At 67.2% G+C, this 55,613-nt stretch carries 55 protein-coding genes (2 of these 55 only partly in view); 22 read left to right on the top strand and 33 right to left on the bottom strand.

The features are described from left to right. From V7E00_RS19180 to V7E00_RS19165, 4 genes are all read right to left on the bottom strand, one after another. Positions 1–355, bottom strand: the 5' portion of a protein-coding gene (locus V7E00_RS19180; protein WP_333574280.1) for a DUF1345 domain-containing protein. It extends 170 nt beyond the left edge of the window; 355 of the gene's 525 nt are visible here — the first part of the coding sequence; its start codon is at positions 353–355; its stop codon lies beyond the left edge, outside the window. 140 nt (positions 356–495) lie between these two features. Further along, positions 496–1,035 carry an inorganic diphosphatase gene (gene ppa / locus V7E00_RS19175; RefSeq protein ID WP_066724643.1) on the bottom strand — a complete coding sequence of 180 codons (540 nt, stop codon included), beginning with the start codon at positions 1,033–1,035 and terminating at the stop codon, positions 496–498. A gap of 36 nt (positions 1,036–1,071) precedes the next feature. Further along, on the bottom strand, positions 1,072–2,961 hold the full coding sequence (locus V7E00_RS19170) for a M61 family metallopeptidase (protein WP_333574263.1): 1,890 nt from the start codon (positions 2,959–2,961) through the stop codon (positions 1,072–1,074). Positions 2,962–3,055: 94 nt separating this feature from the next. After that, the gene (locus tag V7E00_RS19165; RefSeq protein WP_333574262.1) at positions 3,056–4,006 is read right to left on the bottom strand and encodes an isoaspartyl peptidase/L-asparaginase family protein; all 951 of its coding nucleotides are present in this window, start codon (positions 4,004–4,006) and stop codon (positions 3,056–3,058) included. Between the two features lie 122 nt (positions 4,007–4,128). Here V7E00_RS19165 and ispG point away from each other — a divergent pair, with 122 nt between their 5' ends. Further along, the gene (ispG, locus tag V7E00_RS19160) at positions 4,129–5,253 is read left to right on the top strand and encodes a flavodoxin-dependent (E)-4-hydroxy-3-methylbut-2-enyl-diphosphate synthase (protein WP_333574261.1); all 1,125 of its coding nucleotides are present in this window, start codon (positions 4,129–4,131) and stop codon (positions 5,251–5,253) included. Positions 5,254–5,337: 84 nt separating this feature from the next. Then, positions 5,338–6,408, top strand: a complete 1,071-nt coding sequence (locus V7E00_RS19155; RefSeq protein WP_333574260.1) for an alpha/beta fold hydrolase — start codon at positions 5,338–5,340, stop codon at positions 6,406–6,408. Between the two features lie 42 nt (positions 6,409–6,450). Here the strand turns inward: V7E00_RS19155 and V7E00_RS19150 are convergent, their stop codons facing one another. The 3 genes from V7E00_RS19150 to V7E00_RS19140 all read right to left on the bottom strand — a co-directional run bounded on the left by V7E00_RS19150 (position 6,451) and on the right by V7E00_RS19140 (position 10,552). Continuing rightward, positions 6,451–7,320, bottom strand: a complete 870-nt coding sequence (locus V7E00_RS19150) for a 3-hydroxybutyryl-CoA dehydrogenase (protein ID WP_333574259.1) — start codon at positions 7,318–7,320, stop codon at positions 6,451–6,453. A gap of 133 nt (positions 7,321–7,453) precedes the next feature. Beyond that, positions 7,454–9,673, bottom strand: coding sequence for a transglycosylase domain-containing protein (locus V7E00_RS19145; protein WP_333574258.1), 2,220 nt, complete (start codon positions 9,671–9,673; stop codon positions 7,454–7,456). A gap of 312 nt (positions 9,674–9,985) precedes the next feature. Beyond that, on the bottom strand, positions 9,986–10,552 hold the full coding sequence (locus tag V7E00_RS19140) for an HNH endonuclease (RefSeq protein ID WP_093297008.1): 567 nt from the start codon (positions 10,550–10,552) through the stop codon (positions 9,986–9,988). Between the two features lie 99 nt (positions 10,553–10,651). Between V7E00_RS19140 and gluQRS the strand changes: the two genes are divergently transcribed. Both gluQRS and V7E00_RS19130 read left to right on the top strand, forming a co-directional pair. Further along, positions 10,652–11,494, top strand: coding sequence for a tRNA glutamyl-Q(34) synthetase GluQRS (gene gluQRS / locus V7E00_RS19135; RefSeq protein ID WP_333574257.1), 843 nt, complete (start codon positions 10,652–10,654; stop codon positions 11,492–11,494). Between the two features lie 9 nt (positions 11,495–11,503). Beyond that, complete coding sequence (locus V7E00_RS19130; RefSeq protein WP_333574256.1) at positions 11,504–11,731, top strand: HIG1 domain-containing protein; 228 nt, start codon at positions 11,504–11,506, stop codon at positions 11,729–11,731. Positions 11,732–11,805: 74 nt separating this feature from the next. On the opposite strand, the gene V7E00_RS19125 is transcribed toward V7E00_RS19130, so the two are convergent. Then, positions 11,806–13,098 carry a PQQ-dependent sugar dehydrogenase gene (locus V7E00_RS19125; RefSeq protein ID WP_333574255.1) on the bottom strand — a complete coding sequence of 431 codons (1,293 nt, stop codon included), beginning with the start codon at positions 13,096–13,098 and terminating at the stop codon, positions 11,806–11,808. Beyond that, positions 13,098–13,538, bottom strand: a complete 441-nt coding sequence (locus tag V7E00_RS19120) for a DUF2231 domain-containing protein (RefSeq protein WP_333574254.1) — start codon at positions 13,536–13,538, stop codon at positions 13,098–13,100. Before V7E00_RS19120 ends, V7E00_RS19125 begins: the two co-directional genes overlap by 1 nt. A 114-nt stretch (positions 13,539–13,652) precedes the next feature. Here V7E00_RS19120 and V7E00_RS19115 point away from each other — a divergent pair, with 114 nt between their 5' ends. The 5 genes from V7E00_RS19115 to V7E00_RS19095 all read left to right on the top strand — a co-directional run bounded on the left by V7E00_RS19115 (position 13,653) and on the right by V7E00_RS19095 (position 18,485). Continuing rightward, the gene (locus V7E00_RS19115) at positions 13,653–14,219 is read left to right on the top strand and encodes a cob(I)yrinic acid a,c-diamide adenosyltransferase (RefSeq protein ID WP_333574253.1); all 567 of its coding nucleotides are present in this window, start codon (positions 13,653–13,655) and stop codon (positions 14,217–14,219) included. 64 nt (positions 14,220–14,283) lie between these two features. Further along, on the top strand, positions 14,284–15,546 hold the full coding sequence (gene egtB, locus V7E00_RS19110; protein ID WP_333574252.1) for an ergothioneine biosynthesis protein EgtB: 1,263 nt from the start codon (positions 14,284–14,286) through the stop codon (positions 15,544–15,546). After that, positions 15,546–16,523 (top strand): L-histidine N(alpha)-methyltransferase, encoded by a 978-nt coding sequence (egtD, locus tag V7E00_RS19105; RefSeq protein ID WP_333574251.1) that lies wholly within the window; start codon positions 15,546–15,548, stop codon positions 16,521–16,523. The genes egtB and egtD overlap by 1 nt, the downstream gene beginning before the upstream one ends. 43 nt (positions 16,524–16,566) lie before the next feature. Then, positions 16,567–17,568 (top strand): threonine aldolase family protein, encoded by a 1,002-nt coding sequence (locus V7E00_RS19100; protein ID WP_333574250.1) that lies wholly within the window; start codon positions 16,567–16,569, stop codon positions 17,566–17,568. Beyond that, the gene (locus tag V7E00_RS19095; protein ID WP_333574249.1) at positions 17,565–18,485 is read left to right on the top strand and encodes a DMT family transporter; all 921 of its coding nucleotides are present in this window, start codon (positions 17,565–17,567) and stop codon (positions 18,483–18,485) included. The genes V7E00_RS19100 and V7E00_RS19095 overlap by 4 nt, the downstream gene beginning before the upstream one ends. On the opposite strand, the gene V7E00_RS19090 is transcribed toward V7E00_RS19095, so the two are convergent. The 3 genes from V7E00_RS19090 to V7E00_RS19080 are packed head-to-tail and all read right to left on the bottom strand — an operon-like array spanning position 18,395 to position 22,506. After that, complete coding sequence (locus V7E00_RS19090) at positions 18,395–19,168, bottom strand: NAD(P)-dependent oxidoreductase (protein ID WP_443019225.1); 774 nt, start codon at positions 19,166–19,168, stop codon at positions 18,395–18,397. The genes V7E00_RS19095 and V7E00_RS19090 overlap by 91 nt on opposite strands. 50 nt (positions 19,169–19,218) lie before the next feature. Beyond that, on the bottom strand, positions 19,219–20,832 hold the full coding sequence (locus V7E00_RS19085; RefSeq protein WP_333574247.1) for a M28 family peptidase: 1,614 nt from the start codon (positions 20,830–20,832) through the stop codon (positions 19,219–19,221). A 21-nt stretch (positions 20,833–20,853) separates the two neighbouring features. Continuing rightward, positions 20,854–22,506, bottom strand: coding sequence for a M28 family metallopeptidase (locus V7E00_RS19080; RefSeq protein WP_333574246.1), 1,653 nt, complete (start codon positions 22,504–22,506; stop codon positions 20,854–20,856). Between the two features lie 193 nt (positions 22,507–22,699). On the opposite strand from V7E00_RS19080, the gene pepN reads away from it, so the two are divergent. Next, complete coding sequence (gene pepN, locus V7E00_RS19075) at positions 22,700–25,288, top strand: aminopeptidase N (RefSeq protein WP_333574245.1); 2,589 nt, start codon at positions 22,700–22,702, stop codon at positions 25,286–25,288. After that, positions 25,288–26,796: an ABC1 kinase family protein gene (locus tag V7E00_RS19070; RefSeq protein ID WP_333574279.1), complete on the top strand. Its 1,509-nt coding sequence runs from the start codon at positions 25,288–25,290 to the stop codon at positions 26,794–26,796. Before pepN ends, V7E00_RS19070 begins: the two co-directional genes overlap by 1 nt. 141 nt (positions 26,797–26,937) lie before the next feature. On the opposite strand, the gene V7E00_RS19065 is transcribed toward V7E00_RS19070, so the two are convergent. Continuing rightward, positions 26,938–28,557: an alkaline phosphatase D family protein gene (locus V7E00_RS19065; RefSeq protein WP_333574244.1), complete on the bottom strand. Its 1,620-nt coding sequence runs from the start codon at positions 28,555–28,557 to the stop codon at positions 26,938–26,940. A gap of 266 nt (positions 28,558–28,823) precedes the next feature. Here V7E00_RS19065 and V7E00_RS19060 point away from each other — a divergent pair, with 266 nt between their 5' ends. Next, positions 28,824–30,371 (top strand): hypothetical protein, encoded by a 1,548-nt coding sequence (locus V7E00_RS19060; RefSeq protein WP_333574243.1) that lies wholly within the window; start codon positions 28,824–28,826, stop codon positions 30,369–30,371. Here V7E00_RS19060 and V7E00_RS19055 read toward each other — a convergent pair. From V7E00_RS19055 to pyrE, 10 genes are all read right to left on the bottom strand, one after another. After that, the gene (locus V7E00_RS19055; RefSeq protein WP_333574242.1) at positions 30,308–31,507 is read right to left on the bottom strand and encodes a glycosyltransferase; all 1,200 of its coding nucleotides are present in this window, start codon (positions 31,505–31,507) and stop codon (positions 30,308–30,310) included. The two genes, V7E00_RS19060 and V7E00_RS19055, sit on opposite strands and share 64 nt — an antisense overlap. An 8-nt stretch (positions 31,508–31,515) precedes the next feature. After that, a complete protein-coding gene (locus V7E00_RS19050) occupies positions 31,516–32,034 on the bottom strand; it encodes a DUF2141 domain-containing protein (RefSeq protein WP_333574241.1) in 519 nt (172 codons plus the stop codon). Then, positions 32,031–32,951 carry a hypothetical protein gene (locus V7E00_RS19045; protein WP_333574240.1) on the bottom strand — a complete coding sequence of 307 codons (921 nt, stop codon included), beginning with the start codon at positions 32,949–32,951 and terminating at the stop codon, positions 32,031–32,033. Before V7E00_RS19045 ends, V7E00_RS19050 begins: the two co-directional genes overlap by 4 nt. Before the next feature lie 239 nt (positions 32,952–33,190). Further along, a complete protein-coding gene (locus V7E00_RS19040; RefSeq protein WP_333574239.1) occupies positions 33,191–35,257 on the bottom strand; it encodes a TonB-dependent receptor in 2,067 nt (688 codons plus the stop codon). After that, the gene (maiA, locus tag V7E00_RS19035) at positions 35,250–35,891 is read right to left on the bottom strand and encodes a maleylacetoacetate isomerase (protein WP_333574238.1); all 642 of its coding nucleotides are present in this window, start codon (positions 35,889–35,891) and stop codon (positions 35,250–35,252) included. Before maiA ends, V7E00_RS19040 begins: the two co-directional genes overlap by 8 nt. Before the next feature lie 4 nt (positions 35,892–35,895). Beyond that, a complete protein-coding gene (locus V7E00_RS19030; protein ID WP_333574237.1) occupies positions 35,896–36,993 on the bottom strand; it encodes an AI-2E family transporter in 1,098 nt (365 codons plus the stop codon). Continuing rightward, a complete protein-coding gene (gene lepB, locus V7E00_RS19025; RefSeq protein WP_333574236.1) occupies positions 36,990–37,880 on the bottom strand; it encodes a signal peptidase I in 891 nt (296 codons plus the stop codon). Before lepB ends, V7E00_RS19030 begins: the two co-directional genes overlap by 4 nt. 2 nt (positions 37,881–37,882) lie before the next feature. Next, positions 37,883–38,293, bottom strand: coding sequence for a holo-ACP synthase (gene acpS / locus V7E00_RS19020; protein WP_333574235.1), 411 nt, complete (start codon positions 38,291–38,293; stop codon positions 37,883–37,885). A gap of 4 nt (positions 38,294–38,297) precedes the next feature. After that, the gene (locus tag V7E00_RS19015; RefSeq protein ID WP_333574234.1) at positions 38,298–39,026 is read right to left on the bottom strand and encodes a pyridoxine 5'-phosphate synthase; all 729 of its coding nucleotides are present in this window, start codon (positions 39,024–39,026) and stop codon (positions 38,298–38,300) included. Beyond that, complete coding sequence (gene pyrE, locus V7E00_RS19010; protein ID WP_333574233.1) at positions 39,023–39,607, bottom strand: orotate phosphoribosyltransferase; 585 nt, start codon at positions 39,605–39,607, stop codon at positions 39,023–39,025. The genes V7E00_RS19015 and pyrE overlap by 4 nt, the downstream gene beginning before the upstream one ends. Before the next feature lie 170 nt (positions 39,608–39,777). On the opposite strand from pyrE, the gene coxB reads away from it, so the two are divergent. From coxB to V7E00_RS18960, 10 genes are all read left to right on the top strand, one after another. Then, entirely contained in the window at positions 39,778–40,896 is a 1,119-nt protein-coding gene (gene coxB / locus V7E00_RS19005; RefSeq protein WP_333574232.1) for a cytochrome c oxidase subunit II, read from the top strand. Between the two features lie 3 nt (positions 40,897–40,899). Continuing rightward, the gene (gene ctaD / locus V7E00_RS19000; protein ID WP_333574231.1) at positions 40,900–42,558 is read left to right on the top strand and encodes a cytochrome c oxidase subunit I; all 1,659 of its coding nucleotides are present in this window, start codon (positions 40,900–40,902) and stop codon (positions 42,556–42,558) included. A 173-nt stretch (positions 42,559–42,731) separates the two neighbouring features. Further along, positions 42,732–43,016, top strand: coding sequence for a hypothetical protein (locus V7E00_RS18995; RefSeq protein ID WP_333574230.1), 285 nt, complete (start codon positions 42,732–42,734; stop codon positions 43,014–43,016). Positions 43,017–43,060: 44 nt separating this feature from the next. Continuing rightward, complete coding sequence (locus V7E00_RS18990; RefSeq protein ID WP_333574229.1) at positions 43,061–43,978, top strand: heme o synthase; 918 nt, start codon at positions 43,061–43,063, stop codon at positions 43,976–43,978. Beyond that, the gene (locus V7E00_RS18985) at positions 43,975–44,145 is read left to right on the top strand and encodes a hypothetical protein (RefSeq protein WP_333574228.1); all 171 of its coding nucleotides are present in this window, start codon (positions 43,975–43,977) and stop codon (positions 44,143–44,145) included. The genes V7E00_RS18990 and V7E00_RS18985 overlap by 4 nt, the downstream gene beginning before the upstream one ends. Next, a complete protein-coding gene (locus tag V7E00_RS18980; RefSeq protein WP_333574227.1) occupies positions 44,142–44,681 on the top strand; it encodes a cytochrome c oxidase assembly protein in 540 nt (179 codons plus the stop codon). Before V7E00_RS18985 ends, V7E00_RS18980 begins: the two co-directional genes overlap by 4 nt. A 36-nt stretch (positions 44,682–44,717) precedes the next feature. Beyond that, entirely contained in the window at positions 44,718–45,602 is an 885-nt protein-coding gene (locus tag V7E00_RS18975; protein WP_333574226.1) for a cytochrome c oxidase subunit 3, read from the top strand. Between the two features lies 1 nt (position 45,603). After that, the gene (locus V7E00_RS18970) at positions 45,604–46,005 is read left to right on the top strand and encodes a DUF983 domain-containing protein (protein WP_333574225.1); all 402 of its coding nucleotides are present in this window, start codon (positions 45,604–45,606) and stop codon (positions 46,003–46,005) included. A gap of 1 nt (position 46,006) precedes the next feature. After that, positions 46,007–46,639, top strand: a complete 633-nt coding sequence (locus V7E00_RS18965) for an SURF1 family protein (protein WP_333574224.1) — start codon at positions 46,007–46,009, stop codon at positions 46,637–46,639. 416 nt (positions 46,640–47,055) lie between these two features. Then, a complete protein-coding gene (locus V7E00_RS18960; RefSeq protein ID WP_333574223.1) occupies positions 47,056–47,298 on the top strand; it encodes a hypothetical protein in 243 nt (80 codons plus the stop codon). On the opposite strand, the gene trhO is transcribed toward V7E00_RS18960, so the two are convergent. The 10 genes from trhO to V7E00_RS18910 all read right to left on the bottom strand — a co-directional run. Then, positions 47,271–48,245: an oxygen-dependent tRNA uridine(34) hydroxylase TrhO gene (gene trhO / locus V7E00_RS18955; protein WP_333574222.1), complete on the bottom strand. Its 975-nt coding sequence runs from the start codon at positions 48,243–48,245 to the stop codon at positions 47,271–47,273. The genes V7E00_RS18960 and trhO overlap by 28 nt on opposite strands. Before the next feature lie 204 nt (positions 48,246–48,449). Further along, positions 48,450–48,809 carry a HesB/IscA family protein gene (locus V7E00_RS18950; RefSeq protein ID WP_333574221.1) on the bottom strand — a complete coding sequence of 120 codons (360 nt, stop codon included), beginning with the start codon at positions 48,807–48,809 and terminating at the stop codon, positions 48,450–48,452. Positions 48,810–48,861: 52 nt separating this feature from the next. After that, entirely contained in the window at positions 48,862–49,329 is a 468-nt protein-coding gene (locus tag V7E00_RS18945; RefSeq protein ID WP_333574220.1) for an SUF system Fe-S cluster assembly protein, read from the bottom strand. After that, positions 49,326–50,537, bottom strand: coding sequence for a cysteine desulfurase (locus tag V7E00_RS18940; protein WP_333574219.1), 1,212 nt, complete (start codon positions 50,535–50,537; stop codon positions 49,326–49,328). Before V7E00_RS18940 ends, V7E00_RS18945 begins: the two co-directional genes overlap by 4 nt. Next, complete coding sequence (locus V7E00_RS18935; protein WP_333574218.1) at positions 50,534–51,616, bottom strand: SufD family Fe-S cluster assembly protein; 1,083 nt, start codon at positions 51,614–51,616, stop codon at positions 50,534–50,536. Before V7E00_RS18935 ends, V7E00_RS18940 begins: the two co-directional genes overlap by 4 nt. Then, positions 51,613–52,356: a Fe-S cluster assembly ATPase SufC gene (gene sufC, locus V7E00_RS18930; protein WP_333574217.1), complete on the bottom strand. Its 744-nt coding sequence runs from the start codon at positions 52,354–52,356 to the stop codon at positions 51,613–51,615. The genes V7E00_RS18935 and sufC overlap by 4 nt, the downstream gene beginning before the upstream one ends. Before the next feature lie 5 nt (positions 52,357–52,361). Beyond that, complete coding sequence (locus V7E00_RS18925; protein WP_333574216.1) at positions 52,362–52,781, bottom strand: hypothetical protein; 420 nt, start codon at positions 52,779–52,781, stop codon at positions 52,362–52,364. A gap of 91 nt (positions 52,782–52,872) precedes the next feature. Further along, on the bottom strand, positions 52,873–54,336 hold the full coding sequence (sufB, locus tag V7E00_RS18920) for a Fe-S cluster assembly protein SufB (protein WP_333574215.1): 1,464 nt from the start codon (positions 54,334–54,336) through the stop codon (positions 52,873–52,875). Further along, the gene (locus V7E00_RS18915; RefSeq protein ID WP_333574214.1) at positions 54,336–54,851 is read right to left on the bottom strand and encodes an SUF system Fe-S cluster assembly regulator; all 516 of its coding nucleotides are present in this window, start codon (positions 54,849–54,851) and stop codon (positions 54,336–54,338) included. The genes sufB and V7E00_RS18915 overlap by 1 nt, the downstream gene beginning before the upstream one ends. 43 nt (positions 54,852–54,894) lie before the next feature. Continuing rightward, positions 54,895–55,613, bottom strand: the 3' portion of a protein-coding gene (locus tag V7E00_RS18910) for an AraC family transcriptional regulator (protein WP_333574213.1). Its footprint extends 214 nt past the window's final position; 719 of the gene's 933 nt are visible here — the last part of the coding sequence; its start codon lies off the right edge, out of view — the gene reads right to left on this strand; the stop codon is at positions 54,895–54,897.

The raw sequence follows: 55,613 nt of genomic DNA, 5'->3' as shown, positions 1-55,613 counted from the left end.
AATTCGGCTCGGGCGTCTTCGGGAATTCGAGCCCGCCCCTGTCGCGCCCGCCCGGCGCCTCGCTGTAGAAGAGATGGGCGTAGTGCAGCGCGTAGACGCCGTTGCTGAACGTCCAGCTGAGTGCGAGCGTGCCGATGATCAGCGCGAGCTGCGCCGGCTGGGGCGCCTTGCGCTCCATCAGCTCGCTGGCGATCGCGATGAGGATGATGACGGTGACGGCGCCGGTGATGCCCAGCAGCACCAGGCGGTTTGCATCGTTGTTGCAGGCCGAGCGCCGCATCGCATCGGACTGGTGGCGCAGCATGGGCAGGCAAAGCGCCAGGAACAGCGCCGCGCCGACGTCGAAGGCGAGCATCGCCCCGGCCCGGGCACCGAACTGGGGCACCAGGAACAGCCCCGCCGCGATCGTCGTCGCGGCAAAGGCAAGAAAGCGCGGCGGCGCAAGGAAATTGCCGACCCCTCGGGGTCGTCCCCCGCGCCGCCGCGGATTCTGGCTCAGGCTGCCTTGGCCTTCTTGGCGGCCTCGATCGCTTCGATCACGATCCGGCGCGCTTCGGCGGCATCGCCCCAATTGCCGATCCGCACCCACTTCTCGGACTCGAGGTCCTTATAGTGGGTGAAGAAATGCTCGATCTGCTGCAGCACGATCGAGGGCAGATCCGAACGCTCGCCGACGTCCGAATAATAAGGGAAGGTGCTGTCGACCGGCACGCAGACGAGCTTCTCGTCGCCACCGGCTTCGTCTTCCAGCTTCAGCACCGCGATCGGGCGGGCGCGCACAACGCAGCCCGGCACGAAGGGCGAGCGGGCGATGACGAGCGCGTCCAGCGGGTCGCCGTCCGGCGAGAGCGTGTGCGGCACGAAGCCGTAGTTCGCCGGGTAGCGCATCGGCGTGTGCAGGATGCGATCGACGAACAGCGCGCCGCTGGCCTTGTCGAACTCATACTTCACCGGTTCGCCGCCCGAGGGGACCTCGATGATGACGTTCAGATTGTTCGGCGGATCATCGCCAATGGGAATCAGATCGATGCGCATAGTGTCTCTAAACCTTGGTTGGCGGCGTCACCCGTCTCAGCGGGCTTGCAGCAGCTTGTCGAGGCCAGCCTCTCCTTCGACCGTCTTGACGAGGTGCGGATAGCGCAGCCCGTCATGATAGTCGATGCTAACCTCTCGGTAACTATCGTCCCGTTTCAGGGTAAGCCGAATCGGCGCCTTGGTGCCCTTGGCGGCCTTCACTGCGTCGATCAGCGCATCGGTGGCATAGGCGCGGCCGTTTACCGCGACGATCTCGTCGGCAACGGTGATGCCGGCCTTGAACGCCGGTCCGTCCCACACAACGCCGGCGATGCCGCGCTTGCCGACCGCGAGACCCAGCGAGTAGCTGAGGTCCGCGGTGCCCGCGCGGCCCATCTTGTTCGGCACCTCGGTGTAGACCAGCTTGTAGCCATTCCGCTCGAAGCCCTTGAGCGGCGCGCGTTCGGACACGTCGTGCAGCCGGGCGGTGAGCAGCTTGCGCCAGTCATAGGGCTGGATGCCTTCCAGCGTCTTCACCACCTCGTCGAAGGTGTAGGTCACCTCGCCATAATCGCCGTCGCGGCCGCCGAAGAAGACGCGCGCGAAATCGTCGATCGACTTGGCGCCCTTGCTCTGCTCGCGGAGGATCGAATCGACCTCCATCCACACCAGCAGGCCCTCGTTGTAATAATCCTCGCTACGCTGCCAGCTGGTCCAGCCCTTCGGCGCGCGCGCGGTGATGATCGGGTCGTTGGTGGTGTCGATCATCGGGCGCCACTGGCGGCCGGCGCGATTGTCCAGGCTGGCCATGATATTGGCATAACCTTCCAGCGTCTCTTCCTTGGAGACGAGGCCCGAACGCGCCTGGAACACATAGCCCCAGAACTGGGTCTGGCCTTCATACACCCACAGCGACTGGTCGCGCATCGGCATGCGGAAATCGGGCGTCCACAGTTCGGCGCCGCGGCGATACTTGCCGTCCCAGCTATGGGTATATTCGTGCGGCAGGAGGTTGCGCGTGCTCGCCTGCTCCGCCCACTTCGTGAAGTAACCCAGGCCCACGCCATCTTCGGAGCTGCGATGATGCTCGAGGCCGATGCCGCCCATCTTGTCGCTGATCGACAGGAGGAAGTGATACTGGTCGTAATGCTGGGCGCCGAAGGTCTTTACCGCCTGCTCGACCAGCCGCTTGTGGGCGTCGATCTGCTCGGGCTTGGCCTCCAGCTCCTCGGCGCTGTCCGCGACGACGTCCAGGATCACCCGGTCGGAAAGCGGGAACTTGCGATAATAGCGCCCGGCGATCACCGGCGAGTCCATCAGGATCTCGTAGCTGGTGGTCTCATAGGCATAGGTCGAGCCCGTCACCTTGGCGGGCACCGCGCCGGCGGCGGTCCAGCCCTCGGGATATTTTACCGTCGCCTGAATCGGAATGCGCCGGGTGAAATAGCCCGCCGGATAGAGGCTGAGCGAGTTGAACTGCACGCTCATCATCTCGGGCGTCATCACGATGCGGCCCTGGTTGCCCTCGGTCGCGGAGACGAACTGGAACTCGGCCTCGACCGTCTTGGCGCCCGCCGGCACGTCGACATGGAAGGCGAACACGTCGACCGTGTCGCGCGTCCAGGGCAGACGCTTGCCGTTGGCCTTGATCTGCAGGCCCGCCAGCTTCTCGATCTCGCCGCGGGGGCCGTGCTTGCCCGGCAGCCATTCGGGGAAGAGCAGCGTCAGGCGCCCCGACTTCGCGACAGGAATGGTCTCGCGCACCCGGAAGATGCCGCGCAGCGTATCGGTCGCGTCCACGTCGATCTTGAGCGTGCCGGGATAGGCCACATCACGCGCCGTCGGGATGGTGTCGACGATCGGCACCGGCTGCGGCATCGAATTCTGCGCGAGCGCAGGCGCGGTGGTGGCCAGCAACAGGCTGGCGAACGAAATGGCACGAACCATGATGTGACGGCCCCTTTTTAGTGATCTTCGCGAGCGCGAAACGGCGCGGATCGGGCAATATTGTTGCTCGCGAATTTCTGGAGGGCAAGGGGGCTCAGTCGCGACGATCCTCGTACATCGCGACCACACGGTCCCCACCGGCCGAAACCTTGCCGCGATACATGCCCGGCGTGGTGAAGCTCCAGTCGAGTTCGCCGCCGGGTGCCGCCAGGATCACCCCGCCGACACCGCCCATCGCCTTCACATCGGCCATCACCACGTCCGCGGCCTGCCTGGCGGTCTCGCCCTTGAACCGCATTCGGGCACAGATCTCGTGCGCCACGCCCTCGCGGATGAAGAACTCGCCGGATCCGGTGGCGGAGACGGCGCAGGCGCGATCATCGGCATAGGTGCCCGCGCCGATCAGCGGAGAATCGCCCACCCGGCCCCAGCGCTTGCCGGTAAGCCCGCCCGTCGAGGTGGCGGCAGCGACATGGCCCTGCCCATCCATCGCCACCGCGCCAACCGTGCCGTACTTCATGTCGACGTCGAAGCCGCCGCGAGCGGTATCCGCCTGCATCCAATCGAGCTGCTGGCGGCGTTCCTCGGTGCCGAACCAGCGATTGTCGACCTGCTCCAGCGCCTGCTCGCGGGCGAACTGGTCGGCACCCTCGCCGGCCAGCAGCACGTGGCGGCTCTTCTCCATCACGGCGCGGGCAAGCGCGACCGGGTGGCGCGTGGTGGTTGATCCGGCAACCGCTCCGGCGGCGCGGGTGCGCCCGTCCATGATCGCTGCGTCGAGCGTATGGCCGCCCTCCCAGGTGAACACTGATCCGCGCCCGGCATTGAAGTGCGGATCATCCTCCAGCACCTGCACCGCCGCCTGCACCGCATCCACCGCCGAGCCGCCCGCCTCCAGCACCGCCGCGCCGGCATCGAGCGCCGCGTTCAGCCCAGCTTCGGCGCCCGCCGCCTGCGCCGCCGGCAGTTCGCCGCGCCGCATGCTGCCGGCACCGCCGTGGATCATCAGCGTCCAGCGCGGCTTGGGGGTGGCTGCAGTCGACATGGGGTGCTCCGAAGGGACAGGGATGGCCGCGTCCCCTAGCAGATCCGGCGAAGCGGCCAAGCTGCGGTCAAACCTGAGCATCCCCGCTAGCCGCGGCCCCCGGATGCGCCTATATGGCGCGCATGTCCGTACGACCCTGGCGCGATATCGTCCGGCGGCAAAGCCGTCAGATCATGGTGGGCAACGTGCCCGTTGGCGGCGATGCGCCGGTGACGGTGCAGACGATGACCAACACCGCGACGTCCGACGTGAAGGCGACGATCGACCAGATCCGCCGCTGCGAAGAGGCGGGCGCGGACATCATCCGCGTCTCCTGCCCGGACGTAGAGAGCACCACCGCGCTCAAGCAGATCGTCCGCGCGGCGCGCGTGCCGATCGTCGCCGACATCCATTTTCACTACAAGCGCGCGTTGGAAGCCGCCGATGCCGGCGCCGCCTGCCTGCGTATCAACCCGGGCAATATCGGCTCGGCCGACCGGGTGAACGAGGTGGTCAACGCCGCCAAGGCGAACGGTGCGGCGATCCGCATCGGCGTCAATGCCGGCAGCCTCGAGAAGGACCTGCTGGAAAAGTACGGCGAGCCCTGCCCGGAGGCACTGGTCGAATCGGCGCTGGACCACATCAAGCTGCTCCAGGATCGCGACTTCCACGAGTTCAAGGTGGCGGTGAAGGCGAGCGACGTGTTCCTCGCGGTCGCCGCCTATCAGCAGCTGGCCGACGCGGTCGATTGTCCGCTCCACCTCGGCATCACCGAGGCGGGCGGGTTCGTCGGCGGGACGGTGAAGTCGGCGATCGGCATCGGTTCGCTGCTCTGGTTTGGCATCGGCGACACGATCCGCGTCAGCCTCTCGGCCGAGCCCGAGGAGGAAATCCGCGTCGGCTTCGAGATCCTCAAGTCGCTCGGCATCCGCAATCGCGGCGTCCGCGTCGTCTCCTGCCCCAGCTGCGCGCGCCAGGGCTTCGACGTGATCCGCACCGTGCAGGCGCTGGAGGAGCGCCTCCAGCACATCCGCACGCCGCTGTCGCTCTCGGTGCTTGGCTGCGTGGTCAATGGCCCCGGCGAGGCGCGCGAGACCGATATCGGCCTGACCGGCGGCGGCAACGGCAAGCACATGGTCTATCTCTCGGGCCTGACCGATCACACGGTCGAGGATGCCGACATGCTCGATCACATCGTCAAGCTGGTCGAGGCCAAGGCCGCCGAGATCGAAGCCGCGAACGCGGAGCCTGCACAGGCGGCGGAGTAACGGCGCGCTTTCGGGCGGACGGAACCCATCAGGGCGAATTGCACGCCCCGAGCAACTTGTGCGCTGCACAACGGTTCAGTTCGCATGACACAGAAGCCAAGCAAGAAAGCGCATGCGCACCGTCGCCAGACGCCCGCACGGCCGCCCTCCCGCCTGCGCGGCAAGCGTGGCTGGATTGCGGGCGCGGCCGGCGTAGCGGCGCTGCTGGGGAGCGCCCTGTATAACCGCGCCCACAAGGCGCGCGCGGAAGAGGAAAATCCGCCAGCGGGCAAGTTCGTCGAGGTTGACGGCGTGCGCCTCCATTATGTCGATCGCGGCAGTGGACCGGCAGTCGTGCTGCTGCACGGCAACGGCGTGACCTTGCAGGACTTCGACGCAAGCGGCGTGCTGGGCCTCGCCGCCGACCGTTTCCGCGTGATTGCGTTCGATCGGCCGGGCTTCGGATACAGCGATCGCCCGCGGACGACGATCTGGACGCCCGCCGCCCAGGCGCGGCTGATCGCGAAGGCGCTCGCGCAGCTGGAGGTCGGGCCCGCCGTGGTCGTGGGACATAGCTGGGGCACGCTCGTTGCCCTCGCGGTGGCGCTCGAAGCACCTGCATCGGTATCCGGGCTCGTGCTGCTGTCCGGCTATTACTATGGCACGGCGCGCCCCGATGTGTGGATGCTTTCGGCACCTGCCGTTCCGCTGCTCGGCGACGTGATGGCAAACACCGTCTCCCCACTCGCAGGGCGCCTGGTCGGCCCCGCCGCGATCAAGGCGAGCTTTTCGCCTGCCCCGGTTTCGGAGAAGTTCGCCGCCTTCCCGCTGGCCCTTGCCTTGCGCCCGTCGCAGGTCCGCGCAACGGCCGCCGACACCGCGATGATGGTGCCAGCAGCGATCGAGATCAGCCGCCGCTATGGCGATCTCGCCGTCCCGATGATCGTGATGGCAGGCGAAGGGGATCGGATCGCGCATGTCGGCCCGCATGCCGAGCGATTCGCCCGCGAGATGCCGGGTACGGACCTGCGGATCGTCCCGGGCCAGGGGCATCTGTTCCACTATGCCGTACCGGAGCAGGTGGTGCAGGCGATCGGCGACGTGATCGGCCTGGCAGGCCAGAGGCAAGACGACGCCGGTGTTCCGGCGCCTTCCACCGAACGCTCGCCGGGATAGCGGAGGCTGGGCGAGCGTGCACGGCCGCTCGCCCCCCTGTGCTTACCGCGTCGCCACGGGTTCTGCGCCGGTGTAGTCGTAGAAGCCGCGCTTGGTCTTGCGGCCGTACCAGCCGGCTTCGACATATTTTACCAGCAGCGGCGCCGGGCGGAATTTGGGGTCGCCGGTGCCTTCGAACAGCACGCGGGTGATCTCCAGGCAGGTATCCAGCCCGATGAAATCGGCCAGCGTGAACGGCCCCATCGGGTGGTTGAGCCCCAGCTGGCACGCCGCGTCGATGTCGGGGATCGTCGCTACGCCCTCGCCGAGCGCGAAGCAGGCCTCGTTGAGCATCGGCATCAGCACGCGGTTGACGATGAAGCCGGGCGCATCGTTGGCATGAACGATCCGCTTGCCGAGCGACTGGCCGAACGCCTCCACCGCGGCGACGGTCGCGTCGCTGGTGGCAAGGCCGCGGATCAGCTCGATCAGGCCCATCACCGGCACCGGATTGAAGAAATGCACCCCCATGAAGCGCGCCGGATCGGGCGCCGCCTGGGCGAGGCGGGTGATCGGAATCGACGAGGTGTTGCTGGCGAGGATCGCATCGCCGCGCAGCGCCTTGCCGACGGTCTCGAAGATCTGGCGCTTGACCGCCTCGCGCTCGGTCGCCGCTTCGATCACCAGATCGCAGGGCGCCATTGCGGCGAGATCGCCGATGGGGGTGATGCGGGCGAGCGCCGCTTCGGCATCGGCGGCGGTGATCTTTTCCTTTTCCACGGCGCGCGCGAGCTGCTTGCCGATGCCCGCCTTGCCGGCTTCGGCGCGCGCCTGGTCAACGTCGGACAGCAGCACGGCATAGCCCGCCTGCGCCGACACCTGGGCAATCCCGGCCCCCATCTGGCCCGCACCGATCACGCCTACCGTCTTCATGCCCGTCTCCTGAAACTCTGTTGCCGCCCTACTACGCAAGCGCCGGCGGATCGAGAAGATGCAGATGGACGATTGCCGCGGCTCCGCCAACTGGCTCACCGTCTGGCGCGCGACCGTGCGGCGCTGAGCCGCCTCACTCCTCGCCGTCGTCGGCCTCGCGCGGATCGCGGCGGCGGACCGGCGTGGCCGGCGTCGCCGGCACCGGGATCCGCACGTTACGCGGGATCGCATCGCGCGCCTCGCCTTCGGGCACCAGCTCGCGGACGCGGCCGAGATCGAGCTGCACGCCCTGTTCGTCGATCTGGACGCCGGCGCCATTCAGTACCTCGTCCAGCCCGATGGCGTTCTCGTCGGTCGCATTGTCTTCCTCGACCGGCGCCGGCGGCAAGGTGAGGCCCAGCGCGCGGACCATGAAGTCGCGCCAGATATGCGCGGGCAGCCCGCCGCCGGTGGCGCCCGAGACCGGGCTGTTGTCGTCATTGCCGATCCACACGCCGACGACGAGATCGCCTGCCCAGCCAACGAACAGCGCGTCGCGGCCGTCCTGCGTCGTGCCCGTCTTGCCGAACGCCGGCACCGGCAGCGCCGCGGCGCGAGCGGTGCCCGACTGGACCACCGTGCCGAGCATCGAGCGCAGGTCGTCCAGCAGCCGCGCGTCGAACCGGCTCGGCCCGCCCAGGCGGCGCGCCAGCCAGTCGTCGGCCGATTCTTCTTCGTCCAGTCCGCGCGGGCGCACCGGATAGCTGCCGTTCGCCACCGCCGCATAGGCCGCCGTCAGTTCCAGCAGCGAGCCTGTAGAGGTGCCGAGCGCGATCGAGGCGTCGTTGCCAAGCGGGGTGGAGATGCCCAGGTCGCGCGCCGCCTGCGTCACGCGGCCGACGCCGAGCTTCTGGATCAGCCGCGCCGCCACGACATTGCTCGACTTGGCCATCGCCTGACGCAGCGTGATGCGGCCGGCATAGCGGCCATCGGCGTTGGACGGCTTCCAGTCGCCGATCTGCACCGGCGTATCGTCGACCATCGTATCGGGTGTCATGCCCGAACGCAGCGCGGCGAGGTAGACGAACAGCTTGAAGGCGGAGCCCGGCTGGCGACGCGCCTGGGTCGCGCGGTTGAACGGGCTGGCGGCATAGTTGCGCCCGCCGACCATCGCGACGACGCGCCCGTCGGGCCGCATCGCTACCAGCGCGACCTGCGCCTTGCCGAGGCCGGACGCCTTGATCACCCGCTCTGCTGCGCTTTGCAGCCGGCTGTCGAGGGTGGTGGTCACGGTCTGCTCGGTGGCGACCCCGCCGGCGCGATCGCGTGCCTCGGGCAGCACCCAGTCGGCGAAGTAGGTGCCGTTGGGCAGCGTCTCGTCGCTGTCCTGCACGTGCAGCACGGCCGGACGCACGCGGCGCGCCTCGGCTGCGGTAATGAAGCCCGCCTCCTGCATCGCACCGATCACCAGCCGCTGGCGCTCGCGCGCGCCGTCGAGATTGCCGGTGGGTGCAAGCCGGCTGGGCGCCTTGACCAGGCCGGCGAGCAAGGTCGCCTGGCTCAGCGTCAGGCGCTCGGGCGTCGTCGAGAAGTAATGCTGCGCGGCGGCGCGCAGGCCGTAGACATTGTCGCCGAAATAAACGTTCGAGAGATAGCGCGAGAGGATCTCGTCCTTGGTCAGCCAGCCCTCCAGCCAGAAGGCGATCAGCACTTCCTGCGCCTTGCGCCCGAAGGTGCGCCGCGAATTGAGGAACGCGTTCTTGGCGAGCTGTTGCGTGATCGTGCTGCCGCCCTGCGAGCCGCCGCCCGAGCTGACATTGTGGAACGCCGCGCGGGCGATGCCGCGCGGATCGACGCCCCAATGGCTATAGAAGCGGCGGTCCTCGATCGCGATGAACGCCTGGGCGACATGATCGGGCAGTTTGGAGACGTCCACCGGCTTGCCGATTACCGCCCCGCGCCGCGCGATGGGCGTGCCGTCCGCGGCGAGCAACGTGATCGAGGGCGGCGCCGGCGGCCGCAGCGACTTGGAGAGCGGCGCGGTGATCGCCAGCCAGGCGACGGCGGCGATGAACAGCAGGATGCACACGGCAAGCCCGCGGATGATCCAGCGGCCCCAACGAATGCGCCGCTTGGCGGGCGCGGCCGGCGGCAAATCGTCACCGCCGTCGAAGCCGCCGCCTGCGCCATAGCCGCCGCGATACGGCTCGTGTGGAGCGCTGCTCTCCCCCGCGCCCATGCCGGGCCGCCAGACCGGCTCACGCTTGTCGCGCCGGCCCTGCGGGCGCCAGCCTTGGGGTTGCGCCACATCGTCGTCGGCGCCATCGCGCCGCAACGGGAATCGACTGTCGGGGATACCGGGCTCGCGCGCCATCCGCCCGCTTTAGCCGAGAGTCTGTGTTGTCGCAATAACACACACGGCATTTGGCGGGGCGCCCGGCATTTTCAGTTCACGCGAAGGCGCGAAGGCGCGAGGAAGAAGGAAGTGTGTTTCGCGCAGAGGCGCAGAGAACGCAGAGGCGGGCCGCCTGCGAAGCAGGCTGTATCTCCTCAACCCGTCTCTTTCCTGCGCCGCGCGCTGGCGACGCCCCCTCTGCGCTCTCCGCGCCTCTGCGCGCAAAAACTTCTTCGCACCTCCGCGCCTTCGCGCCTTCGCGTGAGAAAAACGATGCCGCGCACTGTCCGCTCAGGCTTCCAGCTCGATGTCCCAATAGAGCCAGTCGCGCCAGGTATCGTGGAGGTGGTTGGGCGGGAAGCGCCGGCCATGTTCCTGGAGCTGCCAGCTCGTCGGCCGGATCGGCTGGATGTAGAGCGGCATGCCGGCCTGCTGGGGGGTGCGGCCGCCCTTTTTCAGGTTGCAGGGGGCGCAGGCGGTGGCGACATTTTCCCAGGTGGTGCGGCCGCCCTGGGCGCGGGGAATGACGTGGTCGAAGGTGAGATCCCGGTGCGATCCGCAATATTGGCAGGCGAACTTGTCGCGGAGGAACAGATTGAACCGGGTGAAGGCGGGGAATTGCGAAGGCCGGACATATTGTTTGAGCGCGATGACCGAAGGGAGCTTCAGCACCGCGCTGGGACTTCGGACCTCCCGTTCGTAATAGGAGACGACGTCCACGCGTTCGAGAAAGATCGCCTTGATCGCCGTTTGCCAGGGCCACACGCTCAGGGGATAATAGCTGAGCGGCGTGTAATCGGCGTTCAGCACGAGCGCCGGGCACCCATCCGGATGGCGGATCAGATCGGGATGGTACATGCAGAACCTCACCCTCGATGTCGGTGTCGCGCTTCTTGCGCAGAAGCGTGACGCCCGCATGACAGCATATGCCGCGACTCGCGGTCAAGAGCCGGATTGATGCGTACGCACACTCGCTTCGCCCCCAGCCCCACCGGTCGACTCCATCTCGGCCATGCCTTTTCCGCCCTCCAGGCGCACGATGTTGCGAGGGAGAATGGCGGCATCTTCACCCTGCGCATCGAGGATATCGACGGCACCCGCTCGCGTCCCGAACATGTGGCAGCCATCCTCGCCGATCTCGATTGGCTGGGGCTGGCATGGGACGAACCGCCGGTGTTCCAGTCGCAGCGGCTGGGCCTGTACCAGGCCGCGCTCGACCGGCTGCGGGAGATGGGCCTGCTCTACCCCTGTTTCTGCACGCGCGCCGATATCGCCGCCAGCCTTTCCGCCCCGCACGGGCCGGACGGCCCGCTCTATCCCGGCACCTGCCGCGCCCGGGCCGAACCGGACCTGCGCCGCCCCCACAGCTGGCGGCTGGACATGGCGGCAGCGGTCGCTCGCACCGGCCCGCTGACCTGGCACGATGCCCATGCCGGCACGGTCGTCGCCGATCCGCTGAGTCACGGGGACGTGATCCTCGCCCGCAAGGACGCGCCGGCCAGCTATCATCTCGCGGTCACGGTCGACGACGCGGCCCAGGGCATCACCCATGTCGTGCGCGGCGCCGATCTGTTCGCGGCCACCCATGTCCACCGCCTGCTCCAGCCGCTGCTCGGCCTGCCGACGCCGGCGTATCGGCATCACGCGCTGCTCACCGGCCCCGACGGCACGCGCCTCGCCAAGCGGCACGGCGCCCCCACCCTGGAGGCACTGCGGCTGGCCGGCGAGGATGGCCGGGCCCTCGCCGACAAACTGCGCAAAGGGGAAGTACCGATTGGCTTCGGCCAACGGGAGGCGTAGGATAACCTTATGTGGTTCCTCGCGATCCTGTTCCTCGCAGCGGTCCTGGCGACGCTGTTCTTCCTCATCAAGGGGCTGGTCAACATGGCCGGCACCAGCACGCAGGATCTGGAGGGCGACGGCCCCAGCGACCGCGCGCTCCGATCGAACAAGCTGATGCAGAAGCGCATCCTGTTCCAGGCGGTGGCGATCGGCATTGCCGCGCTGATCTTGCTGATCGCCTCCGCGAAGAGCTGAACTCGGTACTGCCCAACGCCCTCATCCCGGCTGCCGCCGGGACGACATAGTGAGCGGCGTTCCGAAACCGAAGGCTACTGCGCGCTGACCCGCCAGACGGTGTTGCCAAGATCGTCCGCGATCAGCAATGCGCCGGTCTTGTCGAGGCCCAGCCCGACCGGGCGGCCATGCGCCTTCTCGCCCTCCACGAAGCCGGTCACCACGTCGACCGCCTTGCCCGACGGGCGTCCTTCCGCGAACGGCACATAGATCACCTTGTAGCCGTTGAGATGGCCACGGTCCCAGCTGCCATGCTCGCCGATGAAGGCGCCCGAGCGCCATTGCGCCGGCAGGCCGGCGGCGTTGGCCGAGAACACCATCCCCAGCGGGGCGACATGGCTGCTGAGGCCATAATCGGGCTTGATCGCCTTCGCGACGAGGTCCGGCCGCTGCGGCTTCACCCGCGGATCGACATGCTGGCCCCAGTAGCTGTACGGCCAGCCGTAGAAGCCGCCGTCGCGCACCGAGGTGAGGTAATCCGGCACGAGGTCCGGCCCGAGTTCGTCGCGCTCGTTGACGACGGTCCACAGCACGTTGGTCAGCGGCTCGAACTGGAGCCCGTTCGGATTGCGCAGGCCCGTGCCGTAGAGCCGGGATGCGCCGCTCGCGCGATCGACTTCCCAGATCGCCGCGCGGCCGCGCTCGGCATCCATGCCATTCTCGGTGATGTTGCTGTTCGACCCGACGCCGACATAGAGCTTGGTGCCGTCGGGGCTGGCGACCAGGCTCTTGGTCCAGTGATGGTCGATCGGGCCACCTGGCAGATCGACCAGCTTGGTGCCGGCCGCGGTGATCCGCGTCTGGCCGGTCTGGTAGGGGAAGCGGACGATCGCATCGGTATTGGCGACGTAGAGATCGCCGCCGACCAGCGCCACGCCGAACGGCGAGTTCAGCCCGGTGATGAACTTGGTCTTGAGCTCGGGCACGCCGTCCCCGTTGGCGTCGCGCAGCAGCAGGATGTCCATCCCTGCCTTGCCGCCGCCATGGGCATGCGCCTGGATGAGGTTCATCACCACATCCTTGGGGCGGTGAATGGGTTCGGAGGGGCCGTCCGTCTCCACGACCAGCACATCGCCATTGGGCAGCGTGTAGACGGTGCGCGGCTTGGCGAGGCCGGTGGCGAAGGCCTGGACCTTCAGCCCTGCCGGCACCTTGGGTTTGCCGCTGCCCCAAGGGGCGGGCGGCACGACGTGCATCGGCGGCACCAGATATTGCTGGATCGCCGGCAGCTTGGGATCGGCGCCGATCTGCTGCTGGGGATCCTCCCCCTTGCTGGCGCAGCCGGCGAGCGCGAGCGAAGCGCCCGCGGCGAGAAGCAGTGCACGCATCAGCGGAACCCTCCGAAACGGCTTTGACGCAGCAGGATCGCGCCGAGCGCCGATGCACCCGTCAGCACGAGAACGGTGAGTACCGACAGGATCAGGCCCGCCGGCATGGCACCGTACGCGTCGCGGCTGTGGATGAAATTGTTGATCAGCGCCAGGATCATGGCAACGGCATAGGCGATTGCATAGGGCACCAGCAGCCGGTTGGCCCGCACCGCCGGCCGCAGCAGATCGACGATGCCGACGACCGCGCCGAGCGCCCCCAGCACCATGCCCCCGGCGATCAGCCAGTCGGAAAAGTTCTTCCAGGCGATGTCGTAGCTGCGGAAATAGGCGATGTCGGTGATCATGCCGCCGAAAAAGCAGATAAAGGGCAGCCCGAGCACGATCGGGTGCAGCGGCAGGCCAAAGGATCGGGTGCGAAGTGGTACGGGATCGGGCACGGGACGTCTCCCCAGACGAGGCAGGCCCTTCGAACGGTCGCGCTTTCAAGGGGTTCCGCCGCTTCCCCTCAAGCCTCTAGCCCCGGCGGTGCATCCGACCTACCTTTGCGCCCGATGGTCAAGCTCAACAAGATCTACACCCGCACCGGCGATGCCGGCACCACCGGCCTGGCGGACGGCTCGCGCGTCCCCAAGGCTTCCGCACGAATGGAGACGATCGGCGACGTCGATGAGGCGAACAGCGCCATCGGGGTTGCGCGCACCACGCTGGCGCCCGGCGACCCGCTCGATGCCACGCTTGCCAGGATCCAGAACGACCTGTTCGACCTGGGTGCCGACCTCGCGACCCCCGGCGATCGCGAAGGCGCGCTGCGGATCACGCCGGAGCAGATCGAATGGCTGGAGGCCGCGATCGACGCGCTCAATGACGATCTGTCCCCGCTCAACAGCTTCGTCCTGCCCGGCGGCAGCCCGGCGGCAGCGGCGATCCACCTCGCCCGCGCGATCACCCGCCGTGCCGAACGCGCTGCCGTCGCGGCCAATGATCAGGGCACGCTCAGCACCAACGCGCTTGTATATCTTAATAGACTTTCAGATTTTTTGTTCGTGGCTGCCCGCACCATGAACCAAAAGGGAGACGCCGACGTTTTGTGGGTGCCCGGGGGGCCCCAACACCGATAGCGGCCGCTTCGCGCATCCCTCCGTATGGGTTGTCTGACCAGCCAGCTTGCGGCAGGAGAACAGAGTGAGAACGAAGCCCGCCACCTTTGCAGCGTCGGATGCCTTGGCCCGTCGTTTCTCGGCTGTGCGGGTGCTGAGCACCGCGCTGGTCGCTCCGCTCTCCGATGCCGATGCGACGCTTCAGTCGATGGACGACGCCTCGCCGGCCAAATGGCATCTGGCGCACACAAGCTGGTTCTTCGAAACCTTCGTGCTGCGCGATTCGGTGCCCGGTTATCGCCTGTTCGACGATCGCTTCCCGTTCCTGTTCAACAGCTATTACGAGGCCGAAGGGCAGCGCCATGCCCGGCCCCGCCGCGGCATGCTTTCCCGCCCGACGCTGGACGCGGTGCACGAATACCGCGCGGCCGTGGATGCGGCACTGCTCGCGGTGCTGCCGGAACTGCCGCAGGCTGCGCTCGATTTGGTCACGCTCGGCTGCCAGCACGAGCAGCAGCACCAGGAGCTGCTGCTCACCGACATCCTCCATCATTTCTCGGTCAACCCGCTCGAACCCGCCATTTGGCCGGGTGCAGCGAAGGTACCGGTCGCGATGCCGGGCCCCGTCGCCTGGATCGCGGGCAAGACCGGCGAAGTCTCGGTGGGCTGCGAGGCCGAGGGCGGCTTTGCCTTTGATTGCGAAGGCCCGCGCCATCGCACCCTGCTCCACCCCCATGCGCTGGCCGACCGCACCGTCACCAACGGCGAATGGGCCGCCTTCATCGCCGAAGGCGGCTATCGCGATCCGCGGCACTGGCTGTCGGATGGTTGGGCCTGGGTGCAGGCGAACCGCATTGCGGCGCCGCTGTACTGGCAGGAGATCGACGGCGTCTGGACGCGCTTTGGCCTCGACGGCCGCCGCCCGATCGACCCTGCGGCGCCGGTCACCCATGTCAGCTTCTTCGAAGCCGATGCCTATGCCAGCTGGGCCGGTGCGAGGCTTCCGACCGAGTTTGAATGGGAAGCTGCCGCGGCGGGCGCCGATCCGCTGTCGGGCAACCAGCTCGATGCTGCAGGCCCGGTCGAACCGCGCCCCTCCACCGGCGGTCCCGCCTGGTTCGGCGACGTGTGGGAATGGACCGGCAGCGCCTATCGCCCCTATCCGGGCTTCCACGCGGCGGCGGGGGCGGTCGGTGAGTATAACGGCAAGTTCATGAGCGGCCAGTTCGTGCTGCGCGGCGGCAGCTGCGCAACGCCGCGCGGCCATGTCCGCGCCAGCTACCGCAACTTCTTCTACCCCCATCAGCGCTGGCAGTTCACCGGCGTACGTCTGGCGAAGGACCTCTGATGCTCAAGCAGGAACTCGAAGACGGCCAGGCGAGCCTTGCCGACCCCCATTTCCGCGCAGACGTGCTGACCGGCCTCGCCGCCAGCCCGCGCGCGATTCCCGCCCGCTGGTTCTACGATCGCCTCGGCTCGGAGCTGTTCGAGGCGATCACCGAGCTTCCCGAATATTACCCGACGCGTACCGAAACGGCGCTGCTCGAATCGATCGCCGGCGAACTGGGGGCGCTTGCCGCGCCGAATGCAGCGGTAGTGGAATTCGGCTCCGGTTCGTCGGTGAAGACGCCGCGGCTGCTCCGCGCGATCGACCCTGCGGCCTATGTGCCGATCGACATCTCCGGCGAGTTCCTGCGCCATTCGGCGTCGCAGCTTTCCCAGGCCTTTCCGGGCTTGCCGGTCTATCCGGTCGAGGCCGACTTCCTGCGTCCGGTGCCGCTGCCAGAGCAGGTAGCGAAGATGCCGAAGCTCGGCTTTTTTCCCGGATCGACGATCGGCAACATGAACGCCTGGCACGCAGTCGATCTGCTCCGGGCGATGCGCGAATGGCTGGGCGAAGGCGCCCGGCTGCTGATCGGCATGGACCGGGTGAAGTCGCCCGAGATCCTCGTACCCGCTTATGACGATGCGGCGGGCGTGACTGCGGCGTTCAACCTGAACCTGCTGACGCGAATCAACCGCGAGCTGGACGGTACCATTCCGGTCGAGTCCTTCCGCCACCGGGCGATCTGGAATGCGGATTTCGCGCGGATCGAGATGCATCTGGAGGCGCAGCGTGATGTTGACTTCACCGTCGACGGGCGGCCCTTCCGCATGCAGGCGGGCGAGACGATCCACACCGAGAACAGCCACAAATACGGCCCCAATGGCGCGCGCCAGCTGCTCCGTTCGGGCGGCTGGACGCCAATCGAGCAATGGACCGACGAGAAGGACTGGTTCGCGCTGATCCTGTGCGAAGCCCAGCCGCTTCGCCGGGCCCCGTAACAGGCCGTTGACCAGGCGCGTGCCAGGCCGCAAGGGTCTGGCCATGCGCTTCTTTTCGGACAATGCCGCCGCCGTCTGCCCGCCCGTGCTCCAGGCGCTGGTCGACGCCAACACGCTCGACACCGCCTATGACGGCGACGCCTGGTCGAAGCGGCTGGACGGTGCCTTCTCGGACCTGTTCGGCACACAGGTGCGGGCGCTGTGGGTCCCGACGGGGACGGCGGCGAACTGCCTGGCACTGACCGCACTCTGCCCGCCGCACGGCGGCATCGTCTGTCACCGCGACGCGCACATCAACTGCGACGAAGGCGGCGCGCCCGAATTCTACACGCACGGTGCCAAGCTGCTCACCGCCATCGGCCCCGGCGCCAAGCTGACGCCCGAGGCAATCCACGCCGTGGTCGATCCGATCCGCAACGACGTGCATCAGGTGCAGCCGCACGCGATCTCTATCACCAACGCCACCGAATATGGCCTGGTCTATACGCCGGACGAAGTGGCCGCGATCGGCGACCTGGCGAAGGTGCGGAAGCTCGGGCTGCACATGGACGGTGCCCGCTTCGCCAACGCCGTCGCGCATCTCGGCTGCCATCCGGGGGACGTCACCTGGCGCGCAGGTGTGGACGCGCTCAGCTTCGGCTTCGTCAAAAATGGCGGGATGAGCGCCGAGGCGCTGGTGTTCTTCCGTCCCGAGCTCGCCGACGTCACCCTCTACCGCCGCAAGCGCGCCGGGCTGCTCTTCTCCAAGGGCCGCTATCTCGCCGCGCAGCTGCTGGCGATGCTCGAGAACGATGTCTGGCTTGCCAATGCCCGCGCCGCCAATGCCGGCGCGGAGCTACTCGCCAAGGCTGCGGGCGATCGGCTGGTGCATCCGGTGCAGGCCAACGAAGTGTTCCTCAAGGCCGACCCTGCGGAAGCGGCAGGCCTGCGCGCGCTTGGCTTCGACTTCTACGACTGGGCCGAGGGCGAGGTGCGCCTCGTCACCAGCTGGGATCAGGCGGAAGATGCCATCCGTCCGCTGGCCGACGCGATCGCAGCACTGTGATCGGGGCGCCCGCCCTGCCCCGTTCGGCGCGGATCACCGTGCTGATCCCGTTCCTGCTGGTGACGCTGATCTGGGGCTCGACCTGGCTCGTCATCAAGGACCAGCTGGCGGTGGTCCCGCCCAGCTGGTCGGTAAGCTACCGCTTCCTCGTCGCTGGGGTAACGACCCTGCTCTGGGCGGCGGCACGCCGCGATCGTCTGTGGCTGGATGCCCGCGGGCTTGCCTTTGCCGCCTGCCTCGGCGTCGCGCAGTTCGTGCTCAACTTCAACTTCGTCTACCGCGCCGAAGCGCATGTAACCTCAGGCGTGGTGGCGGTGGTCTATGCGCTGCTGCTGGTGCCGAACGCGATCCTCGCGCGGATCTTCCTCGGACAGAAAATGGGGCGGCAGCTGCTGATCGGTTCCGTCGTCGCGATGGCGGGCGTGGCCCTGCTGTTCCTGCACGAGGCGCGGCTGAACCCCGTTGGCCCGCATGAGGCGCTGATCGGCATCGGCATCGCGCTGGCCGGCGTGCTCTCCGCCTCGGTAGCCAACGTGATGCAGGCGACCGGCACCGCCAAGGCCTATCCGATGGCGACCACGCTCGGCTGGGCGATGCTGATCGGCGCCGCGCTCGACGCCGGCTTCGCGCTGGCGACCGTCGGACCGCCGGTGATCGAGACTCGCCCGGCCTATCTGCTCGGCATCCTCTATCTCGGCGTGATCGGCTCCTCGGTCACCTTCACCATCTATTTCCAGCTGATCCGCACCATCGGCCCGGCCAAGGCCGCCTATACCAGCGTGCTGATCCCCGTGATCGCAATGCTCTTGTCGACGCTGTTCGAAGGCTATCGCTGGTCGCTGCTCGCGGTGGGCGGCGGCGTGCTGGTGCTCGTCGGGCTGGTGCTGGCCCTGAGGGCGCGCAGGCCCAACCGATAGTCGGGATAGCGGGGCCGCCAGCCGAGCAGCCGCTTGGCCTTGCCGTTCGCCACGCGCCGGTTTTCGGCATAGAAGGCGCGCGAGGCGGCGCTGAGCTCGACCTCGTCCGGAGTCACCGCCGGGCCGGGATCGATGCCGAGCAGTTCGGCGGCATGGGCGAGCACCTCCGCCTGGGGCGCGGGCCGATCGTCGGCGAGGTTGTACGCCCCCGGCGGCCCCGCGAACGCCGCGATCACGCCCGCCACCAGATCGTCGACATGCACCCGGCTGAACACCTGGCCGGGGAAGAACACGCGCGTTGCCCCTGCCGCCATTCGCTCCAGCGCCGATCGCTCGGGCCCGTAGATGCCGGGCAGGCGAAAGACATGGGCATTGGGAAGCGCGCCCCAGCCGAGATCCGCGTCGACCCGGCCGCCCCGCCGTCCGCGTAGCGGTGCGCTCTCATCCACCCAGCCGCCACCGGTATCGCCATAGACGCCGGTCGAGGAGAGATAGCCGAGCCACTTGCCGCTCGCCGCCAGGTCCGCGCCATAGGCCGCGAGCACAGGGTCCGCCTCCCCGGGCGGGATGCTCGACAATATGTGCGTCGCCGCTGCGATCTCGGCGCGATTACGGGCCTGATCCGCAAAGGTGGCGCGGGTAACGGTCGCGACCGCACCGCCACCCGCCTGCACCGCCGCCATCAGCCGGGAGGCGGTGTAGCCGGGCCCGAAGACGAGCAGCCGCACCGCGATCACTGCGCGCCCGCGCCCCCGAACAGCGTGCCGAAGAAGTCGCCCTTGTTCCAGCTCGGCCGCGCATCGCCGTTCGCGAGCGCCTGCACCGTGGCCAGCCCGACATGCTTGTATTTCACCGCCGAATTCCAGTCGAACGGCAGGTCGATCTGGTCCGACGGCTTGTGATAATTCTCGTCGAGGAACTTGCGCGCCGCCACGGCGCCGGTGCCGCCGGGGCCGGTATCGATCGACACGGCCGGGATTCCCGCCTGCACGAAGCTGTAATGGTCGGAGCGGACGAAGAACATCTCCTCCGGCTCGGGATCGGGCACCACGCCCAGTCCCTCCGCCTTGGCGGCGGCGGCCACGGCCAGACCGATGCTCGAGCGCTCGCCGCCCAGCACGACGAGGTCGACCAGCGGATAGGTGAGGATCGGCATGTCGAAATTGACGTCCGCCACGACCGAGCCCTTGGGCACCGTCGGGTAATGCGCGAAATAGTCGGAGCCGATCAGCCCCTTCTCCTCGGCGGTCAGCGCCACGAACAGCAGCGAGCGCCGTGGCGTCTTGCCGCTTGCCTGAATGGCCCTGGCAATCTCCAGCACCATGGAAACGCCGATCGCATTGTCCATCGCGCCGTTGTAGATCGCATCGCCCTTCACCGGCTCGCCCACGCCGACATGATCGAGATGGGCGGAGAGCACCACCGCCTGCGCCTTGAGCGTGGGATCGCTGCCCTCGATCATGCCCACGACGTTGCGGCTGTCGCGCGTCGTCAGCCGGGTCTTGCTGGCAACCGCAAGCGTGCCGGTCAGCGCGCCGGTCGGCATCCGTCCGCCCTTCGTCTGGGCGGCCAGCACGTCGGACCAGCGGATCCTTGCACCCTCGAACAGCTTTGCGGCACCGGCCAGGCTGACATAGCCCGCCACCGGCGCCTGCGGCGACACGTCGTTGGCGACTCCGTCCGGCCCTGCCCAGCCGGTCCGCGGATAGGCATAGATCTGGGCATAGCGCTCCAGATTATACTTCCTGGCGCGCTCGACGGTCTCGACGATCAGCACCGCCTTGGCGCCGCGCGCAGCCGCCAGCCGGGCCTTCTGCCCGTCGTCGCCGAAATGCGCGTTCACCTCGTTGGGCAGCCCCTTGGGCGTGCCGTGGAAGATCGCGACGATCTTGCCGCGAACGTCCAGCCCCTTGTAATCGTCGCGCCTGCCCTCGGGATAGACGATCCCGTAGCCCGCGAACACCACCTCGCCCTCCGCCTTGAAGTCGGGCGCCGACGGCACCGGCTCGTTCACGAAATCCTTGCCGAAGACGAACGGCACGTCCTTGCCGCCGCGCTTCAGCGCCCAGACCGCCTTGTCGGCCGGGCGATAGGTGGTGAGCTTCACCGGCTGGAACCAGCCGCCATTGGCGCCGGGCTTGAGGCCGATCGCCAGCATCTGGGCCGCGACATATTCGGCTGCCACGTCGAAGTCGCGGGTTCCCGCCTCGCGACCACGCAGGGGATCCGAGGCGAGGAACTGGACATGCGCCTTGATCCCGGCCTGCTCGGGCGTGAGCGGGGCGGCTTGCTGCGCCAGCGCGGGGCTGGCGAACAGCATCAGGGCAAGCAGCGGGCGAAGCGTCATCACCATCACGTCCTTCAGGGCTTACTTGGCGCCAGGGCCGTCATAGGTGAGGCCGAAGAAGTCGCCCTTGTTCCACACCGGCTTCTCGTCGCCATTGGCAATGGCGTTGGCGATGCGAAAGTTCACGTCGACGAAGCGCACGCCAGACTGCCAGTTGAGCGCCGGCTGCTGGTCGATCTGGTCCGACGGCTGGTGATAATGGTTCTTCATGAAATGGTCGATCGCGGCGCGGCCGGGACCGCCGGCGCCCGGCCACAGGAATACCGAGGGCACGCCCTTGCGCACGAAGTTGTAATGGTCGCTCCGCACGAAGATATTTTCACCGGGCAGCGGATCGTCGGACATTTTCACGCCGATCTCCGCCGCTGCCTTGGCGACAATGGGGCCCAGGGTCGAGTGGTTGGCGCCGTACACCACGATATCCTCGAACGGATAGGTGATGATCGGCATGTCGAGGTTCACGTCGGCGACGATCGTGCCCTTCACCGTGGGGTTGTTCGAGAAATAGTCGGAGCCGACCAGCCCCTTCTCCTCCGCCGTCACCGCCAGGAACAGGATCGAGCGGCGGGGCTTGGTGCCCGCCGCCTTGAAGCGCTTGGCCTCCTCGATCAGCGAGGCGGTGCCGATCGCATCGTCGAGCGCGCCGTTGTTGATCGTGTCGCCCTTCGCGTCAGGCCGGCCGACACCGATATGGTCCAGGTGCGCGGAGAGCACGACCACTTCGCTCGCCAGCTTGGGATCGCTGCCCTCGATCATGCCGGCGACGTTGAAGCTCGGCATCGGGGTCAGTGCGGTCTTTGCTGCGACGGTGAGCGTACCCGGAAGCTGGAACGCCTTGAACGTCGCGCCGTCGACCTCGGCCGCCTTGGCGATGGCGGCCCAGGCGATCTTGCCACCGGCGAACAGCTTCTCGGCGCCCGCCATGCTCAGCAGGCCGAGGCCCGGCGTACCCGGCGCGGCGATGTGACCGGTGCCATCGGCATTGCCCCAGGTGACGCGCGGCCGGTTGGCATAGGCTGCGTACATCGAGAAGGGACGGCTCTTGGCGGTGAGCGGCGATTCGAGCGTGATATAGCCGACAGCACCGTGCTTCTTCGCGATCTCGGCCTTGGCGGCCGGGTTCTGGAAGTGCGCGCCCTCCTCGCCCGGGAAGCTCGACGGTGCGCCGCCGAAGAAGGCGACGATCTTCCCCTTCACGTCCACGCCCTTATAGTCGTCGCGGCCCAGCCCGACGATACCATAGCCGACGAATACCACCGGCGCGGTGACGCTGTATTCCGGCTTCTCGGGGTTCGCGCCGGCGATGAAATCCTTGCCAGCTTCGAGCGTGACGGGCGCCGCCTTGCCGCGGCCGACCGACATCGCGCCGGTGCCGTCCAGCTTGTAGCTGAGCAGCGGCACCTTCTGCAGATAGCCGCCGTCATCACCCGCGGGCTTCAGACCGGCGGCGTAGAATTGCGAGGCGACATAGTTCGCCGCGATCTCGAACTCCGGCGAGCCTGCGTCGCGGCCCTTCAATGCGTCCGAAGCCAGGAACATCACATGGCTCTTCAGCGCCGCCTGGTCCGCGGGGAGCGGCGCCGTGATGATGGCGTTCCGCTCGGCGGCGGTCTGCGCAATAGCGGGCGAAGCCGCGCAGAGGATAAGGGCAAGCGGCGCGGTCGATCGAAGCATCGGGCATCCCTGAAAGTCGCAACAATATTTCAAGCCTAGCAGCGCATCGGTCGTCGTCAATCGGCCGAACCGTTCGTCGCAGCATTTGCTTTCCGGAACGATCTTGCCGCAGCGCCTGCCGCGCTTTCCCCGCACACGGAAATCGACAGAATTAGAGTAGCAGGCGCGGTCGCTTGTCCTATATCCCACCGGTATGAGTGATGCCCGTATCGCCGCCGCAGCTCCCCAGGCCATTCGCCGCGAGGACTATCGTCAACCTGACTGGCTGGTGCCGGAGATCGCACTGGACTTCGATCTGGATCCCGCCGCGACGCGGGTGCGCGCCGCGCTGCACGTTACCCGCAACGGCGCACATGATCGCGCGCTGGTGCTGAACGGCGACGGACTGGAAGCCGTTTCGGTGAAGGTCGACGGCGCCGAGGCGCAGGGCTGGCGCATGGACGGGCAGGATCTGGTGATCCCGCTCGACGGCAGCGCCCACACCATCGAGACCGAAGTGGTGATCGCGCCCGAGCGCAACACCCAGCTCCAGGGCCTCTATGCCTCGTCGGGCATGCTCTGCACCCAGTGCGAGGCGGAGGGCTTCCGCCGCATCACCTTCTTCCCTGATCGGCCGGACGTGCTGTCGAAGTACAAGGTCCGCATGGTGGCGGACCAGGCACGCTTCCCGGTGCTGCTCGCCAATGGCGATCCGATCGCGCAGGGGCCTGCCGAGGGCGGCCGCCACTGGGCGGAATGGCATGACCCGTTCCCGAAGCCGAGCTATCTGTTCGCCCTGGTCGCCGGCGATCTCGTGGCCAATACGGGCACCTTCACGACGATGTCCGGCCGTGAGGTGCAGTTGGGCATCTATGTCCGCGCGCCCGACCTGCCCAAGACCGACCACGCCCTCCACGCGCTGAAGCTCAGCATGAAGTGGGACGAGGACGTCTATGGCCGCGAGTACGACCTCGACGTGTTCAACATCGTCGCCGTCGACGACTTCAACTTCGGCGCGATGGAGAACAAGGGGCTGAACGTCTTCAACAGCCGCTACATCCTCGCCGACCCCGATACCGCCACCGACTGGGACTATGACGCGATCGCCGCCGTGGTGGCGCACGAATATTTCCACAACTGGTCGGGCAACCGCGTCACCTGCCGCGACTGGTTCCAGCTGAGCCTGAAGGAAGGCTTCACCGTCTTCCGTGACCAGAGCTTCTCGGCCGACCAGGGCTCTGCCGCGGTCAAGCGGATCGAGGATGTGCGATCCCTGCGCGCCAGCCAGTTCCCCGAGGATGCCGGCCCGCTCGCGCACCCCGTGCGCCCGGACGAGTATATCGAGATCTCGAACTTCTACACGGCGACGATCTACAACAAGGGCGCCGAGCTGATCCGGATGATGGCCACCATCCTGGGGCCGCAGAAGTTCCGTGCCGCCACCGACCTCTATTTCGATCGGTTCGACGGCACCGCCGCCACCTGCGAGGACTTCGTGGCGAGCATGGAGGAGGCCGGCGGCGTCGATCTCGGCCAGTTCCGCCGCTGGTACAGCCAGGCGGGCACCCCGCGCGTCTCGGCCAATCTGGTGCAGGACGGCGGCACAACCCGCCTCGCGCTTGCCCAGACCGTGCCGCCGACGCCCGGCCAGCCGGTCAAGGAGCCGATGGTGCTGCCGCTCAAGATCCGGCTGTTCGGCGAGAAAAGCGGCGCGCCGCTTACTGACGAACAGCTGGTGCTGCTCGACAAGCCCGAACAGGAGCTGCGCTTCGAGGGCCTGCCCGAACGTGCCGTGCTCTCGATCAATCGCGGCTTCTCCGCCCCGGTGATCGTCGATGCCAATCGCAGCGCCGCCGACCTCGCCTTCCTCTCGGCGCATGACGACGATCCGTTCGCGCGCTACGAAGCGATGCAGCAGCTGATGCTCGACACGCTGGTCGCTGCGGTGACCACTGGCAAGGGTAACCACGCGGCGCTGATCGATGCCGTTCGGGGCACGCTGACCGATCCGTCACTCGATCGTGCCTTCATCGCCGAGGCGGTGCTGCTCCCCTCGGACAGCTTCATCGGCGACCAGATGGCGATCGTCGACCCGGAGGCGATCTTCCATGCGCGAGAATCGCTGCGCGCCGACCTCGGCAAGGCGCTCGAAGCCGAATGGCGGGCGGCTTATGAGGGCGCCCGGGCGGACCACTTCGAATATTCGCCGTCCGCCAAAGGCGCGCGCCGCCTGAAGAACGTCGCGCTCGGCTATATCGCGGCGAGTGGCGCGGCCGACGCTGCGGACCTGGCCTATGCCCAGTTCGACGCGGCCGACAACATGACCGATCGTCAGGGCGGCCTCGCCACGCTGGTCAACGGGACGTCGCCGCTGCGGGAACAGGCGATCGACGCCTTCTACCAGCGCTATGCCGGCAACGCGCTGGTGCTGGACAAGTGGTTCCAGACCCAGGCGCTCTCCTCGCGCGACGACACGCTCGCCGCGGTCGAGAAGCTGGCCAATCATCCCGACTTCACCCTCGCCAACCCCAACCGGGCGCGGGCGCTGGTCGGCGCCTTCAGCATCAACCAGCGGGCGTTCCACGATCCCGCCGGCCGCGGCTATCGCTTCGTCGCCGACCAGCTGATCGCGCTCGACAAGCTCAACCCGCAGACCGCCGCCAAGCTGGTGCCCCCGCTCGGCCGCTGGAAGCGCTTCGACCCGGCCCGCGCCGCCCTGATGCGGAGCGAGCTCGAGCGGATCGTCGCCAGCCCCGGTCTCAGCAAGGATATGTTCGAGCAGGCCACCAAGTCGCTCGATTGATGCTTCGGCTGCTCACCGCCACGGTGCGCGACTCCGCCCGGGTGCGGACCTTCGCGTCCGTGGCGGCGCGCTTCGGGCTGGGCGTGCTGCTGGAAAAGCTCGGCTTTGCCGGCGAAGCCGATGCCGCCGACCCGCAAACCGGCGCGCTGCCGCTGCCCCGCCGCACCCGACTGGCGCTGGAGGCGCTGGGCCCCACTTATGTGAAGATCGGCCAGATTCTCGCCACGCGCGGCGACCTGCTGCCGCCCGACTGGATCGCCGAGCTGGAGCTGCTCCAGAACGCGGCCCCTACCTTGCCCTTCGACGAAATTCGCGGCCAAGTGGAAGCCGCGCTCGGCATGCCGCCCGAACAGGCCTTCGCCTGGTTCGACCCGGCGCCGCTCGCCGCCGCGTCGATGGCGCAGGTACATCGGGCGCGGCTGGCGGATGGTCGCGAGGTGGTGCTGAAGGTCCGCCGCCCCGGGATTCGCACGGCGATGGAAGCGGACCTGCGGCTCATCGGCGAACTCGCCGCGCTGGTCGCCAAGAGCAGCACCGAGGCGCGCCGCTTCGAGCCGGTAGCACTCGCCCGGCAACTGCGCCAGGCGCTGCTGGAAGAACTCGATTTCACCACCGAAGGGCGCAACGCCGATCTGCTCCGCGCCGACATGAGGGGCAATTTGCGCGTCGTGGTGCCGGAGATCCATTGGCAATGGACGTCCGAGACGCTGCTGGTGATGGACTATATCGCAGGCGTGAAGCCTGTGTCTGGCGAAGCCCTGCGCGCGGCGGGCATCGATGCCGAGGCAATTGCCGAGCTGGGCGCCGACACCGTGATTACGATGGTCCTGGTCAACGGCCGCTTCCATGCCGATCCGCATCCCGGCAATTTGCTCTGCCTCCCCGGCGACCGGCTGGCGCTGCTAGACCTCGGCTCGATCGGCCATGTGGGTCCCAAGCGCCGCGACGAGTTCATCGGGTTCGTGCTGGCGCTTACCGCTGGCAACGCCCGCGGGCTGGCCGATACGCTGGTGCTTTGGAGCGAGGGGCACGATGTCCCACGCCGCACGATCAACCGCGCGGCTGAGGCAATCGTCCAGCGCCATGGCGGGGGCAAGCTCGTCCTTTCAGCGATGATGCCCGATTTCCTGCGGCTGCTGCGCGAGGAAGGGCTCGTGCTGCCGCCGGACCTGCTTCTGGTGTTCAAGGCCATGGTGACGATGGACGGTGTGCTCGACCGGATTGCGCCGGGCTTCGACCTGTCCGGGGCGATCGGCCGCGCGCAGGTGGCGCTGTTCGTCAACCGTTTCGGCCCGGCGCGAATTGCCGCAGGTTCTGTGGCGCTGGGTTTAGCCCTGGCCGAACTGGGCGACGACGCGCCGCGATTGCTGCGCGCCGCGGCGGCCCGTCTGGAGGCACCAGCTGCGGATTCCGGCCTGGCCCAGGCGATCATCAGGGCCGGGGGTTGGATTGCGACATCCTTACTGGCCGGAACCGCGCTGATCGCCGCCGCGCTCTGGCTCGGGTGATTCCTCGCTCCCCTGCCGCTTGGCAACGATCCCAGGCAGGGAGGGAGGGGCGAAAGTTTCGCGCAGAGCTACGCATCGGCACGTTGCCCCCACGGAAGCCCCTCCCCTAAACCCTCCCGCAAGCAGGAGGGGAATGGAAACTCACCCCATCACGTTCCGGCCGCGCTGCACCACCGCACTGTGGCCCACGCTCGCCTTGAGGTTGTGCTCGGTGACCGAGTCCACGAACACCCAGTCGTTGCGCGCCTGGTCCGGCGTAAGCGTCAGCGCCATGTAGCCGCGGCGGCTGGTATCGCACCATTTCAGCTCCGGATTGGCCTTCACCATCGCGGCGGCGACGACCTTCGGATCGGTCTTTAGCGCGCTTTCAAAGCCGGGCGACGTCACCGCATGGCCGGCGAACTCCACGCCCGCCGCCTTGCCGTCCTGCGCGAGGTCGAATGCCCAGGCATTGTGGCTGTCGCCGCACACCACGAGCAGGTTGGCGCCCATCGCCTGCGACGACTTCAGGAACCGCGCGCGCGCCGCCGGATAGCCGCCCCAGCTGTCATAGCCGAGCGGCAGGCCCAGCTTGCCTGCCAGCACACCTGCCTGCACATAGGCCTTGGCGCGCGGATCAGCATCCGGCGCGAGCCAGGTCAGCGCGTCCGCCGGCGTGCTCAGATTGCCGAGGATCGTACCGAAGCCGACCACCTGCCAGCGCTGCCCCGCCTTCACCGAGCGGCGCATCGCGTGATCGAGCCAGACTTCCTGCTCGCTCCCGAGCATCGTCACCGCCGGATCGTGCCAGGCGCCATCGCGGAACGCGGTCAGCGCCTTCACCGGATCCGCGTCCTTGAACAAGGGCGCGACATCGGGCTGCTGGCTGCGCGCGAGCAACCGGCTTTCGGTCCGGAAGAAGGTAGCCAGCGTGCCGATCTCGTAGCTGCCCCACGGCGTTTCGGACACGGGCATCCACTCACGGAACACTTGCATCGCTGCCGCCTTGCGGGCGCTCCAGTCGCCTTCGTCGGCCTGATGGTTCTCGGCGCCACCTTCCCAGCTGTCGTTGGCGCTTTCGTGATCGTCCCACTGCACCAGCATCGGCTTGGCAGCGTGCAGCGCCTGAAGATCGGGATCGCTGCGATAGCTGGCATAGCGCAGGCGGTAATCGGCGAGGTGGATCATCTCTCCCGCGGGCTCGGGCCAGCGGCCGCCGATCGCGCCGCCGACCGGGGCATAGCCCCCCTGCTTATACTCGTAGAGATAGTCGCCGAGATGGACCCACAGGTCGATGTCCTCGCGCGCCGCGGCGTGGCCATAGGCGTTGAAATAGCCGAACGGCAGGTTGGAGCAGGAGAAGATCGCGATTCCGAAGCGGCGTGCATCGCCCAGCGGCAGCGTCTTGGTGCGGCCGACGGGCGAGAAGCTGCCGTCGGGCGCCACGAAACGGTAGAAATAGCGTGTGTCGGGTGTGAGGCCCGCCACCGTCACCTTGGCGGTATGATCCCGCCACGGGCCGGTGATCTGCTCGCCTTCGGCAACAATGTGGCTAAAATCAGCGCTGGTCGCGATCTGCGTCCGCAGCTTCACGGCGCCGCGATCGGCGGGGACGTAGCGCGTCCACAGCAGCATCGTGTCGGGGCCCGGCTCGCCGCTGGCCACCGAATGGGTGAAGCCGCGCGCAACCGCCTGGGCAAGCGCCACGCCCGGCAGCGCCAGTGCGCCGACCCCAAGCGTTCCGGTGAGCAGCAACGAGCGGCGGTCGATACGGAAATTCATCTGGTCGCGTCCCCTTCGGTTCGCCGCTCCGTGCCGCCGATTGGTGTCGTGTTCGTGACAGCTGGGAAAAGCTCGGCTAGGCGAAGGGACGAATCGGCGTTTGGGGCGTTGCAAACGGGGGAACGCACCTGCCGGACGGGAAACCCGCCGGTCGCAATAGAGACGAAGGCGTACGTGAAGCTATTTCGAACTGCGCCGGGTTTTGCCCGGCTGCACTGTCGCGACCGCGCGACGTCGCATGGCGTTGAAAAAGGCATGGTGCGCTGATGGCGACGCGCGTTGCTACGATCGCCGTCGATTCGCCCAGAGCGGGGCTGGGAGCGGCGGCGGCATCCCTGCCGCGCTGGCTGGTCCTGTTCGCCACGGCCGTTACGGTTCGCGCCGTAACCTTCGGCAATCCGCTGGTGGCAGTGGACGAACAATTCTACTGGGTCACTGCCCAGCGGATGCTGCATGGCGCACTCCCCTTCGTCGACATCTGGGATCGCAAGCCAGTCGGCCTGTTCCTTCTCTATCTTCCCGCCGCCGCGCTGGGGCTTCCCTGGGGAATACTCGCCTATCAGCTGATGGCGCTGGCCTGCGTGGTGCTGACCGCGGGGATGATAGCCCGGATCGCCGATCGCGTCGGCTGGAGCACCGGCGCGCTGCCGGGCGCGCTTCTCTACATCCTCATGCTGAACGTGGTGGACGGTCAGGGCGGACAGGCGCCGGTCTTCTACAACCTGCTCACCATCGGCGCCGTCGCGCTGTTGCTGCCGCGCCAGACCGATCGTGACGGCGACCCCGTCCGCGTAGGCCGAAATCTGCTGGCGATGCTGCTGATCGGCATGGCACTTCAGGTGAAATACACCGTGCTGTTCGAGGGCCTGTTCCTCGGCCTCTGGCTGCTTCGCCGTGAGGCGGTGCTGGGCGCCGGGCTGCACCACATCGCGCGCCGCGGGCTTGGGTATGCGGGCATCGCGATGCTGCCCACGCTGCTGGCTGCAGCGACCTATGCATGGCTCGGCCATTTCGATGCCTGGGCCTATGCCAATTTCGGCTCGATCCTCGACCGCCGCGGAGATCCCTTCATCGATCTGGTCGGGGCCTTTTTCGAAGTGATGGTGCCGCTCGCGCCGATGCTGGTGCTGAGCGGCCTCGGCTGGGCGCGACTGCGGCGCGAGCGTGCGGTAACGCCGGCGGCGCTGCTCCTCATGGGCTGGCTGATTGCCGCGATGGTCGGGCTGCTCGTCTTTGGGTCCTGGTACCCGCATTACGCGCTGCCCGTGATGCTGCCCGCCAGCCTGGGTTGTGCCGCGGCATTCGCGCACGATCGCAGCGCCCGTCGCATGATCGCGCCCGCGCTTCTGGCGGTGGCGCTGGTCGCGGGCACGGTTTGCATCGTCGCTGCCCAGACCAGGCGCGGCAACGCGGCGCAGCTGGCCACGATCGCAGAGGGAATCGGCCATGGCAGCGGCTGCCTGTACGTACATTCGGGCAGTTCGATGCTCTACGGAGCGACGGAGCGCTGCGCGATAAGCCCTTGGCTGTTCCCGGACCATCTGTCGCGCGAGCGGGAAGACGGCGCGCTCGGCATCGATCAGATAGCCGAGGTCGATCGCATCTTCGCGCAGCACCCGGCAGTGGTGGTGATGCGCACGCCATTCCGCGGCGAGCGCTTGGCGGTGCGGGCGCGGGTCCAGCACTATCTTCACCGGCTCGGCTACAGCGTGCGCGGAACCTATCTGCTCGGCACCGTGCCGACCACCGTCTACGCGGCTCCGGCGAGCTCTGCGGCGGCGCCGCTCCGGCGCGCGGCGAGCAGGCCCGAATAATAGTCCATCAGCGCAGCGGCGTGATCGGCGTCGCTGCGCACCCTAGCCGCCCCGACCCTGGCCGCATGCCGCAGGATTGTCTGGTCGCGCGCGAACAGCCGGCGAATGGCATCGGCGGCGGACAGCGTGTCGCGAGCAGCATAGGTTTCCGCGAAATGCGGATCAGCAATCTCGGCGAAGCCGCCTTCGTCCGGCCCGATCAGCGGCAGCCCGGACGCCAGCGCTTCCCACGCGACCAGTCCGAACGGCTCCGCATCCGATCCATGGATCAGACCGTCGCAGCTCGCCATGATGCGCGACAGCCGAAGCCGGTCGTACACCGGGCGGAAGATGCGGATGTGGGGGCTGTCGGCGATCAGCGCCTCCAGCTGGTGCCGCTGCGGCCCGTCACCGAGCAGCATCAACCCCACTGGTAGATCGTTCGCCGCCGCTTCCACCGCCTCGATCACCAAAGGCCAGCGCTTCTCCTTGTGGTGGCGCCCCAGGCCGAGCAGCAGATGCCCCTCCGGCGGCAGCCCCAGTTGGGCTAGCAGCGACACTCGCAGCTTCTCGTCACGCAGGTCCGGCGAGAACCAGCCGCGGTCGATTCCCAGCGGCACCGAAGCATCGACCTTGAGCCCGCGCCGCTCGAACCGCTTGGCGAGCGCGGGGCCGTTGGTGACGAAAGCATCATAATGGCTAAGGAAGCGCGCCATGTAGCGGGTATACCAGCCGAACGCCTGCTCCACCTGCAGCGGCGTCGCGACATTGTCCAGCCAGCGCTGCGGATAGGTGCCGACCAGGTCGCCATGGGCGAAATAGACCTTGAGCGCATCTCCCTGCCAACGTCCCACCGTCCAGGCAGGCAGCCAGGGCGAGCTGTTCTCGACGATGTCGGGCTTGAGCCGGTCGAGCGCGGCCCAGACCGGCTCGTCCTTGACGAAGATGCGGTAGTTGCGATCGAGCAGCAGCGGCGGGGCCTTGATCCAGTGGATCGCACCGCCGCCGGGTCGTTCCTCCACCGCCGTCTCGGCACCAGGCGCGACGACGATCAGCTCATGCCCCAGATCGGCCATCAGACCCATCTTACGGTCAAGATAGGTGCGTACGCCGCCGCCGGTGGGAGAGTAGAACTCGTTGACGTCGACGATACGCATGCAGTTCCTCAATCGAGCGGGCTGAACCCTCCCAGACCGCGCAGATACTGCGCCCGAATGTTCACGGTGGTCACTCCGTTCCCGACGCGCACCATCGCCTGACGCAATTTGGGGCGGCTGCGGCCGAGCCGCTGGTTCGACGGGAAGCCTGCACCATCCGACCAGAAGTTGAACTTGTTCTTGCCGTCGCGGTCATGGGTGAACAGCATGGCATAGGTGCCGGGCGCCGGCGCCCGGATGCACATCACCACTGCGCCCGCGTGCGGCGTGTCGGCCCAGATGCGACGGAAGGTCTTGCCTTCCTTGATCAGGTCGCGGTCGTCCTTGAGGAAGTCCTCCTCGGTCGCCGGGTAGAGTTCCAGTTTCAGCCGGCCGGCGCGGTCCTTGAGGCCGCTGACCTCGACTTGGATGGCGGGGCCGCGCCCGCTGCTGCAGGCGGCGGCATCCTCGCCGAGCACCTGTGCCGACGCGCCGGGTGCGGCGATGGCGGCAAGCACGGTCGCGACCAGAAGGGCGGAGCGGTTCATGCGTCTTTCCTTGTGAGCAGTGCATGCAGGCCGAAGCCTGCGATCAGGATCATGTGGGCAACCAGCGACAGGCCCGCGATCAGCGCCATCAGTTCGGACAATGCCTCGCCCTGGCCGATGATCATGATGGCGAAGCTGGCGAACAGCAGTTCCTTGTTCGGCACCAGCGGCAGGCGCCAGGCGAGCAGCCGCCCGGCGGAGAGCAGCAGCCAGATGCCGATCGAAACCTGCGGCATCGCGAAATGCCACGCGAAGGCAACCAGCACCGAACTGGTGATGATGCGCACGCAGTGGATGCCGAACACCCACCACAGCTGTCCGCGGGGCAGCGAGAAGACGCGCTTGGAAAAGATCAGGAACGGCAGCGACATCGCGAAGATCACCGCGACCGAGCCCATCAGCGTGTTGAACTCGGCCGGCTTCAGCAGATCGATGCCGAACGGCAGGGCAAGCGCGAGCACCGCCAGCGTCATTGCGTTGCCGGCGATGGCGGAAAGGATCGTCACGTCCTTCACCGCACCGAACGGAGCCGCCACCATCTGCGTGCGCTGGCGCGCCCAGGCGTAGAAATAGGCCTCGCCCGAATAGCCGAGCAGCACTTCATTCGCGATCCGCTTCTTGTGGAGCGCGATCATCCCGTCGATCGGAATCCGCCACAGCTTGCGGAAGATGATGAAGTCGAAGGTGGGCGAGCAGATGTAATAAAAGAGGAAGACGACGTAGAAGCGCGGATCGGCGGGCATCGCAAGCTTGGCGATGCCGCCGCCGAACAGCTCGCGCGCCAGCCCCACCACCATCAGCAGCGTGAGTGCGCCGCCAAGCCACATCGGCCAGCGGCGCTTGATCTTCTCGACGGGCTCCAGCCCGGCCAGATCGGGTGCAGCGGTCAGCCCTGCTTCGGCCATGCGCGTGTTCACCGAAGCGTCCCCAGCCTGCCTGTTCAATCCATTCAAAAGCGCCACCGACAAGACCGAAACAATCTTACTCTTCCGCGGATCGGCTGTTCCGGCTCTCCGGCGCGTCGCGCGACCTCAGGCTGTTTCCCAACACATTGCGGTTTATTCCGGCATCGATTTGGGCGTTAGAAAGGCAAACCGCAAGTAGATGGCCAGCTGTTCCCCTGGCCTATTGTCCGCGCGGGCAGCCGGGGCGCGCGTCAACGCATCGCGTAGCGCAGGCCGATCCAAAGGGTCCGCGGAGTGGCGCGTTCGATCACGCCGCCGCCGCTGATTCCCGCCTGAACCTCGGCATCGAACAGGTTTTCCGCCCGCCCCTCGAGCCGCAGCCGCTTGGTGACCGGCACCCCCAGCGTCGCGTCAACCGTCCAGGCGGGATCGAGCCGCGCGCTGTTCTGGTCGTCCTCGAACCGCGCGCCTGCATAGCGCGCCGTCACCGAGGCATTGGCCAGCGCAGCGCGCCAGGCGAGCGTCGCCGACCCCTGGAAGCGCGGCGTCTGAGCCGGGCGCAGCCGGTCGAGCGTCGCCGCGGCACCCGAGGCGTGGACACGGGCATCGGCATAGGCCCAGGACCCCGCCAGGCTCCAGGCGCCGAGCGTCCACTGCGCATCCAGCTCGAGCCCCCTTGCCTCGACTGCATCCAGGTTCTGCCGCTGGCGATAAGCGCCTGCCGCCGAGACGAAGCCGACGCCGGGGAACGTCCCCGGCCCGCGCGCCAGCGTCACATTGGCGATCGCGCCGTCCAGGCGGTTCCAATAGCCGGTTGCGCGCACGACGAGATCCGGCACCGGGCGCAGGTCGATGCCGACTTCCCCGCCCCAGAGCCGCTCGGGATCGAGGCCGGCGTTTGCCGCCGTGGCGTCCGCCCCGGCGCGGAACGGCCGGTACAGTTCGTTGAGAGTCGGCAGTCGCCACCCCCGATAACCCGCCGCGCGGAGCGTGACCGGCCCCAGCACATAGGCGGCACCCAGCCGCCCGGTCGGCTCCCAGCCGTGACGGTTGCCGTAGCGCACATCGGTGAGGACGGGGCCGGCGGCCAGTGGCACCTCGAACAAGCTGCCATCATAGATCGTCCAATGATCGAGCCGCGCGCCGGCATCGAGCGTCCACCCGCCGCCGGCATAGCTGGCATTGGCGAAGGCGCCGGTGGTGAGGCTCGTGCCACCCGCGGCGCGCCGCCGCGTCGGGTTGGTGCCGACGAAGGTGTAGCGCTCGCGTGTCTCACCCGAAACGCGGCGGAGATCCCCGCCGACCCGCAGCGTCACGCCGCCGCCCACCGGCGGTGCGACTTCGATCCGGCCGCCGATGCCGGTCGCAGGGACTTCCTGCTGCACGACCGGACTGACGGTGTCGCGTGCGGCGGAAATGCTGGCAAACCCGCTGTCGAACTGTCGCACCTGCAGATAGGCGAGCGCCGACCAGCCCCACTCCCCCTTCTGCCCGTTGCCGCGCCGGACGAGCCGCACGCTGGCATCCGCACCCTTGCTCCGCACGTCGGTGAAGGCAGTGCCGCGGTCGCGCTGGTCGGTGAAGCCGGAGAGATTGGTCTGGAGCTCGGTGCCGCTGCCGAGATCGGCGACGCCGCGCACCGCAACGCTCGCCTGCTCATACGGCGCGGCGCGGTCGACGCGGCCGGGATTGACGATCGGCACGAAGCCGTCGCTGCGGCCATATTGCCCGGCGACGGTGAAGAACCCGCCGTTTACCGGCACCGCCGCCACGGCGCTCGCGTCGACGCTGTCGCGGCTGCCGTAGAAGGCGCCGACATTCAACCTGCCCAGCTCGGCCGGGCTACCGCTTTCCAGCTCGACCGTTCCCGCCAAAGCGCCGGGCCCGGCAAACCCGCTCCCGCCGCCGCGCGTCACCCGTATGCCGGCCAGACGGCCAGGCATATAGGCCGGGAACGGCACCCATCCGCCGAACGGATCGGTCTGCGGCACACCGTCGAGCAGCAGCAATGCCCGGCTCGAGGCATTGCCGCCGAGGCCGCGCAGGGTGATGCCCTGGCTGGTCGGGTGCGCGGAGGTGGAAGTCGAGCGGCGGAACTGCGCAAGGCCGGCAACGTCGGCAAGCACGTCCTCGATCCGGTTGCTGGCGGTATCGGCCAGGCGCGCCCGGTCGATCGTCACCACGTCATAAGCGGCGTCACCCGGCGGCACGTCGAGCCCGCGGCCGGTGATGACGATCTCCGTCGGCGCAGTCTCCTGCGCGGCGGCAGGTGCCGCCACGCACAGCGCCGCGGCGGCGCACCCCAGTTTTTCAAGCATTCGGTGCGACTCGATCCGGGTGGGCGGCGGCGAAGGCAGGATGCGCAAGGGCAGCCGCTTCCGCCTGCAGCAGCAGGGGATAGGCGTCCAGCGGCACGGCGAAGCGCCGGGCGTTGAACAATTGCGGGACCAAAAAACAATCCGAGATGTCGGGCGCCGCACCGCCGAGAAACGGACCCACTCCGCCGGCATTGCGGACGACAGCCTCCAGCGCCGTGAACCCCTCGGTCATCCAGTGGGCCGTCCAGGCCGAGCGGGCTTCCGCACCGACCGCCAGCCTGTGCTCCAGATAGCGCATCACCCGCAGGTTGTTGATCGGGTGGACGTCCATGCCGATCACCATGGCGCGCGAAAGCGCCTCCGCGCGCGCATCCGGATCCGCGGGAATCAGCTGCGGCTCGGGGTAGCGGGCATCGAGCCAGTCAAGGATCGCCATGCTCTGGGTAAACACCCGCCCTTCTGCCTCCAGCGCGGGCACCAGCCCTTGCGGGTTGCGCGCAAGATGCTCGGGGCTGCGCTGCGCGTCTTCCAGCAGGGGCAGCTCGCGGCGGACATAGTCGACGCCCTTCAGGTTGAGCGCGATTCGCACCCGGTACCCCGCCGAGGAGCGGAAATAATCATGCAGCACCAGCATGGGCTCAATCCTTATCGGAATGGTCGTCGCGCTTGGGCTTCTTGCCGTTCTGCCGGGCGTTGCTCTCCAGCGCCACCTTGATCATCGCCACCATTGGGTCGGCCAGCGCCAGGCCCAGCACGCCGAACAGCGTGCCGGCGAGAATCTGCGAGGAAAGCGTCAGCGCCGGCGGCAGGTCGACGGTGCGCTTGGCAACCATCGGGATCACCACATAGCCGTCGAAATTCTGCACCGCGAAGTAGATGACCAGCGCCCAGATGCCGGTTTCCTGGCCCGCGCTGAACCCCACTGCCGCCATCAGCACGCCGGAGATGATCGCGCCGACATTGGGGATGAAGGCCAGCACGCCGGTGATGATGCCGAGCAGCAGCGCCATCGGCACGCCTGCGATGCTGAGGAAGATCCAGGTCAGCACGCCTTCGAACGCCATGCCGAGCAGGCGCCCGGCGAGCAGTCGCCGCATCGTCGTGGCCATCCCGCCCAGCATCTGCGCGAAGGTGTGGCGCTGGTCGAGCGGCACCATCCATTGCAGCCCACGCTCGTAGATTCGGGGGTCGAGGGCGATGAACAGGCCGATGATGAGAATCATCACCATGCTGGTGACCGCGCCGATCGCCGTGCCCACGGCACTGGTGAGCCGCCCGATCGATCCAAGCCCCTCGCGGATCAGCCCGTTGAGGTCCGATCGGCCCGGCATCAGCCCCATGTCCGACGCCCAACGCGCGACGCGATTGGCCTGCGCCTCCAGCGTGGTGCGCAGCTGCTCTGCCTGGTCGGCGATCTGCATGCCCGTCCGGTAGAAGACGAGGCCGAAAAACGCGAAGACCAGCAGCAGCACCAGCGCGATGCGCAGGCCGCGCGGGATCGGCAGCACCTTGCCGATCAGCCGCGCACCGCCGTCCAGCATCGAGGCAAAGACGAGGCCGCCGAAGATGATCAGCAGCGGCTGGACCAGCAGCACGACGAGCGCGATGCCTACCGCCATCCCCAGCCAGACGGCGGCCTTCTTGAACTCGGCGCGAGTCGCGGGATCGCGAAATTCGTTCGGGCCCGGTTCGCGCACGACGCGAACGCGCGCGGACTCCAGCGGATCGTTGCTCATTTATCCTCGCGGGTAGGGTGCAGCGAAATGCCGAACCGATCCCCGCGGAAACCCGTGAACCACGTCAGCGGGTTCCAGGTCGAAGAGCCGTCGCGCGAAAAAGTGATGAATTCTGCGCGGCCGCCGATATTTTCCCACGGCACCGGGCCGCCCAGCCCGCCCTGATCCAGGGCAAACCGGCTGTCGGCGCTGTTGTCGCGGTTGTCGCCTATCAGGAATACATGATCCTTGGGCACCACCGTCGGCGGGAAATTGTCGCCGGCGGAGTCGCCGAGATCGGCGACGTCATAGCTGGCGCCGTTCGGCAGCGTCTCGCGGAACAGCGTGAGGCTGCAATAGGCCTTGCCCTGGTGCACTACCCGGCGGCCTTCGTAGAAGATGGAGCCGCCGCGCTCGGGATCCGGGTCGCAGCGGGTGTTGTCGTCGATCGGCACCAGCCGTTCGCCAAGCGGCTCGCGCGCTACTGCCGCGCCGTTCAGCCAGACGACGCCGTCGCGCACCGCGATGGTATCCCCGGGCAGGCCGATCACGCGCTTGATATAGTCGGTGCTGTGCAGCGGCGGCGTGACGATCACGATGTCACCCCGCGCGGGCAGCCGCCCCAGGATGCGGCCGGGGATTGGCGGCAGCAGATGAAAGGTCGGCGTGACGAACGAATAGCCATACGGATATTTGCTGACGATCAGCTGATCGCCCACCCGCAGGTTCGGCAGCATCGATTCTGACGGGATGTAGAAGGGCTTGGCGATCAGGCTGTGGAAGGCCAGCACGCCCAGCACCAGCCACAGGAGGCCGCGCAGTTCGGCCCACCAGTCGGTACCTTGCCGGGTGGCGCTCTGGCGTCGCTCGCTCCGCTTGCTGCGCAACACCAGTTCGTCCACCCCCATCGTCATTCCTTTTCCGCCGGAACGGCCTCGATCATTACCATCGCGAACGCCCAGGGCATGTCGTCCGTGAGCGTCAGATGCACCTTGGCCACGTGTCCCGCTGGCGTCATGGCGTCAAGTCTCGCCTTGGCGCCGCCGGTCAGCGCGAGCGTGGGTGCGCCGGACGGTGCATTAACCACGCCGATATCCTTCATGAACACGCCCCGGCTGAAGCCGGTTCCGACCGCCTTGGAAAATGCTTCCTTGGCCGCAAAGCGCTTGGCGAGCGTCGGCGCGTAGTTGTGCGGTCGCTTGGCCGCCTTGGCGAGTTCAACCTCGGTGAACACGCGCTGCTCGAACCGCGCGCCGTAGCGATCCAGCGAATTGCGGATGCGCTCGATATTGCACAGGTCCGAACCGAGGCCGAGGATCATGCGCTCACCGCGCCGAATCCATCAGTTCGCGCATCCGCTGCACCACTGGCGCCAGCCCGTCGAAGATCGCCTCACCAATCAGGAAATGGCCGATGTTCAGCTCCATCACCTGGGGGATCGCTGCGATCGGCACGACATTGTCGAAGGTGAGGCCATGGCCGGCATGCGGCTCGATGCCGTTGCGCGCCGCCAGCGCCGCCGCGTCGGACAGGCGCTTCAGCTCTACCGCCAGTTCGTCACCCGCCAGCTCGGCATAGCGGCCGGTGTGCAGCTCCACGACCGGCGCGCCGAGCCGGATCGCGGCGTCGATCTGCTTCGCCTCGGGCTCGATGAACAGCGACACGCGGCTGCCATTGTCGCGCAGCTTCGCGACCATCGGCGCCAGCAGCTCGAACATGCCCGCCGCATCCAGCCCGCCCTCGGTGGTACGCTCCTCACGCTTTTCGGGCACGATGCACACCGCATGCGGGCGGTGCTTCAGCGCGATTGCGAGCATCTCCTCGGTCGCGGCCATTTCGAGGTTGAGCGGCACGGTCAACTCGGTCGAAAGCCTTGCGATGTCGGCATCGGTGATGTGCCGGCGATCCTCGCGAAGATGCGCGGTGATGCCGTCCGCGCCTGCCTCGGCCGCCAGCAGCGCCGCGCGCACGGGATCCGGATAGCCGCTGCCGCGGGCATTCCGCACGGTGGCGACATGGTCGATATTGACCCCGAGGCGCAGCTTGCCGGTCATGCGGTGATCGCCCGGCTCCCCGGCTTGATCGCCGGGATCGCCGCCAGTTCGGGCGGCAGCTGGTCCGCGGGATAGGCGGGAACATCCAGCTTGGTCAGCGAGATCAGCGGCACGCCCACGTCCGCCTTGCCGTTCGAGCGATCAACGATGCAGGCGGCGCCGACCAGCGTGCCGGGGTGCTTGCGGATCGCAGCGATGCACTCGCGCGAGGAAAGCCCGGTGGTGACGATGTCCTCCACCATCACCACGCGCGCGCCTTCCGGGATTTCAAAGCTCCGGCGCAGCTGGAACTCGCCGTCCTCGCGCTCGACGAACACTGCCTTGCAGCCCAGCGCCCGCGCCGTTTCATAGCCCGGGATGATGCCGCCGATGGCGGGCGAGACGACGATGTCGATCTCGCCGAACGTCTCGCGAATCAGCTTGCCCAGTGCGCCGCACACCCGCTCGGTGCGGACCGGATCTTCGAAAATACGCATCTTCTGGAGAAATACGGGAGAGCGCAAACCCGAAGACAGGATAAAATGCCCCTCAAGCAACGCACCTGCGTCGCGAAATTCGTCGAGGATGGCGTCTCCGGTCAATGTCTGGGCTCCTGAAGTCAACGGTGGAACGATCCTTTAAGTGGCGGGGGCAGCCACCGCAACCGCACGCGAAAAAGGTTGAGCATGGCCTTTTCCCAGCTATACCTTTGGTACAAAGGGCCGCTAGGATGCCCCGGTTGTGCGTTCCTGGAGAGGGGTGACAACACCTTATGCGCAGTTTCTTGGTACCGTCGATCTTGCTGGCCACCGGTCTGGCCTTCGCTTCACCGGGACTGGCGCAACCCGCCGCCCCTTCCGCACCTGCACCTGCTGCCGCCGCAGCGCCGGCCGCCCCCGCGGCGCCTGCGGCCAAGGTTGCCGATCCGACGCTCGATGCCGCCGGCAAGCCGCTGCACCAGGCCGTACCCGGCGTGGGCGAGCCGGTGGACAAGGCCTTCTACCTCCAGCAGCAGGTGACCCCCACCGGGCAGGAAGCGCACTGGTTCCACAACACCATCCTGCTGCCGCTGATCACGATCATCTCGATCTTCGTGCTGCTGCTCTTGGTGTGGGTGATCGTCCGCTATCGCCGCGCCGCCAACCCCACGCCGTCGCGCACCAGCCACAACACCGCGATCGAGATCATCTGGACGCTCGCGCCGGTGCTGATCCTGGTGGCGATCGCGATCCCCTCGATCAAGCTGCTCGCCGCGCAGTTCAAGCCGGCGCCCAAGGGCGCGGTGACGCTGAAGGCGATCGGCAACCAGTGGTTCTGGTCGTACGAATATCCGGACAACGGCGGTATTCAGCTGACTGCGAACATGCTCAAGGAAGAAGGCCAGGTCGGCCAGGGCCAGCGCTATCGCACCGATGCGGACGGCCCCCGCCTGCTCGCCACCGATCAGCGCGTGGTCCTGCCCGTGGGCGTGCCGATTCGCCTGGTGACGACCGCGACCGACGTGATCCACAGCTGGGCGATGCCCGCCTTCTGGATCAAGCTGGACGCGATCCCGGGTCGGCTGAACGAGACAAGCTTCATCATCCAGAAGGAAGGCGTCTATTTCGGCCAGTGCTCCGAACTGTGCGGCGCGCGCCATGCCTATATGCCGATCGCGGTGGAGGCGGTTAGCCCGGCCAAGTTCGCGCAGTGGGTCGCCTCGAAGGGCGGCACCATGCCGGGCGCCACGGCCGAGCCCGCGAGCACGACCGCCATGGGCAACGACGCGACCGACGCCACCGCCAACGGCGCGATGGAGGCCGCACCCACCGTCGACGCCACTGCCACTCCGGCACCGTCCAACAAGCCTGCGACGGCGAATCCCGCCGGCGCCGGCAACACGGGCAACTGAGCCATGACTGATACCGCGCTCCCCTACACCGCCGCGCACGACCATGCGCATGGCGAGCATGACGCCGATCACAAGCCGGGCTTCTTCGCCCGCTGGTTCATGTCGACCAACCACAAGGACATCGGCACACTCTACCTGATCTTCGCGATCTTCGCCGGCATCATCGGCGGCGCGATCTCGGGCATCATGCGCGCCGAGCTGATGCAGCCGGGCATCCAGTACCTTCCCTGGTGGGTCGCCAAGCTGCACGGCGAAGGCACGTTCGACGAGGCGATGCACTTCTGGAACGTACTGATCACCGCACACGGCCTGATCATGGTGTTCTTCATGGTGATGCCGGCGATGATCGGCGGTTTCGGCAACTGGTTCGTGCCGATCATGATCGGCGCGCCGGACATGGCCTTCCCGCGGATGAACAACATCTCGTTCTGGCTCACCGTGGCGGGCTTCGTGCTGCTGATGCTCTCGCCGTTCGTCGGGGTGGGCGCGGGGACCGGCTGGACAGTCTATGCCCCGCTTTCCACCTATGGCGAGCCTGGGCCGTCCGTCGATTTCGCGATCTTCTCGCTCCACCTGGCGGGCGCGGCGTCGATCCTCGGCGCGATCAACTTCATCACGACGATCTTCAACATGCGCGCGCCGGGCATGACGCTGCACAAGATGCCGCTGTTCGCCTGGTCGGTGCTGGTCACCGCCTTCCTGCTGCTGCTGGCGCTGCCGGTGCTGGCTGCGGCGATCACCATGCTGATCACCGATCGTAATTTCGGCACTGCCTTCTACGATCCGCAATATGGCGGCGATCCGGTGCTCTACCAGCACCTCTTCTGGTTCTTCGGCCACCCCGAAGTCTACATCATGATCCTGCCGGGCTTCGGCATCGTCAGCCACATCATCGCGACGTTCAGCCGCAAGCCGGTGTTCGGCTATCTCGGCATGGCCTATGCGATGGTCGCGATCGGCCTCGTTGGGTTCGTCGTCTGGGCGCACCACATGTTCACCACCGGCCTGCCGGTGCAGGTGAAGATGTACTTCACCGCCGCCACCATGGTGATCGCGGTGCCTACCGGCGTGAAGATCTTCTCCTGGATCGCGACGATGTGGGGCGGCTCGATCAGCTTCAAGACCCCGATGGTCTGGGCGATCGGCTTCATCTTCATGTTCACCGTCGGCGGCGTGACCGGCGTCGTTCTCGCCAATGGCGGCGTCGACGACTATATGCAGGACACCTACTACGTCGTCGCCCACTTCCACTATGTGCTGTCGCTGGGCGCCGTGTTCAGTCTGTTCGCCGGCTTCTACTATTGGTTCCCGAAGATGACGGGGAAGATGTACAGCGAAGTGCTGGGCCATGTGCACTTCTGGGTGTTCTTCGTCGGCGTGAACCTGCTGTTCTTCCCGATGCACTTCCTGGGGCTTCAGGGCATGCCGCGCCGCATCCCCGACTATACGGACCAATATGCCTATTGGAACCACATGGCGACGGTGGGCTACATGGTGATGGCCGCGGGCATGGCGGTGTTCTTCGTGAACATCATCTACTCGCTGCTCGCCGGCAGGAAGGCGGAAGCCAACCCTTGGGGCGAAGGCGCGACGACGCTCGAATGGACGCTGTCGAGCCCGCCGCCCTTCCACCAGTTCGAGACGCTGCCCAAGATCGACTGATCGGACGGGGCAACCAAACCAGGGCCCTGGAGGGAGACCTCCGGGGCCTTTTCTTTTGCCGGGCCTGGCCTTGCCGCTCTCCGAATGATGTTGGTAACGGCCGCATGCTATACACGGCCCCGGACGCATCGTTCGCGCGTTCGGACCACTATGTTGCCCCTGGAGACCACCCCATGCGTACCCCCTATGCCGACTGGATGAAGATCGGCCTCGACAGCTGGATGCTGGGCATGGAGGCGTCGACGGTCATCGGCCTGCGCATAGCAAAGCTTGCGGCGGGCGGCCCGAATGCCGCCGCCGAAGCCCAGCAGATGGTCGCCGAGAAGATGCAGGCTGCGTGGGAACTGCAGATCGCTGCCGTCACCGGCAAGCTGGGCAGCACGCCGCACGCGCAGGCGAGCAAGACGCTGCGCCATTATCGCCGCAAGGTTCGCGCCAACGCCAAGCGGCTGGGCTGACAGGCCTCTTTCGCCCGCACGACACGCGCCGTATATCGGGAGCGATGATGTCCGTGACCAACGCCAATCCCGCCATGCCCGCCGATTGGCGCGATTTCCTTGCCCTCACCAAGCCGCGGGTGATGACGCTGGTCGTCTTCACCGGGCTGTGCGGCATGCTCGCAGCACCCGTGCCGATCCACCCGGTGCTCGGCTTCACCGCGATCCTGTGCATCGCACTGGGTGCCGGCGCTGCGGGCGCGCTCAACCAATGGTATGAAGCCGATCTCGACGCGAAGATGAAGCGCACCCAGGGCCGCCCGCTTCCCGCCGGCCGGATGGACCGGCAATCGGCGCTGCACTTCGGCGTGGGACTCGCGGCGTTCAGCCTGGTGCTGATGTATTTCGCGATCAACCTGGTCGCGACGCTGATCCTCGCGGTGTCGATCCTGTTCTACGTGTTCGTCTACACGATCTGGCTCAAGCGCCGGACGCCCCAGAACATCGTGATTGGCGGCGCGGCCGGCGCCTTCCCGCCGCTGATCGGCTGGGCGGCGGCGACCGGCAATGTCGCGACGCTGCCCCTCCTGCTGTTCGCGCTGATCTTCCTGTGGACGCCGCCGCACTTCTGGGCGCTCGCGCTGTTCGTGAAGACCGATTATGCCAATGCCGGCGTGCCGATGCTGCCGGTCGTCGCCGGTGAGCGCACCACCCGTGTCCAGATCGGCCTCTACACGCTGCCGATGATCGCCGCCGCTGCTGCGCCCTGGCCGCTGGGGCTGACGGGCATGATCTACGGCCTCACCGCCGCGGTGATGTCCGGCATCTTCCTCGCCATGGCGATCCAGGTCGCCACCCGGCGCACCGAGACCGAAGCCGAGGGTGGGGACCGTATGATCCCGGAAAAGCGGCTGTTCAAATTCTCGATATTGTATCTGTTCGTGCTATTCGGGGCGCTGGTGATCGACAGGTGGGTGGGATGAACGACTCACGCGGAGAGGATGTGATACGGATGCCGGCATCGGAGCTGGAGTTGATCCGCGCGCGCCAGCGTTCCCGGGCGCGCGTGATGGCATGGCTGCTCGGCGGATTCGTGCTGCTCGTCTTCGCCATTTCGATCGTGAAGATGCAGCTGGGTCACGGCGGATGAGAGTCAGCCGCAACCTGCGCGTCGGCCTGATGGGTGCCGTGCTGGTGTGCAGCATGACCGGGCTCGGCTTCGCGGCGGTGCCGCTCTACCGGATGTTCTGCGAGGCGACCGGCCTTAACGGCACCACCCAGCGGGGCCTGCGGGCCCCCGGCGCTACCGGCCAGAAGATCACCGTGGCGTTCGACAGCAATGTCAGCCCCAAGCTGCCGTGGAAGTTCGAGCCCGAACGCCGCGCCGACACGATCGACATCGGCGGCCGCGACATGGCTTTCTTCACCGCCACCAACACGTCCAACCGCCCGATCACTGGCACCGCGACATTCAACGTCACGCCGGCGCAGGTCGGGAAATACTTCACCAAGATCCAGTGCTTCTGCTTCACCCAGCAAACGCTGCAGCCGGGCGAGACCGTCCGCATGCCGGTGATCTTCTTCGTCGATCCGAAAATTCTGAAAGATCCCGACGCGCGCGACGTCGAGGAGATCACCTTGTCCTATACATTTTATCCAGTGGATTCACCGAAGACACCAAGCTAGCATCGCGCAAAATAGAGAGAGGATTGGGATACGCCCATGGCTGGAGCAAAGAACCACCAGTACCATATCCTGCCGCCGAGCATCTGGCCGCTACTCGGCTCGCTGGGCGGGTTGATCCTGGCCTCGGGCGCGGTGCTGTGGATGCACAAGATGGCGAACGGCACACTGGTGCTCACCACCGGCTTCGCGCTCGTGCTGCTCACCATGTTCGGCTGGTGGGGCAAGGTGATCCAGGAGGCGCATGCCGGCGATCACACGCCCATCGTGCAACTCCACCTGCGCTACGGCATGATCCTGTTCATCGCTTCCGAAGTGATGTTCTTCGTCGGCTGGTTCTGGGCCTGGTTCGATTTCTCGCTCTTCCCCTCCACCGTCGAGGCGGTTGGCGGCACCTGGCCCCCCAAGGGCATGGAGGTGCTGGATGCCTGGCAATTCCCGCTGCTCAACACGCTGATCCTGCTCTGCTCGGGCTGCACCGTCACCTGGGCGCACCACGGGCTGATCCACAATGAGCGCGGCGGCGCGTTGCGCGGGATCTGGGGCCTGATCGGCGTGGGTGAGAACGACACGGTGAAGAAGGGCTTGTGGCTCACGGTGATCCTCGGCTTCACCTTTAGCTGCCTTCAGGCCTATGAGTATATGGAGGCCCCCTTCCCCTTCAAGGCTGCGAGCGAGCATGGCTCGAGCTATGGCGGCGCCTTCTTCATGGCGACAGGCTTCCACGGCTTCCACGTGATCGTCGGCACGATCTTCCTCGTGGTAAACCTGGTGCGCGCCTATCGCGGCGACTTCACGCCCAAGCAGCATTTCGGCTTCGAGGCGGCGGCCTGGTACTGGCACTTTGTCGACGTGGTGTGGCTGTTCCTGTTCGCGTCGATCTATGTCTGGGGTGGCTGGGGCGCACCGGTTCACGCCGGCTGACGTGACAGCCCCCACACCCGATCCCGCCGGGGGCGGCAGCACCGCGCTGCCGCCCCCGATCGCATCCGGTCTGTACGGATGCTGCCCGCGCTGCGGCGCCAAGACGCTGTTCCGCAGCTTCCTGGCCTTTGCCGATCGCTGCCCCGCCTGCGGGCTGGAGTTCACTGCGTTCAACGTCGGCGACGGGCCGGTGGTGTTCCTCACCCTGGGCATCGGCACGCTGGTGACGATCCTTGCCCTGTGGCTCGAATTCAGCGTCTCTCCGCCCGTCTGGGTCCACCTGCTGCTCTGGCCGCTGGTCACGCTGGGCATGGTGGTGGGATCGCTGCGCGTGGCCAAGGGCCTGTTGCTCGCGCTGGAATTTCGCAACCGGGCCCATGAGGGCCGGATCGCCGAGGACTGAGATGCGCCGCGTGCCGCTGCTCCCCACCCTGCTGGTCGGCCTTGCAGTGGCAGCGATGATCGCACTAGGCTTCTGGCAACTCGATCGACGGAGCCAGAAGCAAAGCGCCCTGGCGGTGTTCGCGGCCAACACGATGCAGCCGACGATCACCGTCGAGAGCGGCGCGGCCGACGCTTCGCTGCTGTTCCGCCACGCCCGTTCGGCCTGCCAGTCCGTTACCAACTGGGCGCGCCAGGGCGGGCGGGGCGTGAAGGGCATGCAGGGCTGGCGGCAGATCGCCACCTGCCGCACCCATGCGGGCGCCACGCTGCTGGTCGACATGGGCGTAACGCGCGATCCGATGTTCCGCCCCCACTGGCCCGGCGGAGTGGTGAGCGGCACCCTCACCCGCGCGCCCGACCACCGCCCGCTGATTGCGAGCATGTTCAATGGAGCCCCACGGCCGCTGATGCTGGTCTCCGATCAGGCCGCACCGGGGCTGGAGCCGAGCACCCCGCCAGACATCGCCAGCGTGCCCAACAACCATCTGGCCTATGCGGTGCAGTGGTTCCTGTTCGCCGGGGTGGCGATCATCATCTACGCACTGGCCCTGCGGCTGCGGGCGCGGGGTGCGCCGCTGCCTGAGGTGCGGTGAACGCACCGCTGACCACGTGGAGATCGCGGCATGATTTCGGCCAGCACCAAGGCTTTAGCAGATCCCTTTTTGGCAATTGGCGAACGGCGGGCATCGGTGGCTAGCGGGCGTTGCCGCCGACAGGTAGCGGCATTGGTGCACCACATCCTGTATCGTGCGAAGGTCAGACACTATCTGTTTTGAAGGTCAAGATGGCTGTGACCGACATCTTCGCTCTAGGTTGCTTCTCGCAAGGTTGATCCGTCACCTCCAAGGTGAATGGAAGTTCATCAGTCACCGCTTCGCCTGCAACAACGTACGCCCGCTCCAAGGTCCCAGTGACCTCCACACCGCCGCCTGGACGGGGCCGGACGTTAGCAATGGGCCCCTCCCACTCTTCACGGTATGACCCTAGTCGGTGTGAGTATCGGGCACGCATGTCCAATATTCTTATCTTCCAAGAATCTCCTGAGAAAAGGAACGTATTCCGTTCTCGTGCCGGAGAAGCCGATGGCGCAATGATCACCAACGAGCAAACACTCGCAATGCGGATCAAAGATGCTAGCGTCATGGGACTCCTCGTAGCCAGTACAGCGAACGTCCGCAACTGGCCGCCAGCTGCGTTCGCTTCCGGCGCTGCCCGCGCCGATGGTCAGCGTTCTTCGCTCGCCGCCGGATAGACCTTCCCGACATGCGGCTCGCCTCGAGTCGCGGCGAAGGACTCCTGGCGCTGGCGTTCGCGGTAGCGCTCCCGGTCTTCGTCGCTGCGCTCCTCATGGCAGGCGGCGCAGCTCACCCCCGCCTCATATAGCGGCGAGCGACGGTCCTCGACGCTGACCGGGCGGCGGCAGGCGTGGCAGAGTTCGTAGCTGCCGGGCGCCAGGCCGTGGCCGACCGTCACCCGCTGGTCGAACACGAAGCATTCGCCGTCCCACAGGCTCTGCGCCTCGGGAACCTTCTCCAGATAGTTGAGGATACCACCCTTGAGGTGGAACACCTCCTCGATGCCCTCGGACTTGAGGAAGGCGGTCGACTTCTCGCAGCGGATGCCGCCGGTGCAGAACATGGCGACCTTGGGCGGCGTCTCGCCGCGCCCCAGCAGTTCCTCGCGGTGGGCGCGGAACCAGTCCGGGAAGTCGCGGAAGCTCCTGGTGTGCGGGTCGATCGCGCCGCGGAACGTGCCGGCGGCGACCTCGTAATCGTTGCGCGTATCGATCACAACCGTGTTCGGGTCGGCGATCAGCGCGTTCCAGTCCTCGGGCGCGACATAGGTGCCGACGCTCGCCAGCGGATCGATGTCCGGCTCGCCCATCGTCACGATCTCGCGCTTGAGGCGCACCTTCATGCGGTAAAAGGGCTGCTCGGCCGCGCGGGCATATTTCACATCCAGCCCGGCGCAGCCCGGCAGCGCACGAATATGGTCGACGACCGCCGCGATGGCCTCGTCGCTGCCTGCAATCGTGCCGTTCACGCCCTCGCGCGCGAGCAGCAGCGTGCCCTTCACGCCTTGGCCGCAGCAGAGTGCCGCCAGCGGGCCCTGCAGCACCGCCGGGTCATTAAACCGGGTGAATTGGTAGAGCGCCGCCACGCGGATCGGCAGGGCGGCATCGTCCGCAGTCTGAGTCATTTCGGCGGCTTTAGCCGAGCCGGGGCAATTATACCAAGGTTGGTTGCCGCGAGCGCCTTGCTTCCGGCCGTCATCCGGGCGGAAGCCGGAAGCCACTCGCCACTCGGCCCGGGAAAGAGGCTGGACGTAGACCCCAATGGATCCCGGCTTTCGCCGGGGTGCCGAGAGGTGAAAGTGCGGGCCGTCCCCGCCCGCGCACAGGGTTCAGACCATGAAGCTTTCGCCGCAGCCGCAGGTGCCCTTGGCATTGGGGTTGGTGAACACGAAGCCGGCGGTGAAATCGTCCTCGACCCAGTCCATCGTCGAGCCGATCAGGTACAGCACCGATGCGCCGTCAATAAAGAACAGGCCGCCGGGCGTCTCGATCTTCTCGTCCAGCGGCTTGGCCTCGCTGACATAGTCGACCGAGTAGGCAAGCCCCGAGCAGCCACGGCGCGGGGTGGAGAGCTTGACGCCGACCGTGCCTTCCGGCGCCTTCGCCATCAACGCGGCGATGCGCGCCTCGGCGGCGGGGGTGAGAAGCAGCGCGGCGGGGCGCTGGCGGGAGGTGGTCGCGGTGGTCATCGTCTCTTCCTGCCTTCTTAAGCCCCCCCTGAAGGAGAGGGGCTTAGATGGGTCACAACATCCCCAGTTCCAGCTTGGCCTCGTCGCTCATCTTCTGCGGGTCCCAGGGCGGGTCCCAGACGAGGTTGACATCGGCCGTGGCAATGCCCGGCACCGCGCTGACCCGCAGCTCGACTTCGCCCGGCATCGACTCCGCCACCGGGCAATGCGGCGTGGTCAGCGTCATGGTGATCGCGGCATGCCCGTTGGCCGTGATGTCGACGCCGTAGATCAACCCCAGGTCATAGAGATTGACCGGAATTTCCGGGTCATAGATCTCCTTCAGCGCCTCGATCACCGCTTCGTACAGCGGCCCGCCCGGCTCGCCGGCGCCCGGCTCGACGGGCTTCTGCGAAAGGAAGCCGGAAAGATAGTCGCGCTTGCGCTCGGCGGCGGGCTCGGCGACATCATCGACGCGCGCCTTGGGAGGCGCTTCGACCGCGTCTACCTCTTCCACCACGATCCTGCGTTCTTCGTTCATCCGAAGATCCTCGTCACTCGTTCGATACCTCGCACGAGCGCGGCGACGTCCGCCGGCCCGTTATATACGCCGAAGCTCGCCCGCGCGGTGGCGGGGACCTCCAGCAGCTCCATCAGCGGCTGGGCGCAGTGATGCCCGGCGCGGATCGCGACGCTGCCTTCGTCGAGGATCGTCGCGACGTCGTGCGGATGCACGCCTTCCACGGCGAAGCTGACGATGCCGGCGCTGTCCGCCGGCCCGAACAGCCGCACGCTGTTGATGCCCGCGAGCGCGGCGCGCGTCTCGGTCACCAGCGCGGTTTCGTGCGCGTGGATGCGATCCAGTCCGATGCCGTCCACATAGTCGATGGCGGCATGCAGCCCGACCACGCCGACGATGTGCGGGGTGCCCGCCTCGAACCGGCCCGGCGGCGGGGCATAAGTGGTTTTGGCAAAGCTGACCCGGTCGATCATCGATCCGCCGCCCTGATAGGGGGGCATCGCGTCGAGCAGGTCGTAGCGGCCCCACAGCACGCCGATGCCGGTGGGTCCGTAGAGCTTGTGCCCCGAAAAGACGTAGAAGTCGCAGCCGAGCTCGGCGACGTTCACCGGCAGCCGCGCGACCGCCTGGCAGCCGTCGATCAGGATTCTGGCGCCAACGCCGTGCGCGAGGTCGACCGCGCGGCGGACGTCGAGCACCGAACCCAGCACGTTCGAGACATGGGCGAGCGCGACCAGCTTGTGCTGTTCAGTCAGCATCGCCGCCATCGCGTCCAGATCGATGCGGTGGTCTTCGGTGAGCGGCACCACGTCGATCTGCGCGCCGATCTTCTCGGCGGCCATCTGCCAGGGGACGATGTTCGAATGATGCTCGAGCGCGGAGAGCAGGATGCGGTCGCCGGGCTTGAGCTGGGTGGCGGCGTAACACTCGGCAACGAGGTTGATCCCCTCCGTCGCGCCGCGCACGAACACCACCTCTTCGGTGCGGCCGCCGATGAACCTTGCCACGCGGGCCCGCGCCGCCTCAAAGGCAAGCGTCATGTCGGCAGAACGCTGGTACACGCCGCGATGCACTGTCGCATAGGTTTCGCCATAGCCGCGCGTAATCGCATCGAGCACGGGGCGCGGCTTTTGCGAGGTGGCGGCGGTGTCCAGATAGGCCCAACCCGCCGGGATCGCCGGGAAGTCCGCGAGAACGTCCAGGGGGGCGGCGGTCGCCAGCACGCTCACAGCGCCGCCTCCAGCCACGCCGCCGCATCCGCCGCAAAGACTTCGCGCACCGGCTCTTCGCCGATCCGCGCCAGCGCATCCGCCACGAAGGCATGCGTCAGCAGCGCCTTGGCCCGCGCGTCGGGGATACCGCGGCTCTGCAGGTAGAAGAGGGCGTTGCGGTCGAGTTCGCCCACCGTGGCGCCGTGCGCGCACTTCACGTCGTCGGCGAAGATTTCGAGTTCGGGCTTGAGGTTCACCGTCGCGGTGCGCTGGAGCAGCAGCCCGCGCAGCGACTGTTCGCCGTCGGTCTGCTGCGCCCCGCGGGCGACTTCCACTCGCGCGGCGAGGCTCGCCACCGACTGGTCTGCCGCGACTGCGCGCCAGATCTGGCGCGACGATCCTTCGATCTGCTCGTGCCGGACGGAAACGGCGGCTTCCTGCCGCTGCGTGCCGCTGGTGAGCAGCGCGCCCCCCATTTCAGCGAACGCGCCCTTGCCGGTGAGGGTCAGCGCGCCGTCGATCCGGCTGCCCATGCCCCCCGCACCAAGGAAGATCGACACCAGGCTTGCCGCCTCGCCAATCTCGGCCTCGTCGCGGATCGAGACGAAGCCGCCGGTCTGCACCAGCCGCACCGAACGCATCAGCCGCGCGCCCTTGCCGAGCGCGATCGCGGTCAGCCGGTTCGCCCAGCCGGTGCCGGCAAAGGTCTCCACCACCGACGCCACGGCATCGTCGGCCAGCAGGATGCGCGCGGGCACGTGATTTTCGCCGCCGGTGCCGAGATGTACGATCTGGATGCAGGTCGCGGCATGTTCGGGGCCGAGGTGCAGCGCCCAGCCCTCGCCAATGGCGAGGCTGCCGAGCGGGTGATCGGTCGCGGCGATCTGGCGCGTGACCTCCACCGGGCCGGGACGGCTATGCGCAGGCTCGAACACGCCGTCGACGAAGCAAAGGCGCGGGCCTTCGATGTCGAGAAACAGGTCCGCAGGGTCGATACCGGCCGGCGCCTGTTCGCTGGCGGCCGCAGCGCGCAGCGTGTCCATGTCGGACCAGCGCCATGCCTCGGCCCGCGTCGAGGGAAGGTCGAGCACGGTCACGCCGCCAGCGCTCCATAGCCTTCGCGCTCGAGCTCGAGTGCCAGTTCCGGGCCGCCCGAGCGTACGATGCGGCCGTCGGCCAGCACGTGGACGAAGTCCGGCTGCACATAATCGAGCAGGCGCTGATAGTGGGTGATCAGCAGCACCGCCTTGTCAGGCGCGCGCATGATGCGGTTGATGCCTTCACCCACCGCCTTCAGCGCATCGATGTCGAGCCCGCTGTCGGTCTCATCGAGGATCGCGAGCTTGGGGTTGAGGATCCCCATCTGCACCATCTCGTTGCGCTTCTTCTCGCCGCCGGAAAAGCCGACATTCACCGGTCGCTTGAGCATTTCCGCATCCATGCCGAGCGCCGCCGCCTGGGCACGCGCCAGCTTTAGGAACTCGGCACCCGAAAGCGGTGCCTCGCCCCGGTTGCGGCGCTGGGCATTGGCCGCCTCGCGCAGGAACTGGACGTTCGACACGCCGGGGATCTCGACCGGATACTGGAAGCCGAGGAACAGGCCGGCGGCGGCACGCTCGTGCGGCTCCAGCTCCAGCAGATCCTGCCCGTCGAAGGTCACGCTGCCGCTTGTGGCTTCATAGCCGTTGCGGCCGCCGAGGACATAGCCCAGCGTCGACTTGCCGGCGCCGTTCGGCCCCATGATCGCGTGCACTTCGCCCGCGTTCAGCGACAGGGTCAGGCCCTTGAGGATTTCCTTGCCGTCGACTTCGGCGTGCAGGTTCTGGATGTTCAGCATGGGTGTCAGATCGCCACGGTCACGAGAGAAAGGGTCTTGGGCTTGGCGCCCGCGTCATAGGCATCGACCAGGGAGCCGTCGGGCAGCTTCCACATGATCTTGTACTGCTTGGGCGCAGTGACGCTGGCCTTGATGTCGGCCTCGATCGCGTCGAGCACCGGCGTCAGCTTGTGCCAGGCGCTCGGCTGATAGGGCCGATCGTTGAGCAGCAGGCGCCCGGCCTGAAAGTCCGAATCAAGGAAGTCGCGGCACTGCTTGATTGCGCTCGCGACCTTGGCCGAACGCGCGCCCGCGTCCGCCGGCGCGGTGCCGATCGCGCGGACAATGCAGCGCGCATGGTTGGTCGCCGCGCCGAACTGGGCCGCGCTGTCGATCGCGACGCCGCCCTGGAGGGCAAAGGCTGCGGCGAGAAGGGCGTTCAACATGCATGATACTCCTGCGGGCCCGGAACGCGGCCCTGCGTCGTCGATACAGCAGCCGACATGAGCGCAGGCTGAGCGGAGGCGGCGGGATGAATCACCCCACCGACCCTTCGAGCGAAATGCCGAGCAGCTTCTGCGCCTCGACCGCGAATTCCATCGGCAGCTGCTGCAGCACTTCGCGGGCAAAGCCGTTGACGATCAGCGCCACTGCGGCTTCCTGGTCCAGCCCGCGCTGGAGCGCGTAGAACAGCTGGTCGTCGCTGATCTTGCTGGTGGTCGCTTCGTGCTCGATCTGGGCGCTCGGGTTTTTCACCTCGATGTACGGCACGGTGTGCGCGCCGCACTGGTCGCCAAGCAGCAGCGAGTCGCACTGGGTGAAGTTGCGGACATTCTCCGCGCTCGCAGCCACCCGGACGAGACCGCGATAGGTGTTGTCGCTGCGCCCGGCCGAGATGCCCTTCGACACAATGGTCGAGCGGCTGCCCTTGCCCAGATGGATCATCTTGGTGCCGGTATCGGCCTGCTGGCGGTTGTTCGTCACCGCCACCGAATAGAATTCGCCGACGCTGTTCTCGCCCGCCAGCACGCAGCTCGGATATTTCCAGGTGATCGCCGACCCGGTCTCGACCTGGGTCCAGCTCACCTTGGAGTTGCGGCCCTGGCACAGCGCCCGCTTGGTGACGAAATTATAGATGCCGCCCACGCCGTTCTCGTCGCCCGGATACCAGTTTTGGACCGTCGAGTACTTGATCTCGGCGTCGTCGAGGGCAACCAGTTCCACGACTGCCGCGTGCAGCTGGTTCTCGTCGCGCATCGGCGCGGTGCAGCCCTCGAGATAGGAGACGTACGCCCCCTTGTCGGCGACGATCAGCGTGCGCTCGAACTGGCCGGTATTCTCCGCATTGATGCGGAAATAGGTGGAAAGCTCCATCGGGCAGCGGACGCCCTCCGGCACATAGACGAAGGTGCCGTCGGAGAAGACCGCGCTGTTGAGCGTCGCGAAATAATTGTCGCGCTGCGGCACCACCTTGCCCAGCCACTTCTGGATCAGCTCGGGATATTCGCGGATCGCCTCGCTGATCGACAGGAAGATGACGCCCGCCGCCTTCAGCTCGGCACGAAAGGTCGTCGCCACCGAAACCGAATCGAACACCGCGTCGACGGCAACCTTGCGCGCGCCCTCGACACCGGCGAGCACCTTCTGCTCCTCGATCGGGATGCCCAGCTTCTCGTACGTCCGGCGGATTTCCGGATCGAGTTCGTCCAGGCTCGTGATCGTCTTCTTCTGCTTCGGCTCGGCGTAATAATACGCGTCCTGATAGTCGATCGGCGGCACGTTGAGCTTGGCCCAGTCCGGTGCCTCCAGCGTCTGCCACAGGCGGAACGCCTTCAGGCGCCAGTCGAGCATCCACTGCGGCTCGTTCTTCTTCGCCGAAATGTAGCGAACGGTATCCTCGCTCAGCCCCTTGGGCGCGAACTCCTGTTCGACGTCCGAGGCGAAGCCCCATTCATACTTCTTGTTCGCGGCGGCGAGCGCCTCTGCGTTCTTGGTGGCCATCAGAAAGATACCTGGCTTTCCCCGACAAGCGCCGGAGAAGGAGAAGAAGAAAGGTCGGTTCGGGAAGGTTCGCGCCCATGCACCGGCGCAGGCGCGGCCGCAAGCACCGGGGGATTGCTGAGGCTGGCGAGACTCACCTGAGCAAGGGCAGATCGCACCGCATCGCTCACCACGCCCCAGTGCGGCTTCACGCGACAGGCGCCCTCCACTGCACAGTCATGCCGGGCCGAGTCGACGCAAACGGTCAGCGCGATCGGTCCTTCGATCGCCTCGACGATATCGGCAAGGCTGATCGCCGCGGGCGGCCGGGCAAGCCTGAAGCCGCCACCGGTGCCGCGCGCGCTCTCGATCAGGCCGGCGGCCGATAGCTTGCTCACCAGCTTCTGTACGGTCGGGAGCGGCAGTCCGGTTTCACCCGCAAGCAGCGTAGCGTTCAGCCGGCACGACGCACCGCAGTGGCGCGCGGCGGCGGCCAGCATCACTACGGCATAGTCGGCAAGGCTCGAAAGACGCATCGACTCCCAATCAGACAAAGTTGATCCGATTGGGCATGTGGGCCTAGTGGCCGCTCAGGTCAACTGTCTCGGGGATCACATCCGGGAGAAAGTGGAACTTCTCGTTCTCCAGCGTCGCCGCCAGTACAGGATCGATGCCGTCCCGCAGCGACCCCGGGGTCTGACCGGTGAAGTGCTTGATCTCGTTGATCATGTGCGATTGGTCGGCGAACGGCGCCATCACCTCGTCCAGCGGCGCGCCCTGATGGATACGCATCGCGGCACCGATCGCGCGGAACTTGCGCCGGAGGTGATTGGGCGGGCCTGCGAAATATTCCTTGCAGAGCCGCTGCACCTGCCGCTGGCCCATGCCGGTTTCCGCTTCCATCGCCTCATAGAGCATGTCGATCGTCGGATCACCGGACGCCGCCCATTCGCGCACGATGCGCAGGAAGGCGATATGCGCACGCGGCACCCGCCGCGCGGCATCCAGCCTGCGAATCAGCAGCGGTTCGACGAGCGCCACCATCTCCTCCAGCGTGTCGAGCTGGCGCAGTTGCGCATGCAGCGCGTGGATCTCCGGCCCGAAGATCTCGCCGCCGTCCACCAGCCGGTCCGCCACCTGATCCGCCGGTCGGCCGATCAGCGTCCGCCAGCCGATGCCGCGCAGCGACAGGCCGAAACAGCGAAACGGCCCATCGATCCGGTAGGTCCAGTGTGCGGTGCCGGGGCCGTTGACCATTACCGGCAGCGTCGCCTCCCGGTGCCCGTCCGGGAAGACGA

The organism is Sphingomonas sp., assembly GCF_036731925.1.
GTDB lineage: Bacteria > Pseudomonadota > Alphaproteobacteria > Sphingomonadales > Sphingomonadaceae > Sphingomonas.
This window is presented reverse-complemented; position numbering and strand designations above follow the sequence as displayed.

What these genes read in the sequence shown, in the direction of transcription:
- ppa (WP_066724643.1), bottom strand. Translation starts at nt 1,035, where the DNA reads ATGCGCATCGATCTGATTCCCATTGGCGATGATCCGCCGAACAATCTG.
- V7E00_RS19170 (WP_333574263.1), bottom strand. Translation starts at nt 2,961, where the DNA reads ATGGTTCGTGCCATTTCGTTCGCCAGCCTGTTGCTGGCCACCACCGCG.
- V7E00_RS19165 (WP_333574262.1), bottom strand. Translation starts at nt 4,006, where the DNA reads ATGTCGACTGCAGCCACCCCCAAGCCGCGCTGGACGCTGATGATCCAC.
- ispG (WP_333574261.1), top strand. Translation starts at nt 4,129, where the DNA reads ATGTCCGTACGACCCTGGCGCGATATCGTCCGGCGGCAAAGCCGTCAG.
- V7E00_RS19155 (WP_333574260.1), top strand. Translation starts at nt 5,338, where the DNA reads ATGACACAGAAGCCAAGCAAGAAAGCGCATGCGCACCGTCGCCAGACG.
- V7E00_RS19150 (WP_333574259.1), bottom strand. Translation starts at nt 7,320, where the DNA reads ATGAAGACGGTAGGCGTGATCGGTGCGGGCCAGATGGGGGCCGGGATT.
- V7E00_RS19145 (WP_333574258.1), bottom strand. Translation starts at nt 9,673, where the DNA reads ATGGCGCGCGAGCCCGGTATCCCCGACAGTCGATTCCCGTTGCGGCGC.
- V7E00_RS19140 (WP_093297008.1), bottom strand. Translation starts at nt 10,552, where the DNA reads ATGTACCATCCCGATCTGATCCGCCATCCGGATGGGTGCCCGGCGCTC.
- gluQRS (WP_333574257.1), top strand. Translation starts at nt 10,652, where the DNA reads ATGCGTACGCACACTCGCTTCGCCCCCAGCCCCACCGGTCGACTCCAT.
- V7E00_RS19130 (WP_333574256.1), top strand. Translation starts at nt 11,504, where the DNA reads ATGTGGTTCCTCGCGATCCTGTTCCTCGCAGCGGTCCTGGCGACGCTG.
- V7E00_RS19125 (WP_333574255.1), bottom strand. Translation starts at nt 13,098, where the DNA reads ATGCGTGCACTGCTTCTCGCCGCGGGCGCTTCGCTCGCGCTCGCCGGC.
- V7E00_RS19115 (WP_333574253.1), top strand. Translation starts at nt 13,653, where the DNA reads ATGGTCAAGCTCAACAAGATCTACACCCGCACCGGCGATGCCGGCACC.
- egtD (WP_333574251.1), top strand. Translation starts at nt 15,546, where the DNA reads ATGCTCAAGCAGGAACTCGAAGACGGCCAGGCGAGCCTTGCCGACCCC.
- V7E00_RS19100 (WP_333574250.1), top strand. Translation starts at nt 16,567, where the DNA reads ATGCGCTTCTTTTCGGACAATGCCGCCGCCGTCTGCCCGCCCGTGCTC.
- V7E00_RS19090 (WP_443019225.1), bottom strand. Translation starts at nt 19,168, where the DNA reads ATGGCGGCGGTGCAGGCGGGTGGCGGTGCGGTCGCGACCGTTACCCGC.
- V7E00_RS19085 (WP_333574247.1), bottom strand. Translation starts at nt 20,832, where the DNA reads ATGACGCTTCGCCCGCTGCTTGCCCTGATGCTGTTCGCCAGCCCCGCG.
- V7E00_RS19080 (WP_333574246.1), bottom strand. Translation starts at nt 22,506, where the DNA reads ATGCTTCGATCGACCGCGCCGCTTGCCCTTATCCTCTGCGCGGCTTCG.
- pepN (WP_333574245.1), top strand. Translation starts at nt 22,700, where the DNA reads ATGAGTGATGCCCGTATCGCCGCCGCAGCTCCCCAGGCCATTCGCCGC.
- V7E00_RS19070 (WP_333574279.1), top strand. Translation starts at nt 25,288, where the DNA reads ATGCTTCGGCTGCTCACCGCCACGGTGCGCGACTCCGCCCGGGTGCGG.
- V7E00_RS19065 (WP_333574244.1), bottom strand. Translation starts at nt 28,557, where the DNA reads ATGAATTTCCGTATCGACCGCCGCTCGTTGCTGCTCACCGGAACGCTT.
- V7E00_RS19060 (WP_333574243.1), top strand. Translation starts at nt 28,824, where the DNA reads ATGGCGACGCGCGTTGCTACGATCGCCGTCGATTCGCCCAGAGCGGGG.
- V7E00_RS19055 (WP_333574242.1), bottom strand. Translation starts at nt 31,507, where the DNA reads ATGCGTATCGTCGACGTCAACGAGTTCTACTCTCCCACCGGCGGCGGC.
- V7E00_RS19050 (WP_333574241.1), bottom strand. Translation starts at nt 32,034, where the DNA reads ATGAACCGCTCCGCCCTTCTGGTCGCGACCGTGCTTGCCGCCATCGCC.
- V7E00_RS19040 (WP_333574239.1), bottom strand. Translation starts at nt 35,257, where the DNA reads ATGCTTGAAAAACTGGGGTGCGCCGCCGCGGCGCTGTGCGTGGCGGCA.
- maiA (WP_333574238.1), bottom strand. Translation starts at nt 35,891, where the DNA reads ATGCTGGTGCTGCATGATTATTTCCGCTCCTCGGCGGGGTACCGGGTG.
- V7E00_RS19030 (WP_333574237.1), bottom strand. Translation starts at nt 36,993, where the DNA reads ATGAGCAACGATCCGCTGGAGTCCGCGCGCGTTCGCGTCGTGCGCGAA.
- lepB (WP_333574236.1), bottom strand. Translation starts at nt 37,880, where the DNA reads ATGGGGGTGGACGAACTGGTGTTGCGCAGCAAGCGGAGCGAGCGACGC.
- acpS (WP_333574235.1), bottom strand. Translation starts at nt 38,293, where the DNA reads ATGATCCTCGGCCTCGGTTCGGACCTGTGCAATATCGAGCGCATCCGC.
- V7E00_RS19015 (WP_333574234.1), bottom strand. Translation starts at nt 39,026, where the DNA reads ATGACCGGCAAGCTGCGCCTCGGGGTCAATATCGACCATGTCGCCACC.
- coxB (WP_333574232.1), top strand. Translation starts at nt 39,778, where the DNA reads ATGCGCAGTTTCTTGGTACCGTCGATCTTGCTGGCCACCGGTCTGGCC.
- ctaD (WP_333574231.1), top strand. Translation starts at nt 40,900, where the DNA reads ATGACTGATACCGCGCTCCCCTACACCGCCGCGCACGACCATGCGCAT.
- V7E00_RS18995 (WP_333574230.1), top strand. Translation starts at nt 42,732, where the DNA reads ATGCGTACCCCCTATGCCGACTGGATGAAGATCGGCCTCGACAGCTGG.
- V7E00_RS18990 (WP_333574229.1), top strand. Translation starts at nt 43,061, where the DNA reads ATGATGTCCGTGACCAACGCCAATCCCGCCATGCCCGCCGATTGGCGC.
- V7E00_RS18985 (WP_333574228.1), top strand. Translation starts at nt 43,975, where the DNA reads ATGAACGACTCACGCGGAGAGGATGTGATACGGATGCCGGCATCGGAG.
- V7E00_RS18980 (WP_333574227.1), top strand. Translation starts at nt 44,142, where the DNA reads ATGAGAGTCAGCCGCAACCTGCGCGTCGGCCTGATGGGTGCCGTGCTG.
- V7E00_RS18975 (WP_333574226.1), top strand. Translation starts at nt 44,718, where the DNA reads ATGGCTGGAGCAAAGAACCACCAGTACCATATCCTGCCGCCGAGCATC.
- V7E00_RS18965 (WP_333574224.1), top strand. Translation starts at nt 46,007, where the DNA reads ATGCGCCGCGTGCCGCTGCTCCCCACCCTGCTGGTCGGCCTTGCAGTG.
- V7E00_RS18960 (WP_333574223.1), top strand. Translation starts at nt 47,056, where the DNA reads ATGTCCAATATTCTTATCTTCCAAGAATCTCCTGAGAAAAGGAACGTA.
- trhO (WP_333574222.1), bottom strand. Translation starts at nt 48,245, where the DNA reads ATGACTCAGACTGCGGACGATGCCGCCCTGCCGATCCGCGTGGCGGCG.
- V7E00_RS18950 (WP_333574221.1), bottom strand. Translation starts at nt 48,809, where the DNA reads ATGACCACCGCGACCACCTCCCGCCAGCGCCCCGCCGCGCTGCTTCTC.
- V7E00_RS18945 (WP_333574220.1), bottom strand. Translation starts at nt 49,329, where the DNA reads ATGAACGAAGAACGCAGGATCGTGGTGGAAGAGGTAGACGCGGTCGAA.
- sufC (WP_333574217.1), bottom strand. Translation starts at nt 52,356, where the DNA reads ATGCTGAACATCCAGAACCTGCACGCCGAAGTCGACGGCAAGGAAATC.
- V7E00_RS18925 (WP_333574216.1), bottom strand. Translation starts at nt 52,781, where the DNA reads ATGTTGAACGCCCTTCTCGCCGCAGCCTTTGCCCTCCAGGGCGGCGTC.
- sufB (WP_333574215.1), bottom strand. Translation starts at nt 54,336, where the DNA reads ATGGCCACCAAGAACGCAGAGGCGCTCGCCGCCGCGAACAAGAAGTAT.
- V7E00_RS18915 (WP_333574214.1), bottom strand. Translation starts at nt 54,851, where the DNA reads ATGCGTCTTTCGAGCCTTGCCGACTATGCCGTAGTGATGCTGGCCGCC.